This is a genomic window from Streptomyces sp. NPDC059247 (assembly GCF_042754005.1).
GTDB lineage: Bacteria > Actinomycetota > Actinomycetes > Streptomycetales > Streptomycetaceae > Streptomyces.
The window spans coordinates 163,331-218,416 of sequence record NZ_JBHYZW010000007.1 but is presented as its reverse complement, the minus strand read 5'-3'; the positions used below and the strand labels follow the sequence as shown (position 1 = coordinate 218,416).

Below are 55,086 nucleotides of genomic sequence, written 5' to 3'. Positions count from 1 at the left end.
AACGTCGCCATCAACGGCGTCTGGGTCTGCCGGAACGGCTCGGTGGGCGAGGACCGCGACCTCGTCGACATGCGCTACCGGGAGGTCACCATCACCGCCGACCTCGCCGCGGGCACCGAGTCCGCCGTCATCTGGGCGAACGACCTCACCGCCGACTACGTCCACGAGAACAGCGCGTACTCGTCATGACCGAGAACACGGCCGAGCACCAGACCGAGAACACGATCGAGAACACGACCGACGACATGTCCGACGACCCCACGAACCGGACGCGGAGGCACACCGCGCTCCCCAAGGCGCAGATCCTCATCGAGGCGCTGCCCTGGCTGACCCGGCACCACGGCAAGACGGTCGTCATCAAGTTCGGCGGCAACGCCATGATCGACGAGGACCTCAAGGCCGCCTTCGCGCAGGACGTCGTCTTCCTGCGGCACGCCGGTCTCAAGCCGGTCGTCGTGCACGGCGGCGGCCCCCAGATCAGCGCGGCGCTCGACCGCCACGGCATCGTCAGCGAGTTCAAGGCGGGCCTGCGGGTCACCACCGAGGACGCCATGGACGTCGTACGGATGGTCCTCGCCGGACAGGTCCAGCGCGAACTGGTCGGGCTCCTCAACCAGCACGGCCCGCTCGCCGTCGGCCTCACCGGCGAGGACGCCCACACCATCACCGCCACCCGGCACCGCCCGTTCGTCGGCGGCGAACAGATCGACATCGGCCGGGTCGGTGAGATCACCGCCATCGACACCGGTGCCATCCAGGCGCTCCTGGAGGACGGCCGCGTCCCGGTCATCTCCTCCATCGCCCGCTCCCAGGACGACGGACATGTCTACAACGTCAATGCTGATACGGCGGCTGCGGCACTCGCTGCGGCGCTGGGTGCCGAGACCCTGATGGTCCTGACCGACGTCGAGGGCCTCTACGAGGACTGGCCCCACAGCGACGAGGTCATCAGCAGGCTCACCGCGAGCCAGCTGGAGAAGCTGCTGCCCGAGCTCTCCAGCGGCATGGTCCCCAAGATGAAGGGCTGTCTGCACGCCGTGCGCAACGGGGTCACCACCGCCCGTGTCATCGACGGCCGCGTCCCGCACTCCATCCTGCTGGAGATCTTCACCGACGAGGGCATCGGCACGATGGTCGTGCCGGACGGACAGGGGGAAGCATGAGCAACGACGAACTGACCCAGCGGTGGCAGGGCTCGCTGATGGACAACTACGGCACCCCCCGGCTGCCCCTCGTCCGGGGTGCGGGCGCCACCGTCTGGGACGCCGAGGGCACGGCGTACCTGGACTTCGTCGGCGGCATCGCGGTCAACGCCCTCGGCCACGGCCACCCGGCGGTCGTCGAGGCCGTCACCCGGCAGGTCCAGACCCTCGGCCACGTCTCCAACCTCTTCGTCGCCGAGCCGCCCGTCGCCCTCGCCGAACGGCTCCTCGGCCTCTTCGGCCGCCCCGGCAAGGTCTTCTTCTGCAACTCGGGCGCCGAGGCCAACGAAGCCGCGTTCAAGATCGGACGGCTCACCGGCCGCACCCACATGGTCGCCACCCAGGGCGGCTTCCACGGCCGGACCATGGGCTCCCTCGCGCTCACCGGCCAGCCCGGCAAGCAGACCCCGTTCCTGCCGCTCCCCGGCGACGTGACCCATGTCCCGTACGGCGACACCGAAGCGCTGCGGGCCGCGGTCACCGAGGACACCGCACTGGTGATCATCGAGCCGATCCAGGGCGAGAACGGTGTCGTCGTCCCGCCCCCCGGCTACCTCAGGGCCGCCCGGGAGATCACCCGCGCCACCGGCACCCTCCTCGTCCTCGACGAGGTGCAGACCGGCGTCGGCCGCTGCGGCCACTGGTTCGAGCACCAGGCACACGAGGGCGTCGAGCCCGATGTCGTCACCCTCGCCAAGGGGCTGGGCGGCGGGCTCCCGCTCGGCGCGACCGTCGCGTTCGGCCCGGCCGCCGACCTCTTCGCGCCCGGACACCACGGCACCACCTTCGGCGGCAACCCCGTCGCCTGCGCCGCGGGCCTCGCCGTCCTGGACACCCTCGGCGCCGACGCGGCCCTCGACCACGTCAAGGCCGTCGGAGAGCGGCTGCGGCAGGGAATCGAGGCGCTGGACCACCCGCTGGTCTCCCACGTCCGTGGCGCGGGCCTCCTGCTGGGTATCGTGCTCACGGAGCCCCTCGCACCTCAGGTGCAGCAGGCGGCTCAGGATGCCGGCCTCCTGGTGAACGCGCCCGCCCCCGACGTCGTACGGATCATGCCTCCGCTGGTCCTCACCGACGCCGAGGCGGACACGTTCCTGCGGGCGCTGCCCGGGGTCCTCGACGTGGCGCACGGGAAAGCACGAACCGGAGAATGAGACGACGATGACCGACGCGCAGGAGAACGAGCACGGAGGGCCGTCGGTTCCACAGACCCGCACCGCCCGTCACCGGAGGATCGTCGACATCCTCAACCGGCAGCCGGTGCGCTCACAGAGCCAGCTCGCCAAGCTCCTCGCGGACGACGGACTGAGCGTCACCCAGGCGACGCTCTCCCGCGACCTCGACGAACTGGGCGCGGTGAAGATCCGCAACACCGGCGGCGAGCTGATCTACGCGGTCCCCAGCGAGGGCGGCTTCCGCACCCCGCAGGCGCCGCTGGGCGAGTCCGCCAAGGAGGAGCGGATGCGGCGCCTCTCCGGCGAACTGCTGATCTCCGCCGAGGCGTCCGCGAACCTGGTCGTCCTGCGGACCCCGCCGGGCGCCGCCCAGTTCCTCGCGTCGGCCATCGACCAGGCCGAGCTCCACGCGATCCTCGGCACCATCGCGGGTGACGACACCCTCCTGCTCATCAGCCGTGACGCCACCGGTGGCCAGGCCCTCGCCGACCATCTGCTCCGCCTCGCGCAGAAGGACCGCTGACCCTCCCCGTCAGCCCTTCCCGGCCCCGTACGCCCGACCGTCCACGACGGCTCAGGCGTCCGGGGCCGCGCCCGTGGCCCGGCCGGTGGGCAGCGGGGGCAGCGGGAGCGGGATCGCGGGCAGTCCGTCGAGACTGGTGGCGATGTGCTCCTTGCGTTCGCAGTACGCGTTGAACTCCTCGTCCGTCTTCCGGTTGAAGTACTCGGCGTGCGTCGACCGGTCCTCCCGGTACTCCATCAGGGGGACGGCGAACCCGCAGGCGTCGCTGACCCGCCGGGCGCGCACCACCACGACGGCCCGTGCGCTGCCCTGCCCCTCGACCGCCTCGGCCGGGAAGCGGGCGAACAGTCCGTCCCAGCGCGGATCGTCCCGGAGGACGGCCTCCCCGGTGCCGTGCACCCGTACGACGGTCGGCGGCCCGGAGAACGCGGTCCACATGAGGGTGATGCGCCCGTTGCCGGGCTCCCGGAGGTGGGCGACGGTCTCGGCGCTGCTGCCGCCGAAATCGACGTAGGCGAGGGTCAGTTCGTCGAGCACGACGAGGGTGCCCCTGCGGCCCTTGGGGGAGAGGTTGACGTGCCCGTCGCCGGAGAGCGGCGCGGTCGCGGTGAAGAACACCGGCTGCTCCTCGATGAAGGCCCGAAGCCGCCCGTCGATACGTTCGTATGTCTTTCCCATGCCCCCATCCTGCGCGCGACCCGCCCCACGGGGAACACCCTCCCGAGGGGTGGCGGTCACCCGCCGGGGACGGACCCGGGACCGACGTCCGCCCGCCCCAGCACCCACCGCGCGCAGGCACGCACCAACGGCGACCGATCGGACAGGAACGCCCCGGCGTCTGCGGGCGTGCCGCCCCGGTACAGCGCCGTGACCCCGGCCGCCCGCACCCGGTGGTAGCGGGCCCCCAGCAGAGGGGCGAGCAGGTCCCGGTCGGACGGTCCCGTGACCCTGGCGAGCAGGGCGTCGGCGCACAGGTCCTGGACGACCACGTCGGAGCCGGTGGCGGCGGTGGCCGCTCCGCAGGAGGACGGCCAGCCGGGCGGCCGGGGCGTCCCGCAGGGTCCCGGTCAGCAGCTCCCGCGCGGCGTCCCCGCGCAGCCTGCCGCCCGTTCCCAGGGCGACCGCCACCAGGGTGTCCAGCACCTCGGGGGCGGCGTCGGGCAACTCTTCGCGCAGCACCGTCCGGGCCCGCTCCCGCACCGGCCCGGCCCAGTCCGAGCAGCGGATCACGACGAGCGGGAGCAGGGCCGGGGTGCCCCGGACGCGCCCGAGCGCGGCCTCCCTGACCCGGCCGTCGGGTCCGCACAGGGCGACGGCCAGTTCGAGGAGGCCCATCGGAAGCCCCGGCCGATCGCCGGGGGACAAGGGGAACCACGTGTGGGCGGGCGGCACCCGGCGGTACCGGAGCGCGTCCCGGACGTGTCGGTCGAACACGGCCCACGCACCCGCGTCGGACCCTTCGAGCGCCCGGCGGAGAAGAGCGGCGAAGTCCTCATGGTGGTCACCCGGAAAGGCCGGTCCGATGGACGCGGACGCGGCTGCGGGCATGGACGCGGACCGGGGCGTGGGCAGGGAGGCGGTGTCGGGGTCGGACATGGGCGGAGCCTAGACGGCCGCCCCCTGGACCACAGCCGAATATCGGACGCTCCGCGTCCGCCCCCACCACCTCGCCCCACCTCCCACCCGCCCCGACCCTCGCCCCCGGCCCATTCCCTCGCCCCACCCCCACATTGACAAAACATACGGAGGATTGCATAGTTATGCTGTCGTCGACGTCCCCGCTCCGTACGGGGGCGGCGGCACCACCCACCCTCCCGAGGAGCAGCAGCTGTGAGCAGCAACAACGGTGACGTCCGGCTCTGGGGCGGACGGTTCGCGGACGGGCCCGCCGAGGCCCTGGCGAAGCTGTCCGCATCGGTCCACTTCGACTGGCGTCTCGCGCCGTACGACATCGCCGGTTCCCGCGCCCACGCGCGCGTGCTGCACAAGGCCGGGCTGCTCACCGAGGACGAGCTGACCCGCATGATCGCCGGGCTCGACCTGCTGGAGGCGGCCGTCGCCGACGGCTCCTTCGTCGGCACCGTCGCCGACGAGGACGTCCACACCGCCCTGGAGCGGGGCCTCCTGGAGCGCCTCGGCCCGGACCTCGGCGGCAAGCTGCGCGCGGGCCGGTCGCGGAACGACCAGGTCGCCACCCTCTTCAGGATGTACCTGCGCGACCACGCCCGGATCATCGGCGGCCTCGTCGCCGACCTCCAGGACGCCCTCGTGGGCCTCGCCGAGGCCCACCCGGGCGTCGCCATGCCCGGCCGTACGCACCTCCAGCACGCCCAGCCCGTGCTCTTCGCGCACCACGTCCTGGCCCACGCCCAGTCCCTCTCCCGGGACGCCGAGCGGCTGCGGCAGTGGGACACCCGTACGGCGGTCTCCCCGTACGGCTCCGGCGCCCTCGCCGGTTCCTCCCTCGGGCTCGACCCGGAGGCGGTCGCCAAGGACCTCGGCTTCGAGCGCGGCTCGGTCGGCAACTCGATCGACGGCACGGCCTCCCGGGACTTCGTCGCCGAGTTCGCCTTCATCACCGCGATGATCGGCATCAACCTCTCGCGGATCGCGGAGGAGATCATCATCTGGAACACGAAGGAGTTCTCCTTCGTGACCCTGCACGACGCCTTCTCCACCGGCTCCTCGATCATGCCGCAGAAGAAGAACCCCGACATCGCGGAGCTGGCCCGGGGCAAGTCCGGCCGTCTCATCGGCAACCTCTCGGGGCTGCTCGCCACCCTGAAGGCCCTCCCGCTGGCCTACAACCGGGACCTCCAGGAGGACAAGGAGCCGGTCTTCGACTCCTGCGACCAGCTGGAGGTCCTGCTGCCCGCCTTCACCGGCATGATGGCCACGCTCACCGTCAACCGCGAGCGCATGGAGGAGCTGGCCCCGGCCGGATTCTCGCTGGCGACGGACATCGCGGAGTGGCTGGTCAGGCAGGGCGTCCCGTTCCGGGTGGCGCATGAGGTCGCGGGGGAGTGCGTGAAGGCGGCCGAGGCCGAGGGCAAGGAGCTGGACGAGCTGACGGACGAGCAGTTCGCGAAGATCTCCGAGCACCTCACCCCCCAGGTCCGCACCGTGCTCGACGTCCCCGGCTCCCTCGCCTCCCGTGACGGGCGGGGCGGCACCGCCCCCTCCGCCGTCGCCGTCCAGCTGGTCGAGGTCAAGGCGGACCTGGTGATCCAGCACGCCTGGGCCACCGCCAAGCTGAAGTAGCCACCGGGGAACCCCGCGTCACAGCGCCGCCGCCCACTCCGCGAGCGCGTCGAAGTCCGGCCGGGTCAGCCCGATCCGTTCGTCGACGCGCAGCAACAGGGCGGCGGCGAGGTGGTTCCGCTCCACGTACTCGCGGTCGTACGGGGTGATGTCGTCGTCGATCCAGGCGAAGGGGCGCCCCGCCGCGTACTCCAGGACGTACTGCGTCTTCCAGAAGGTCCCGGCGGGCGCCCTCCCGTGCATCTGCGGCCAGTCGACGAACGGCAGTTCGGGCAGCCCGAGCCGGGGCCCTATCCAGTCGTTGGCCTCGCCCTTCCAGGTCGTCGCCCAGACCAGCTCGTACGTCCCGGCCAGCGCGAGCAGCTCCTCCCCGTGGCCGGGGTGGAGCCAGACCCGCAGCGGCTTCGCCCCCGTCCAGCCGGTGGGGCTCATCCGGTGGGTGCCGTATCCGGCGGGACGTCGTTCGCGCTGTGCCGCGTACGGATTGAGCGGTCCGTCGACATCGATGAGCAAGAGCGGCTTGGTCATGCGTACCCCTTCCCCCTCACCCCCTTGGTGAGGCATTCGAATATCGAATGAGACATCGATGTCTCATTCGGTGTATGGTCGTCTCATGTCAGTCGATCGCACCCAGGTGCTCCGCGCCGCCGCGGCCCTGCTCAGCCGCAAGGCGACCGCCACCATGGACGAGGTCGCCCGCGCGGCGGGCATCGGCCGGGCCACCCTGCACCGGCAGTTCGCCGGGCGGGACGCGCTCGTGCGGGCGCTCGAAGACCTCGGCATCCAGGAGATGGAACAGGCCCTCGACCGGGCCCGGCTCGGCCAGGAGCCCGAGGACGAGGCCCTGCGCAGGCTCGTCGCCGAGGTGCAGCCCGTCGCGCCCCTGCTGTCGTTCCTCGTCACCGAGAACCAGCTCTTCGAGGGCGACCAGCAGAACGAGGGCTGGGAACGCCTCGACGAGGAGATCGCGGCCTTCTTCCGGCGCGGCCAGGAACACGGCGTCTTCCGGATCGACCTGACACCCGCCTGGCTCGCCGAGGCCCTCTACGGGCTCATCGGTTCCGGCGCCTGGGCCGTCGCGGACGGCCGGGTCGCCGCCAAGGACTTCCAGTACATGATCGTCGAGCTGCTGCTCGGCGGAGCACGCAGGAGCGTGGAGAAGTGACCACCAGCACCCTCACGAGCAAGGACCATACCGAGGGCGTGCGCCGCCCCGGCCGGTGGCTCGCCCTTTCCGTCCTCGTCCTGGCCGTCCTCCTCGTGGCGGTCGACGCGACGGTCCTGGGACTCGCCACCCCCTTCCTCTCCGAGGACCTGAAGCCCACCGGCAACCAGCTGCTCTGGATCGGCGACGTCTACTCCTTCGTCATCGCCGGACTCCTGGTCTCCATGGGCAGCCTCGGTGACCGCATCGGGCGCAAGAAGCTGCTCCTGATCGGTGCCACGGCCTTCGGCGCCGTCTCCGTCCTGAACGCCTACGCCACGACCCCCGAGATGATGATCGTGGCCCGCGCGCTCCTCGGTGTCGCAGGCGCCACCCTGATGCCGTCCACCCTGGCGCTCATCCGCAACCTCTTCCACGACCCGCGCGAGCGCAGCCTCGCCATCGGTGTCTGGGGCGCCATGGCCTCGGCCGGTGCCGCCGTCGGACCGGTCGTCGGCGGATTCCTGCTCGAACACTTCTGGTGGGGTTCGGTCTTCCTCATCAACCTGCCCGTGATGGCCGTCCTGGTCTTCGTCGGCATCAAGCTGATCCCCGAGTCCAAGAACCCGAACCCGGGCCCCTGGGACCTGCCGAGCGTCCTGCTCTCCCTCCTCGGCATGATCGGCGTCGTCTACGCGATCAAGGAACTGGCCTCGCACGGCCCGTCCGTCGACGCGGGCCTCGCCGTTCTCGCCGGTGCGGGCGCCCTGACCTGGTTCGTCCGCAGGCAGCTGACCCTGCCCGCGCCGCTCCTGGACATGCGCCTCTTCCGCAACCGGGGCTTCTCGGGCGCGGTGCTCGCCGATCTGCTGACCATCCTCGGCCTCTCCGGCCTGGTGTTCTTCCTGTCCCAGTTCTTCCAGCTGGTCCAGGGCCGCCAGCCGCTGGAGGCGGGCCTCGCCGAACTGCCCGCCGCCGTCGGCGCGGTCACGGCCGGTCTGATCGCGGGCCTGGTCGCCCGGCGCTTCTCCGTACGGGCCGTGGTGGCCGGTGGCCTCGCGGCGGTCGGCCTCTCGCTGGCCGTCCTGACGACGCTCGACCAGAGCACGGGCTACCCGCTGCTCGGCGCCGCCCTGCTGGTCGTGGGCGTGGGCGCGGGCTTCGCCTTCACGGTCACCGCCGACGTGATCCTGTCCAGCGTCCCGAAGGACCAGGCGGGTTCGGCCTCGGCGGTCTCCGAGACCGCGTACGAACTGGGCGCCGCGCTCGGCATCGCCGTCCTCGGCTCCATCGTGACCGGCGTCTACCGGGGCTTCACCGCCCCGGTGGGCATCCCGTCCGACATCGCCTCGGCGGCCCACGAGTCGCTCGGCGGCGCGGTCGAGGCCTCCGGAGCCCTGGCCCCGGAGACGGCGACGGCCCTGGTGTCGGCCGCCCAGCAGGCCTTCGTGGAGGGCCTGCGGATAGCGGCCGGGGTCGGCGCGGTGGTCCTCCTGGCGACGGCGGTCGTCGCCTGGTTCCTGCTCAAGGGCCAGAAGCTGGAGGAGGGCGTCGAACACTGACGCCCCCCGGCGGAGACGCCCTGACGCCTCTCCACGGCGACAGGCCCGCACTCCTCCACGGCGACGGCCCGGCACTCCCCGGAGACGGGCCGACGCTTCTCCGCACGACGCGCGGGTGCCCCGTACGGCCGAGCCGTACGGGGCACCCGCGCGTTCCGGCGGTCAGGCCGCCTTCGCCTTGGTGGCGTACATGTCCACGTACTCCTGCCCGGACAGCCGCATGACCTCCGTCATCACCGAGTCCGTCACCGCCCGCAGCACGTAGCGGTCCCGGTCCATCCCGTCGTACCGCGAGAACTCCATCGCCTCACCGAACCGGACCGTCACCCGCCCCGGGCGCGGGAAGCCCGAGCCGCCCGGCTGGATCTTGTCGGTACCGATCATCGCGAACGGCACCACCGGCGCCCCGGTCATCAGGGTGAGGCGCGCGATGCCCGTACGGCCCCGGTACAGCCTGCCGTCGGGGGAGCGGGTGCCCTCCGGGTAGATCGAGAAGATCTTGCCCTCCTCCAGCACCCGGCGGCCGGTCATCAGCGCCGCCACACCACCGCGTCCGCCGTCCCGGTCCACCGGGATCATGCCGACGCTGGTGAAGAACCACGCCATGGCCCGGCCCTTGAGGCCCTTGCCCGTCACGTACTCGTCCTTGCCGATGAAGTAGACCGGGCGGTCCAGGCAGATCGGCATGATCATCGAGTCGATGAACGTCAGGTGGTTGCCCGCGAGGATGACGGGACCGGTCCCCGGGATGTTCTCGGCGCCCTCCACGCGGGGGCGGAACATCAGGCGCATGGGCGGCCCGAGCACTGCCTTGATGATCGCGAGACGGGACAACGGTTCCTCCGGTGGGGCGCGGGTCAGTCGGGCCGACGGTGCAGCACGCGACGATACTCGCGGGTCCGGTCCGTACGCACATCGGGTTCACCGAGTGGATACGCGGTGTTGACGTGTGTTTCCGCCATGTTCCGCCGGGGTCTGCCGTCCGTAGGGCCCGGATGCCTAGCGTCGGGGACACCCGCCGACAGGCGCGGGCATCACACGGGAGGACACCTCATGACCCAGGGCGAACGCCGGACCCCGGCACGGCGGACGGTTCTCGGAGCGGCGGGCGCCACGGTCCTCGGCGCCTCCACGGCCCTCACGGCCGGTACGGGCCCGGCGTCGGCGGCCGACGCCCCGGCCCCGGCGGCCCGGACGCAGGGCCGGGGCGGCTACCGCTCGCTCCCCGTCCCCACCGTCATCGCCCACCGGGGCGCCAGCGGCTACCGGCCCGAACACACCCTCGGCTCCTACCAGCTGGCCCTGGACCTCGGCGCCCACGTCATCGAACAGGACCTCGTCCCCACCAAGGACGGACACCTGGTCTGCCGGCACGAGAACGACATCACCGGCACCACCGACGTCGCCGACCACCCCGAGTTCGCCTCCCGGAAGGCCACCAAGAGCGTCGACGGGGTCTCCCTCACCGGCTGGTTCACCGAGGACTTCACGCTCGCCGAACTCAGGACCCTGCGCGCCAAGGAGCGGATTCCGGCCATCCGCCAGGAGAACAGCCTGTACGACGGCCGGTGGACCGTCCCCACCTTCGAGGAGGTCCTGCGCTGGGCCGACGAGGAGGGCCGCCGCCGGGGCCGCGAGGTCTGGCTGCACGTCGAGACCAAGCACCCCAGCTACTTCCGCGCCCTCGGCCTCGGTCTGGAGGAGCGGCTCGCCCGACTGCTCCGCCGGTACGGCCGCCACCGCGCGAACTCCCCGGTCTTCCTCCAGTCCTTCGAGCCCAGCAGCATCCAGCGGCTCTCGAAGCTCGTCGACGCGCCCGGCGTCGTCCTGCTCTCCGGCCCCGGCACCCGCCCCTGGGACTTCGTCCTGAGCGGGGACCCCCGTACGGTCGCCGACCTCGTCACCCCCCGGGGCCTGCGCTGGATCGCCTCGTACGCCAAGGGCATCGGCCCCACCCTCGACCTGGTGATCCCCAAGGACGCGAGCGGGCGGCTCGGCGAGCCGACGACCCTGGTGCGGGACGCCCACGCGGCGGGCCTGGTCCTCCACCCGTACACCCACCGCAACGAGAACGCCTTCCTGCCCGCCGACTTCCGCCGGGGCACGGACCCGACGGCGTACGGGGACGCGTTCGGCTCCCTGAAGCGGTACCTGGAGACCGGCATCGACGGTGTCTTCGCCGACAACCCCGACACGGCCCTGCTCGCAGCGGCGGACCTCACCGCCCGGCGCTGAGCCCGGCGGCCCGTCCGCCCCGGGAGCCGCCCGGGGGAGCGGAGGGGGGTGTACGGGCGGACGTCCGGGCCCGCACACCCCCCGCCCGGGTGGTTTGCGCCACGGACCGCAACCACGCGCGCGTGCCCCGGCATCGTGCCCCTCATGACCACCCCCCAGACCGCCGCTCCCGCTCCGACCCGTGCCGCCGGAGCGGAAGCGGGATCCGCCTCCGGGGGCGCGCCGGGACCCGTCCCCGCCGCCCCCGGTCTCCTCGCCGCCCTCGCGCCCCTGCTCGCCGCCGAGTCGGACGCCGAGGCGCCCGCCGCGGGGATCGATCCGGGCGACCTCGAACAGGCCGTCTGGCTCCGCCTCCTGGAGCGGCTCCAAGAGACCGGCACCGCCCCCGAGCGCCCCGCCGAATGGCTCCGCAGGGCCGTCCGGGCGGAGGCCCGCCGCGCCCGCAGGACCAGTCACCGCGAGACCCCGTACCGCGAGGAGCCCGTCCACCGGCCCGACGGCGCCGAGCCCCACGGCTCCCCCGAGCACTCCCTGATGGCCGCCGAGGGCCGCCGCACCCTGCGCGCCGCCGTCACCCGGACGCCCGGCCGCTGTCCCCGGGTGCTGACCGCGATGCTCGACCCGGAGGACCACACCTACCGGGAAATCGCAGGAGAGTTGGGTATCTCACAGGGCAGTCTGGGGCCGATGCGTTCCCGATGCCTGGGATGCCTGCGCAGAATGCTGGCGGCAGAGGTTCCCGCTCCCGCTCGACGGGGAAGTGTGCGGTAAACCGATGATCGAACCAGAGCGGGAGGCGTGCACACATGGGCCTGAGCGTGACCATCTCAGCGGCGGCCGAGCGGGACGCGGAGCACATCCTGAAGCTGCAGTACCTCTGCTACCAGAGCGAGGCGGAGCTGTACGGGGACTGGTCCATCGAGCCGCTCACCCAGTCGCTCGACGCCCTGAGCGCCGAACTCGACGAGGGGCACGGGCTCGTGGCCCGGCTCGGCGACGAGGTCGTCGCCTCCGTACGGGCCCGTCTCGACGAGGACGGCACGGTACGGATCGCCAAGCTCATCGTGCACCCCCGGATGCGGCGGCACGGCCTCGGCGGCAGGCTTCTCGACGCCATCGAGGACCACTTCGCGGGCGGTGTCGAACAACTGCCCGCCCCGTCCGCCAAGCGCTTCCGGCTCTTCACCGGCCACCGCAGCGAGGGCAACCTGCGCCTCTACCGCAGCCGGGGCTACGCGCAGGTCGGCGTCCACGAGGTCGGCCCCCGGGTGACCCTGGTGACCCTGGAGAAGGCGGCGGCCTGACCCTGGGGCCGCCGGGACCGCCCTGTCCGCGTCCGTGTCCGGCCCGGCTGGTGTCCGGGCCGGGCCGCCGGGTCCTCAGGACTCCGTGCCGCGCGACCTCCGCAGCCACCACATGCCGGTCAGCGGCAGCAGCACCGGGATGAAGAGGTAGCCGTAGCCGTAGTCCGACCAGACCGTGGCGTCCGGGAAGGCGGACGGCTCGACCAGCGTCCACGTCCCGACCACCAGGACGCCCGCGAGCTCGGCGGCGCAGCACACCAGCGCCGCCCTGCGGGCCTTCTCCCCGCCGCGCACCAGCGTGTAGGTGATGAAGGCATAGACCACGGCGGCCACCGCCGACAGGCCGTACGCGAGCGGCGCACGGTCGAACTCGGTGGCGATCTGGTAGATCGAGCGCGAGACCGCGCCGACCGACATCACGCCGTACAGCCACACGAGGAGGATGCCGGGGCCCGTGACGAGCCGGTTCCTCGTGTCCGTCGTGTCCCGCTCCCGCGTCCCGGTCATGGTCAGCCCACCGTCCAGATGTCGTAGAGACGCACTTCGAGCACGGCCAGGACGACCGCACCGGCGGCCACCGTGGCCGAACCCCACCGGCTCCGCTCCGCGAGCGACATGAAACCGGCGATGGGCACCGCGCACAGTGCCCCCAGCAGATAGGCGACGAAGATCGTCGCCCCCTCCTCCGCCTTCTCGCCGCCCGCCAGCCGCACGATCCCGACGATCAGCTGGACCAGGACGAGGAAGGTCACCACGGCCATGCCGATGAAGTGCCAGTCCTTGGTCGGCTGATCGCGGAGGGCGGCGAAGCCGCACCAGGCGGCGAGGGCGAGCGCGGCCACGGAGACCGCGACCGTCAGGGCGTCAGACATGCGCCCGAGGGTATTACGGTCCGAAAGGTCCGATGCGCTCGGCCCCCACCGCTCCGTCCGCCTCGCAAACCGCCCGGCGGGGCCCGGCGGCGTGCGGAGGCGCACGGCGGAGGGGAACAAAGGGGCACGAGGGGACAGACGGGCGGGGAGCGGCGCGGACGGGCGCCGAGGTGGTCTTGGCCACAACCGGGGCCCGCGCCCCCTCCTCCGTACCCCCGGGACGGAGCGGTCCGGGAGCCCCGTCCCCGCAGGCCACACGGGAGAAACGGGACGGAACAGAGGGTTCCGCGCCGACCGCCGGGCATCTCATGTGCGTCCGGTATGCGGACGCCCTCCTTTCGTTCGCACCTGCGCATGGTTTACTTCAGCCATGACCACGACGAGCAGCCGCACCCTTGCGACCGAGGCGATCACGACGCCCGGTGCTCGTTGTATGTGTCGAATGCGCGCCTTCTGAGGGCCCCCGCCTGAGTCTCGCGCCCCGAAGCGAGACCGACGGCCGTGCCGTTCCGACCGCCATCCGGCGGTGGACCGTGCCCGTCCCGCGCACCCCGCCGACTCCCGGCCCCCGCCGGAGCGGTCCTGGTGCGCCCGACTGTCCGAATTGACGAATGCCCCGTGCGTGACGGACTCCGCGTCGCGCACTCGACAGTGACGGAAACCCCTGTGATCACCACTTCGGGCCTGACCAAGGTCTACGAGTCGCGCGGCCGTCAGGTCACCGCTCTGGACGGTGTCGACCTGCACGTCCGCGAGGGCGAGGTCTTCGGCGTGATCGGCCAGAGCGGCGCCGGCAAGTCCTCGCTCATCCGCTGCATCAACCTCCTGGAGCGCCCCACCTCCGGCACGGTGACCGTCGACGGCGTCGACCTGACCGCCCTCGCGGGGAGGGGCCGCCGCGCGGGCAAGGACCTGCGCAGGGCGCGCAGCGGCATCGGCATGGTCTTCCAGCACTTCAACCTGCTGTCCTCCCGCACGGTGAAGGACAACATCGAGCTCCCCCTGGAGATCCTCGGCGTCTCCGGCGCCGAGCGCTCCCGGCGGGCCCTCGAACTCCTCGACCTGGTGGGACTCGCCGACAAGGCCAAGGTCTACCCCGGCCAGCTCTCCGGCGGCCAGAAGCAGCGCGTCGGCATCGCCCGCGCCCTCGCGGGCAGGCCCAAGGTCCTGCTCTCCGACGAGGCCACCAGCGCCCTCGACCCGGAGACGACCCGCTCCATCCTCCAGCTCGTCCGCGACCTCAACCAGCAGCTCGGCCTCACCGTCCTGCTCATCACGCACGAGATGGACGTCGTGAAGACGATCTGCGACTCCGCCGCGCTGATGCGGCACGGCAGGGTCGTCGAGTCCGGCACCGTGAGCGGACTGCTCGCCACCCCCGGCTCCCAGCTGGCGGCCGAACTCTTCCCGGTCAGCGGCGGCCACACCGACGCCGACCGCACGGTCGTCGACGTCACCTTCCACGGCGAGGCCGCGACCCGGCCGGTCATCTCCCAGCTGTCCCGCACGTACAACATCGACATCTCGATCCTCGGGGCGGCGATGGACACCGTCGGCGACCGCCAGATCGGCCGGATGCGGATCGAACTGCCCGGACGGTACGAGGACAACGTCGTCCCGGTCGGGTTCCTGCGCGAGCAGGGCCTCCAGGTCGAACTCGTCGAGGAGCCGGACGCCCCGGCCACCGTGCCCGCCCCGGCGCACGTACTGGTGAAGGAAGGTGCGAAGTGACCTGGTCCGAGATGCAGCCCCTGCTGGAGCAGGGCACGCTCGACACGCTCTACATGGTCCTGTGGGCCACCGTCGTCACCGTCCTCGGCGGCCTCCCGCTCGGCATCCTCCTCGTCCTCACCGACCGGGGCGGACTGCTGCAGAACCTGCCGGTGAACAAGGTCGTCGGTGCGATCGTGAACGTGGGGCGTTCGCTCCCCTTCATCATCCTGCTGATCGCCCTCAGCCCCTTCACCAGTTTCGTCGTCGGCACCTTCATCGGCCCGACCGCGATGATCGTGCCGCTCTCCATCGGCGCCATCCCCTTCTTCGCGCGGCTCGTCGAGACGGCCGTCCGCGAGGTCGACCACGGGCTCGTCGAAGCCGTCCAGTCCATGGGCGGCGGCATCCCCACCATCATCCGCAAGGCCCTGCTCCCGCAGTCCCTGCCCTCGCTGGTCTCCGCCGTCACCACCACGGTCATCGTCCTCATCGGCTACTCCGCGATGGCCGGCGCGGTCGGCGGCGAGGGCCTCGGCGCCAAGGCGGTCACCTACGGCTACCAGCGCTTCGACACCCGGTTCATGCTCGTCACCGTGGCACTCCTGGTCGTCATCGTGACCGTGGTCCAGCTCCTCGGCGACCTGGTCGTACGGCTCCTCGCCCGCCGGGGACGCACCGCCTGAGGCCCCCCGGCCCCCCAGACTTCTTCCTTCGAAGAACAGGCCCGGACTTGTTGTCCAGGCTCCACCGCTCCACCGGAAAGAGGCACTCTTCGTGCGCAAGAACATCAAGCTCACCGCGGGCATCGCCACCACCGCCGCCCTGGCCCTCGGCCTCACCGCCTGCGGCACCTCCTCGGACCCGTCGTCCGCCAAGGGCGCCGCCGCCGACAAGCCGCTCGTCGTCGCCGCGTCCCCGACGCCGCACGCCGACATCCTGAAGTTCGTCAAGGACAACCTGGCGGAGAAGGCCGGTCTGAAGCTGGAGGTGAAGGAGTTCACGGACTACGTCCTGCCGAACACCGCCGTCGAGTCCGGCCAGGTCGACGCCAACTTCTTCCAGCACAAGCCGTACCTCGACGACTTCAACAAGAAGAACAACACCCACGTCGTCCCGGTGGTCAACGTCCACCTGGAGCCGCTGGGCCTCTACTCCAAGAAGCTCACGTCGCTGAAGGACATCAAGGCGGGCCAGACCATCGCCGTCCCCAACGACACCACCAACGGCGGACGCGCCCTCCAGCTGCTCGCCGAGAACGGCCTGATCACCGTCAAGCCGGGCGTCGGCACCAACGCCAAGATCTCCGACATCACGGACAAGAAGGGCCTGGAGTTCAAGGAGCTGGAGGCCGCCACCGTGCCCCGCGCCCTGAACGAGGTCGACGCCGCCGTCATCAACGGCAACTACGCCATCGAGGCCAAGCTGGAGCCCGCGAAGGACTCCCTCGCCCTGGAGAAGTCCGAGGGCAACCCGTACGCCAACTTCCTCGCCGTCAAGGAGGGCAACGAGAAGGACGCCCGGGTGCAGAAGCTCGCGGAGCTGCTCAACTCGCCCGAGGTGAAGAAGTTCATCGAGGACACCTACAAGGGCTCGGTCATCCCGGCCTTCGGTGCCGCCAAGTAGGGAAGCGGAATCCGAGGGACCGTCAGACCGGTTCCCCCGTACCGCCCTTGTGTCGAAGGCCCCCGCATCCCGTCCGGTGCGCGGGGCCTTCGCCGTGCCCCCGCCCGACATCCCACCCGGCCATGCGCGGCGGCGTCCGCATACTGCATGCTGTGCGTTCACGCTCGATTCGGACGGTCCTCGGCATGGAGTTGCGCATGACTACCACCTTTCCGGACATCTCCATCAACACGGACCGGCTGGTGCTGCGCGCGCTCGAAGAAGCGGACGTCCCCGCCCTCACCGAGATGATGAACGACGAGCTGGTCGTCGCCTGGATCCCGGTGCCACAGCCCTTCACCGAGGCCACCGCCCGCGCCTGGATCGCCGAGCGGGCGCCCGCCGAACGCGCCTCGGGCCGGGGCATCGACCTCGCCGTCACCGAGTTCCTCACCCAGCGCCTGGTCGGCGTCGTCCGGCTGGGCGGGACCGACTGGCGGGTCCGCTCCACCGAACTCTCCTACATCGTCGCCCCCTGGGCGCGCGGCGAGGGATACGCCTCCGAAGCCGCCCTCGCCACCGCCCAGTGGCTCTTCGGCGACCAGGGGTTCCAGCGCCTGGAACTGCGCACGGCGGCCGACAACACCGCCTCCCAGCAGGTCGCCCAGAAGATCGGCTGCATCAGCGAGGGCGTCCTGCGCGACGCCTGTATAGCCCGCGCCCGCACCGAGGACGGCGGCTGGACCGAACTGCGCACCGACTTCATCCTCTGGGGCCTCCTCCCCGAGGACCTCGACGGGGTCGCCGACCAGATGGCCGAGGCCGGATACTCCTCCTCCACCGACTGGAGCTGAGCCCCGGCGCCCGGCGCGGGGTACGCTCGGCACGCTTCCGACCTGCGACGACCTCAGACGACCTCAGGAGACAGACGACGATGGCCGACCGCGTCACGGTGATCGGCTGGGACGGTTCGCCGCTCACCGCGGCGGCCAGGTCCGCGCTGTCGGCCGCCACCCTCGTAGCGGGCGCGGCGCACCACCTGGCGCTGCCCGAGGTACCGCCCGCCGCCGAACGCGTCCGCCTCGGCAGCGTCGACCTCGCCGCCCGCCGCATCGCCGGTCACCGGGGCACCGCCGTCGTCCTCGCCGACGGGGACCCCGGCTTCTTCGGCGTCGTCCGCACCCTGCGCGCCCCCGAGCACGGCCTGGAGGTCGAGGTCGTCCCGGCGGTCTCCGCCGTGGCCGCAGCCTTCGCCCGTGCCGGAATGCCCTGGGAGGACGCCCGGACCGTCGTCGCCCACCAGCGCACCCTGCGCCGCGCGGTCAACGTCTGCCGTGCCCACCCCAAGGTCGCCGTCCTCACCTCGCCCGGCGCGGGACCCGCCGAACTCGCCCTCCTCCTCGACGGCGTCCACCGCACCTTCGTCGTCTGCGAACAGCTCGGCACCGCGCAGGAACGCGTGTCCGTCCTCACCTCCGACAAGGCCGCCGACCACACCTGGCGCGACCCCAACGTCGTCCTCGTCATCGGCGGCGGAGCCACCGGCACCACCCCCGCCGCCCCCTGGCTGTCCGGCCAGGACCCCGCCGCCCGCCCGGTACGGGGCTGGGGCCTCCCCACGGGGGAGTACGGCCCCGCCGAGCCCGGCGCGCCCCGGCCCGGCACCGGCGAGGACCCCTCCCTGCGCGCGGCCCAGCTCGCCCGGCTCGGCCCCCGCCCCGGGGACCTCGTCTGGGACATCGGCTGCGCGGGCGGCGCCTTCGCCGTCGAGGCGGCCCGCTTCGGCGCCGCCGTCATCGCCGTGGACGCCGACCCGGCCGCCCGCGCCCGCACCGAACGGGCCGCCCGGAGCCACGGCGTACCCCTCCAGACCGTCCAGGGCCGCGCCCCGCACGTCCTGGAGGACCTCCCCGAACCCGATGTCGTACGGATCGGGGCGGGCGGGGTCGCCGTCGTCAGCGCCTGTACGGACCGGCGGCCGGAGCGCATCGTCGCCCACGCCTCCACCCGGGACGAGGCCGAGGCGATCGGCGCCGCCCTCGCCGACGGCGGCTACGCGGTCGAGAGCCTCCTCCTCCAGACCGTCGGACTCGATCCCGGCGACTGGTCGGAACGGGAGCGTTGTGTCGTGTTCCTGCTGTCCGGACGCAGGGTCGAGCGCTCCCCCTGACGAGGGAGCTCCGCACGGCGGGGTAGGCTGGCGGATTGTTGTACCGCGTCCGGACGTTCGGTGATTCGTTCGTCAATGTCCTGAATGGATGGCTGATTCACGCCAGTGACGTGGTACGCCACCCGGGGGGACCGTGCGACGTGGCGCAGTCCACAGCGCACCGTGGCGAATCTCCCTGCCTCCGGGGCCGGGGGCCGCGACAATGTAGAGGTGTCCGCGCGTCCTTTCGTGCCGCGCGGCACGCGTGCTCGTTCTTGTCGACGGGCGCGGGTCTGAAGGAACACAAGCGATGGGCGAGGGGTACGCATGACGGACACCGGCCAGGTCCCGGGCGAGGGACTGCCGGAGAACGCAGGCATGGTCGAGCAGCCGGGCATCCCCGCACCGGGCGCGTACGCCTTCCTGGACCCCTCCGAACACCCCGCAGAGGACGACGACGTACTGCTGATGCCGGGCGCCCAGGGCGCCTGGAGCGAGCATCCGCCCGGCGTCGTGCCCGCGCCCCCCGTCGCCGTGCCGCCGCCGCTGTCGCTCCCGAACCAGACGGCGCCCCACCAGGGCCTGCCCCACCCGGCGGCCCCGTCCGGCGACCCGCTCACCGACCCGCTGACGGCCCCGCTGGACGCCGTGGCCCTCGGCGACGTCCTGACCGCCCCTCAGCAGCAGACCCCGCCCACGGGCGTGCCGGTCGCCCCGCCCATGGGTACCCCCGCCCACGGCGTGCCGACCGAGCTGTTCGGGACTCCCGCGCACGGCGTCCCGGCCCAGCAGTTCGCGGGCACCCCCGCGCACGGCGTGCCCGTCGCCCCGCAGGAGCAGACCGTCACCGACCACGGCTACGAGCCGGGCATCCTCGACACCGGCGCCCACGGGACCGCGGGCCACGACACCGGCTCCGTCGACCTCGGCGGCGTCCAGGTGCCGCCGCCCGCCCCGGCCGCCGCCCGCCGTCCGCTCCACATGGGCCCGCCCGTCCCCGAGTCCGGCGGCGTCGTGCTCTCCCTCGCCGACCGGGGCCCGGCCGCCGCGCCCGCCCCGCAGCCCGTCCCGGCCGCCGCGCCCGAGCCGACGGCGGCCACCGGGCCCGCCCCGGTGCCGGTGAGCGTCCCGGGCCCGCCGACCACCGGCCCCGAGTACCTCGACGTCCCGCAGGACCAGCTCGCGCCGCAGGGCGCCGAGCCGTGGGCCGCGCAGCCCCAGGCGCCGGTGGCCCGCCCGTTCCCGGTGGAAGCGGAAACGGCCGTCCCGGCCCCGGAGTTCGTCCAGGTCGAGGGCACGGTCCCGACCGCCCCGCACCTCGCCCCGCACCCGGCGCCCGCCGCCGACCGGACCCCGGAGGAGGCTCCGGCGCCCGCCGTCGCACCCGCCCCCGAGGCTCCGGCCGCCGCCGGTCAGGAGGCGCCCGCCGAGCCCGTGGCGGCCACCCCGGCCGAGCCCGCCGAAGCCGTCGCCCCCGAGATCCTCGTCCCCGCCCCGCGCGAGGGCGAGCCCGTCACCGAGGCTCCCCGGGCCGCCGCACCGGAGCCGGAGCGGACCCCGGAGACCGCGCCGGAGCCGGAGACCGCGCCGGAGCCCGTGCCCGAGGCGGCCCCGGCCGGGACGCCCGCCGCCGAGACGGTGGCCGCGCCCGCTCCCGAGAGCCCGGTGGAGCCGCCGAGCCCGGCGACCGAGCAGGCGGAAGCCCCGGTGGCCCCCGAGCCGGTCCCCGCCGAGGCTCCGGTGGAAGCCGTCGCCGAGGCCCTCCCGCCCGTACAGGAGGAAGCGGCCCCCGCCGACGTCCTGCCCCAGCCCGTGGCGGAGCCCGTACCGGCCGCCGAGGCGCCCGCCGTACCCACGGAGGACACGGGAAGCGCCGGGACCGCGGAGGTCCAGGAGGTCCCGGAGGCCGTGGAGATCCCGGAGTCCCCGGAGACTCCTGAGTCCCCGGAGGCCGTCGAAGCGTCCGAGGGCGCGGCGACCCCCGAGACCCCCGAGGCTCCCGAGTCCGAAGAGGTCCCCGCCGCCGGTGAGGCCCCCGAGGCCGAAGCGGCTTCTGCGACCGAAGCGGCTCCCGAGGCCGAAGGGACCGCTGAGTCCCCTGAGGCGCCCGAGGCCGTCGTCGCGGAGACCACCGAGACCGCCGAGATCGCTGAGATCACCGAAACCACCGAGCCCGCCGAGGCTCCCGTGAACCCCGAGGCCGCCCCGGACGCCGTCACGGACGACGCCCCGGACGCTGGGACCGGTCCCGTGGCCGACTCCGCCCCCGCCCCGGCCCCCGCCCCCGGCTACGACGACGCCGAGCGCGAGGCGGTGCTCCGGGTCATGCGCGAGCGCCGTGACATCCGCAACGGCTTCCGCTCCGACCCGATCCCGCACGAGGTCCTCCTCCGGGTCCTGGAAGCCGCCCACACGGCCCCCAGCGTCGGCCACTCCCAGCCCTGGGACTTCGTCGTCATCCGCTCCGCCGAGACCCGGCAGACGATGCACGAACTGGCCGCGCGCCAGCGCGAGGCGTACGCCGAGTCGCTGCCCAAGGCGCGGGCGAAGCAGTTCAAGGAACTGAAGATCGAGGCCATCCTCGACACCCCGGTCAACATCGTGGTGACCGCCGACCCCACCCGGGGCGGCCGTCACACCCTCGGCCGCTACACACAGCCGCAGATGGCCCCGTACTCCTCGGCGCTCGCCGTCGAGAACCTCTGGCTGGCCGCCCGCGCCGAGGGCCTCGGCGTCGGCTGGGTCAGCTTCTTCGACGAGCGCGAGATGGTCCGCGCCCTCGGCCTCCCCGAGCACCTCGAAGTGGTCGCGTACCTCTGCGTCGGCTACGTCGACGAGTTCCCCGAGGAGCCCGAACTGATGCAGGCGGGCTGGTCCAAGCGCCGCCCGCTGGCGTGGGTCGTCCACGAGGAGACGTACGGCCGCCGGGCCCTGCCCGGCGAGGAGCCGCACGACCTGCTCCAGGAGACCGTCGCCAACATCCGCCCGCTGGACGCCAAGGCGCTCGGCGAGGCTTGGGAGCGCCAGAAGCGGATGACCAAGCCGGCCGGGGCGCTCGGGATGCTGGAGATCATCTCCGCCCAGCTCTCCGGGCTCTCCCGGGTCTGCCCGCCGCCGATCCCGGAGCCCGCCGCCGTCGCGATCTTCGCCGGTGACCACGGGGTGCACGCCCAGGGCGTGACCCCCTGGCCGCAGGAGGTCACCGGCCAGATGGTCGCCAACTTCCTCGGCGGGGGAGCGGTCTGCAACGCCTTCGCCCACCAGGTGGGCGCCGAGGTCTGCGTCATCGACGTGGGCGTCGCCTCCGAACTGCCCGCCACCCCGGGCCTCCTGCCCCGCAAGGTCCGGCCGGGCACCGCCGACTTCACCATCGGCACGGCCATGACCCGCGAGGAGGTGCTCGCCGCGATCGAGGTCGGCATCGAGACCGCCCGCGACCTGGTCGCCGCGGGCAACAAGGCACTCCTGACCGGTGAGATGGGCATCGCGAACACCACCGCGTCCGCCGCCCTCATCTCGGTCTACACCGGTGTGGATCCGGCCGAGGTCACCGGCCGGGGCACCGGCATCAACGACGACACGCACGCCCGCAAGGTGGACGTCGTCCGGCGCGCCCTCGACCTGCACAAGCCGGACCCGGAGGACCCGATCGGTGTCCTCGCGGCGGTCGGCGGTCTGGAGCACGCGGCCCTCGTCGGCCTGATCCTGGGCGGGGCCTCGCTCCGTACCCCGGTCATCCTCGACGGCGTGTCCACCGGTGCGGCGGCGCTCGTCGCGCGGGCCGTCGCCCCCGAGTCCCTCGCCGCCTGCATCGCCGGGCACCGCAGCGCCGAGCCGGGCCACGTGGCCGCGCTCAACAAGCTGGGCCTGCGCCCCCTGGTCGACCTGGACCTGCGCCTCGGCGAGGGCACGGGCGCGCTGCTCGCCCTCCCGCTGGTGCAGAGCGCGGCCCGCGCGATGCACGAGGTGGCCACGTTCGACTCGGCGGGAGTCACCGAGAAGTAGCCCGCTCCGGCGCGGCTCCCGGCCGACGCGCCTCCCGTCCCACCGGGCCGGGAGGCGCGCCGCTTCCGGGAGCGGCCCCGGCAGCCCCGCGACCGGGGACGTCCGTCACAGGGTGACCGCCCCGGGTCGCGGATATCGTGGGACGCGGACACACCGTGTCCCACCAGCCGCTCCACAGCCGCAGCGGCCCCGCACACGCCACGCCCCGAGGAGCCGCTCACCCATGGCCGAGCACGCCGACCGCGCCGAGAACGCGACGCACCCCGCCTACCCCGTCGGACTGCGCCTCGCCGGCCGCCGCGTCGTCGTCCTCGGCGGCGGACAGGTCGCCCAGCGGCGGCTCCCCGCCCTGATCGCCTCGGGCGCCGACATCACGCTGGTCTCGCCGTCCGCGACCCCCTCCGTGGAGGCGATGGCCGAGGCGGGCGAGATCACCTGGACCAGGCGGCGGTACGAGGAGGGCGACCTCACCGACGCCTGGTACGCGCTGGTGGCCACCACCGACCCGACGGCGAACGCCGCCGCCTCCGCCGAGGCCGAGCGGACCCGCACCTGGTGCGTCCGCTCGGACGACGCCGAGGCGGCCACCGCCTGGACCCCGGCCACCGGCCGCAGCGAGGGCGTGACCGTGGCCGTCCTCACCGGCCACGACCCCCGTCGCTCCGCCGCCGTGCGCGACGCGATCGTCGAGGGGCTGCGGGACGGTTCCCTCGCGGCGCCGCAGCACCGCGCGCGTGCCCCCTTCGTCGCCCTGGTCGGCGGCGGACCCGGCGACCCGGACCTGATCACCGTGCGCGGCCGTCGGCTGCTCGCCGAGGCGGACGTGGTCGTCGCGGACCGCCTCGGCCCCCGCGACCTCCTGGACGAACTGCCCCCGCACGTCGAGGTGATCGACGCGGCGAAGATCCCCTACGGCCGGTTCATGGCGCAGGAGGCCATCAACAACGCGCTGATCGAGCACGCGAAGGCGGGCCGGTCGGTCGTGCGGCTGAAGGGCGGCGACCCGTTCGTCTTCGGCCGGGGCATGGAGGAGGCGCAGGCGCTGGCCGCCGAGGGCATCGCCTGCACGGTCGTGCCGGGCATCTCCAGCTCCATCTCGGTGCCGGGCGCGGCGGGCATCCCGGTCACGCACCGGGGCGTGGCCCATGAGTTCACCGTGGTCAGCGGGCACGTGGCCCCCGACGACCCGCGTTCGCTCGTCGACTGGGCGTCGCTGGCCCGGCTCACCGGCACATTGGTGATCCTCATGGGCGTCGACAAGATAGGGAAGATCGCCGAGGCGCTCATCGCGCACGGCAAGGACCCGGAGACGCCGCTGGCCCTGGTCCAGGAGGGCACCACGGCGGCGCAGCGCCGGGTGGACGCCACGCTGGCGACGGTCGCGGAGACCGTCGTCGCGCGGGAGGTCCGCCCGCCCGCGGTCATCGTGATCGGCGACGTGGTCGCCGAGGGCCCCGACCGCCTGGTCAGGTGACCGGGGCGGACGACCGCACCTGTAACCACGGGTAACAGAACCCCGCGCACACATTGGCACCACTCCCCGGACAAGGCAGTATCACCTCGTGGCCGAACTCATCACGATCGACGACCCCGACGACCCGCGCCTGCGCGACTACACCGGCCTGACCGACGTCGAACTGCGCCGCAGACGCGAACCGGCCGAGGGCCTGTTCATCGCGGAGGGCGAGAAGGTCATCCGCCGCGCCCGCCAGGCGGGCTACGAGATGCGCTCCATGCTGCTCTCCGCCAAGTGGGTCGACGTCATGCGGGACGTCATCGACGAGGTCCCCGCGCCGGTGTACGCCGTCCAGCCCGACCTCGCCGAACGCGTCACCGGCTACCACGTGCACCGGGGCGCCCTCGCCTCCATGCAGCGCAAGCCGCTCCCGGACGCCGCCGACCTGCTGGGCGGTGCCCGCCGGGTGGTCGTCATGGAGTCGGTGAACGACCACACCAACATCGGCGCGATCTTCCGCAGCGCCGCCGCGCTCGGCATGGACGCGGTCCTGCTCTCGCCCGACTGCGCCGACCCGCTCTACCGGCGGTCGGTCAAGGTGTCGATGGGGGCGGTGTTCTCCGTCCCGTACGCGCGTCTGGAGAACTGGCCGCGCGGCCTGGAGACCGTACGGGAGGCGGGCTTCAAGGTGCTCGCGCTGACCCCGGCGGAGAAGGCGACGTCGATCGACGAGGCGGCCCCGCACCGGCTGGACCGGGTGGCGCTGATGCTGGGCGCGGAGGGCGACGGCCTGTCCACGCAGGCGCTGCGCGCCGCGGACGAGTGGGTGCGCATCCCGATGGCCCACGGCGTCGACTCGCTGAACGTGGGAGCGGCGGCGGCGGTCGCCTTCTACGCGGTGGCCACGGGCCGCCCGGAGTCGTAGCCCCGGGACCGGAAGGCCCGGCGGCGAGACCGGAACGTCCTGGCCCCCGCAGCCGGACCCGGGCGTCCGGAAGGGTCCGTCACCCGGACCAGACCGTCCGGGAAGCTTTGGTAAACCCGGACCGACCGGTCCGGGAGGTCCGCCAGCCGGACCCGACCGTCCGGGAGATCCGCCAGACGCCCGCCAGACGGACCCGGGCGTCCGGAAGGCCCTCGTCCACCCGGACCCCGACCGTCCACGAGGCCGTACGGGCCCGCCCTCTCCGGCGGGCCCGTTCCCGTGTCGCGGGCGCCCCGTGGTCCGAGTGGGTGTCCCCGTGGCTCCGGCGCGGCCGGGTCAGCCCTGGAGGGCCTGCGCGGCGGCGATGCCCAGGGCCACGACCAGCGTCACGACCACGAAGACGAAGAGCCGCTGCCGCAGCAGCCGGGGGTTGGCCGGACGCCGCCCCGTGGACGTGCCCCGGGCCCCTGGCCGGGTGCCGGGCCGGGACTGGGACGCCCGCGCGCCGTCCGTACGCGGCCCGGCCGACGGCCTCGCCGCCCCGGCACCGCGCCCCCGCTCGGACGCCCGCTCCGGGTCCCGGTCCCGGGCGTCCCGCTCGGTGTACCGCTCGGTCGGCCGGAGCGTGTGCCGCTCCTCCGTCCGCTCCCGCTGCGCGGGGGGCCGGGAGACCGGCAGTCCCTGGGCCTCGCGCGCCGCGATCTCCTTCAGCCGCATCGACAGCTGGAGCGTGCTGGGACGGTCCTCCGGGTCCTTCGCCAGACAGGCCCGGATCAGCGGCGCCAGCGCGTCCGGCACCCCGTGCAGCTGCGGCTCCTCGTGCACCACCCGGTAGAGCATGACCTCGGAACTGCCGTGCCCGAAGGGCGAGTCGGCCATCGCCGCGTACGCCAGGGTGGCACCGAGCGAGAACACGTCGGTGGCCGGGGTGACGGCCGCTCCGCGCACCTGCTCCGGAGCGAGGAAACCGGGTGAGCCGACGGCCGTCCCGACATGGGTGAGGGTGCTGGCCCCGGTGGCCCACGCGATGCCGAAGTCGATGATCCGGGGACCCTTGGGGGAGAGCAGGATGTTCGAGGGCTTCAGGTCGCGGTGCACCACCCCCGCCTCGTGGACGGCGACGAGCCCCTCCGAGAGCGCCGCCCCGATCGTGGCGACGTCGGCGGCGCGCAGCGGACCCTCCTCGGCGACCCGGTCGTGCAGCGAGGGCCCGGGGACGTACTGGGTGGCGAACCAGGGGCGCTCGGCCTCCAGATCGGCGGCGACGAGACGGGCCGTGCAGCCGCCCCGGATGCGCCGGGCGGCCGACACCTCGCGGGCGAACCGCGACCGGAACTCCTGATCCTCCGCCAGATCGGGCCGGATCACCTTGAGCGCCACCCGCTGTCCGCGCCGATCGGACCCCAGATACACGACGCCCATCCCGCCGGCTCCCAGCCTGCGGTGGAGCCGGAACGACCCGACGATCCGCGGATCCTCGCGCCGGAGCCGCATCATCGCCATGTCCGTCCCCTCGTCCGTTCGACGTGGCACAGCTTACGTAGTGGCGCCCGCACGCGCTCATAGGCCGCGCCCTCGCACCGGATCGATTGTCGGTACCGGGAAGGCCGCGCCCTCCGCGCCCGCCCGCGCGCCCACCCCAACCACCCACCGGGTCACCACACTTGACGGCCGGTGAGGAACCGGTCCCGGCGTCCCGGGGCCCGTCCGGACGGCCCGGGGGAGCGGACCGCGCACGGCACGCTCCGCGAAGTGACAGATGTCACGCCCCGCCGCTCTCCGGGGCCTCCGGCACCCGACCCCTCCGGGAAGACCCGGGGTTTCGCGCCCCCGTCTCCACCCCTGGGAGTACATCGCACGGACGGGAGTCATCCTCCGGGAGGCCCGCAAGTCGGTACGCGGGCATGACGCCCCGGCGCCCCCCGCTCCCTAAAGTTGAGATCAAGCGGCGGGTGCAGCACTCGTCCCCCGAGGTCACGCACCCGCCGCGCCAAGACGACAGGAGAGGAACCATGGCATTCACGGCACCGAGGACGACCGCCGGGCCTTCCGGCCGACGTCACCCCCTGGTGGCCACGGCCATGGTCCTCCCTCTCGCGGCCCTGCTCGTAGTCGTCTTCGGCGGCTGGGAAGCGGTGGTCACACAGGCGTCGTCCGTGGTCACGATGCTGGGGCGCTGACAGCGCCCCGGACCCGGGAGAGCGGCCCGGGTCGGGACATCCGGCCATCAGCCCCGTGGGGACGGGGGTGCGGCGGACGGCAGCGTGGGGCCGGTCAGCTGGGGAGCTGACCGGCCCCCTCGCGCGTTCCCGCCCGGACGGCCACCCGCGCGTCCCCGCGACGGCCCCCGCGTGTCCCCGCGACAGCCCCCTCTCGTCCCCGTGACCGCCGACCGGCCGTCGAAGCACCCCGGCCGGACCTCTCCCACGCGAGCGGATCCAGTCCGCGACCCGCCCGACGGGCCGGTCCCATCCGGTCGACCGCCCCGCGCGTACCCGAAGACACCGCCGTCCCGGGCCTGTTCCTCCACTCCGGCCGCGCCCCGACGCGTACCCGAGGGGGAGCCGACCGCTCTCCACCGCCCCCGGGAGAGCCGACCGCCTCCGCGCACCCTCCGGCGGGAGCCGCCCGGCCCCGCGCTCTCCGGGAAAGCCGAGCCCCACTCGTTCCGACGAGAGCCCGAGCGTCTCGGCGGTACCCGGAGGAGCGGCCACCCCGCGCACCCCCGGCGGAAACCGCCCGCGTCCCCGTTCCCCGACGGAAACCGCCCGCGTCCCTGGCCCCTGACGGAAGCCGCCTGCGTCCCCGTTCCCCGGCGGAAGCCACCCGCGTCCCCGTTCCCCGGCGGAAGCCGCCTGCGTACCCGCTCCCCGGCGGAAGCCGACCGTCCCCCGCCCGTACCCGTCCCGCTACGCTCCCGGCGTGGACCCCACCGCCCCGCCCCGCGCCCACGGCCGCCCGGCCCGGACCCTGCCCGAGCGGCTCGCGGCCGTCGCGCACACGGCCGCCCACCGCTCCGGCGCCCCCTGCTCCTGCCCGAGCGGCCTGGTCGGGACGCTCGCCGACCGGGACGACGGCACCGTCGTACGTCACGGGGACCTGGTCGCCAAGGCGCACGCCCCCGGCACCGACCCCGGCGCGCACCGCGCCCGCCTCGCGCTGGCCGCCCACCCGGACGTCTCCGGCGTCCTCCTGCCGCCCCTGCCCGGCGGGTCCGGCGAGCTGGACGGGCGTCCCGTCAGCCTCTGGCCCTACGGACCGCCGGTCGATCCGGCGGACCCCGACGCCGCACCCTGGGAGGAGGCGGCGCGACTGCTCGCCCGGCTCCACCGCACGCCGCCGCCCGGCGGGGCGCCCCGGCTCCCGGAGTCCCGGGCCCCGCTCAAGGCGGCCCTCGCGGTCGCCCGGATGCGTACGACGGCCCCGGAGCATCCGGCCACCGCGACGGTTCTCGCCGCCTGGCACACGATCCCCGGCGTCCGGAGCGCCCACGGGGACGGTACGGCCCCCGGCTCTCGGGAAGTCCCCGGCATCCCGCCCACCCCGGGCGTCCCCCATGCCCCCGGCTCCCCGGAATCCCCCGGCATCCCGCACGATCCCGGCCCTTCGCACGATCCCGGCCCCCCGGAACCCCACGGCCCCCGCCTCCTCTGCCACGGCGACTTCCATCTCGGTCAACTGGTCCGTGACGTCCGGTCCGTGTCCGCCGGGCCCTGGCGGCTCATCGACGTGGACGACCTCGGTCTCGGCGACCCGGCCTGGGACCTCGCCCGCCCCGCCGCCTGGTTCGCCGCGGGCATCCTGCCGCCGGAGGTCTGGTCCCGGTTCCTCGGCGCCTACCAGGAGGCGGGCGGCCCCGCCACGGGCGCCGACCCCTGGGCCCGACTCGACCTGCCGGCCCGCGCCCTGACGGTCCAGACCGCCGCCCTGGCCCTCGCCAAGTCGACCGCGCGGGGCCGCCCGCTCGACGAGGTCGAGGACGTGATGATCGACACCTGCGCCCGTATCGCGGGATTCCGAACCGCTTCGCCCACCGGAGCGTCCGCATAGGGTGAAGCCACTATTCGAACGGCGTAGTCAGGGAGTTGACCCGACCATGCAGTGCCCCAAGTGTCACGCGGCCATGCACACGTACAACCGCAACGGCGTCCAGATAGAGCAGTGCAGCGGCTGCCGGGGGATCTTCCTGGACTACGGCGAGCTGGAGGCCCTGACCCGACTGGAGTCCCAGTGGGTCCAGCAGGCCCCGCCCGCACCTCCCGCCCCGCAGGCGTACCCGGCGCAGCCCGCCCCGGCGGCTCCCGCCTGGGGTGCTCCGCAGCACGGCGGCCACCACGGTGGTCACCACGGCGGCGGCCACTACCGGCAGCGCGGCTTCGGCCGGATGCTCTTCTCCTCCTGAGCCGTCCGAGCGGTTCCCCGGCGGAACGACGAAGCCCCCGGCCGCGAAGTGCGGCCGGGGGCTTCTCGATGGTGCGCGATACTGGGATTGAACCAGTGACCTCTTCCGTGTCAGGGAAGCGCTCTCCCGCTGAGCTAATCGCGCGGGATGCACGCGCACTGCCCGGAGGCGGTGCGTACTGCGTGCGCGATACTGGGATTGAACCAGTGACCTCTTCCGTGTCAGGGAAGCGCTCTCCCGCTGAGCTAATCGCGCGGGGGATCCGAAGACCCAGGACCCGAAGGTCCAGTGGACGATACTGGGATTGAACCAGTGACCTCTTCCGTGTCAGGGAAGCGCTCTCCCGCTGAGCTAATCGTCCTTGGAGGTGGAGACGGGATTTGAACCCGTGTAGACGGCTTTGCAGGCCGTTGCCTCGCCTCTCGGCCACTCCACCAGGAGTGAATACAGGGGTTCGGGAAGATCCCCCACATCGAGCGGACGACGAGATTCGAACTCGCGACCCTCACCTTGGCAAGGTGATGCTCTACCAACTGAGCCACGTCCGCTTGTCGTTTCCGTTTCGCTTGCGCGTCCCGGCGACGTGTTGAACTCTAGCGGATTCCTGGGCCAGCACAAAAACGCGTTTCCGCAGCGTGCTGACCTGCGGGCCGACGCGGGTGCCCGGCCGGGGCCCCCGGAGGGTCCGTACGGCGTTCACCCGGTGTGCACCAGCGGTGGCGGGGAGCCCCCGTCGTGCGCCCCCGGTACCGCTCCGGTGGCCGACCTAGACTCGACACGTGTACGACCTTGCTCCTCTGGCCCGCTTCGGCGGCCTCGTCGCGACCGACCTCCGGGACGTCACCCATGACCCCGAGGCCCTGGACTCCGTCGGCTTCTGGGCCGTCTGCGCGGACTTCGAAGGGCGCCTGACCTGCGCCCGCTTCGGGGACGTGCGGCCCGACCCCGTCCCGCCGCCCGTCCCGGGCGGCTGGCGCGGACCCGCCGCCGGTGACTGGACGTCCTCGCTCGACCGCGCCGCGTACACCGCGGGCGTCCGGCGCGTGCGCGAGCACATCGCGCGCGGCGAGGTCTACCAGGCGAACCTCTGCCGGGTGCTGACCGCGCCGCTGCCGCACCCCGACTCCGCCGACGTCGACGCCCTGACCTCGCTCCTCGCGCGCGGCAACCCCGCCCCGTACGCGGGAACGATCCGGCTGCCCGCCCACGGCGTGGAGATCGCCACCGCCTCCCCGGAGCTCTATCTGCGCAGGGCGGGGGCGCTCCTCTCCTCCGGGCCCATCAAGGGGACCGGCAGGACCGCCGACGACCTGCTGCCCAAGGACCACGCGGAGAACGTGATGATCGTCGACCTGGTCCGCAACGACCTGGGGCGCGTCAGCGAGACCGGCTCCGTCGCCGTTCCCGAACTCTGCGCCGTCGAGGAGCACCCGGGTCTGGTCCACCTCGTCTCCACGGTCAGCGGCAGGCTGCGCGAGGGCGCGGGCTGGCCGGAGCTGCTCGCCGCCACCTTCCCGCCCGGCTCCGTCACCGGCGCGCCCAAGTCGAGCGCGCTGCGGATCATCGAAGCCCTGGAGACCGCGCCGCGCGGGCCCTACTGCGGGGGGATCGGCTGGGTGGACGCCGACGCGGGCACCGGTGAGCTGGCCGTCGGCATACGGACCTTCTGGATCGACCGCCCGGAGGGCGTGCTGCGCTTCGGGACCGGCGCCGGGATCACCTGGGGCTCGGACCCCGAGCGCGAGTGGGAGGAGACCGAGCTCAAGGCGGCCCGGCTGGTCGCGATAGCGTCGGGCGTCCACGAGTCGGGCGCCCCTGGGGCGAGCGGAAAGGCCATTTCTCGATGAAACTCTGGGTCAACGGCGGACTGTACGACGAGGAGGCCGCCCGGGTCTCGGTGCTGGACCACGGGCTGACCGTCGGCGACGGCATCTTCGAGACGGTCAGGGCCGAACGGGGAGAAACGTTTGCTCTCACCCTTCACCTGGAGCGGCTCACCCGCTCCGCGCGTGGTCTGGGACTGCCCGACCCGGACCTCGACGAGGTCCGCCGGGCCTGCGCCGCCGTCCTGGAGGCCAACCCGATGCCGCTCGGCAGGCTTCGCATCACGTACACCGGCGGTCTCTCCCCGCTCGGCTCGGAGCGCGGTGACGCGGGTCCCGGTCTGGTCGTCGCCCTCGGGGAGACCGGCCGCCGCCCCGACTCCACCGCGGTGATCACCGTCCCCTGGACGCGCAACGAGCGCGGCGCCCTCACCGGCCTCAAGACCACCTCGTACGCCGAGAACGTGGTCGCCCTGGCCAGGGCGAAGGAACGGGGCGCGTCCGAGGCGCTCTTCGCCAACACGGTCGGACAGCTCTGCGAGGGCACCGGCTCCAACGTCTTCGTCGTGGTCGACGGGCGTCTCCTCACTCCGCCGGTCTCCTCGGGCTGTCTGCCGGGCATCACCCGCGCCCTCGCCGTCGAGTGGACGGGCGCGGTGGAGACCGATCTGCCGCTGGACGTCCTGGAGAGCGCCGAGGAGGTCTTCCTGACCTCGACCCTCCGTGACGTCCAGGCGGTCCACCGGATCGACGGGCGGGAGCTGTCCCCGGCGCCCGGTCCCGTCACCGCCAAGGCGATGCGGGTCTTCGACGAGCACGCGGCCCGGGACCGGGACCCCGCCTCGGGTAAAACCTGATGACGGACGGCCCCGGGGTGGGTAGAACACCTTTGATGACCACCACCCTGCGGCCGGCCGAGCCGCTTCAGCACAGGCCCGACGGCGGCCGTTCCCGCACCTACGACGTGTGTGTGAACAGTCGCCGCGTCGGCTCCGTCCATCTCTCCACCGACCCCGGCTTCGGCGCCGCCTCGGGTCTGATCGAACGCCTCGGGATCGACGAGCCGGACCGGGGGCGCGGCCGGGGGACCGTCGCCGCGCTGGCCTCCGAGGAGGTGCTGCGCGGCTGGGGCTGCGTGGAGGCGCAGATATCGGTGCCCGCCGACGCCGTGGCCGCGCTGCGGACGGCCCGCTCCCTGGGTTACACCGAGCGCAGCCGGAACATGGTCAAGGACCTGTCCGAGGAGCCGCCCGCCCTGCCGGAGGGCGTCGAGGTGCGGCCGATGACCGGCGAGGAGTACGCGGTCTGGGAGGCGCGGGCCAAGGAGGGCTTCGCGCGGAGCTGGATCGACCGGGGCGTACCCGAGGAGCAGGCCCGCGCCAAGGCGGAGTCCAGCCACCGCAAGTACCTTCCCGAGGGCCTGGCCACACCGGGCGTCGCGATCCACGTGGTCGTCCGGGACGGACGGTCCGCCGGATTCCTGTGGACCGGCCGGATCGAACTGGAGCCGGGCCACTGGGCCGCCTTCGTCTACGACATCGAGGTGGAGGCGGAGCACCGGGGCCTGGGCTACGGCCGGGCGCTGATGCTGCTGGCCGAGCGGGTCGCGCGGGAGGCCGGGGAGACCCGGCTCGGACTGCACGTCTTCACGGGCAACACCCCGGCGATCCGGCTCTACGAGTCGCTGGGCTTCCGTACGACCTACGTCAACAGCGCCAAGGAACTGCGGTAAGGGAGGGCCCCGGCGAGCCCCGGCGAGCCCCGGCGGGCCTCGGGGCGGCCGGGTGCGAGCCCCCTTCCCGGGGCCGCCGGGGGCGGGGCCGTCCTCCCGGAGCCGCTGCCCCGGGTCCGCCCGGCCGACGGGCCGCCGTCCCGCGCGGCCCGGCCGGGACCGTCGTCCGGCGGGGTGTCAGCCGTTCAGGAGGCGGTCGGCGATCTCCTCGATGCGCTCCCGCAGGCCGTCCTGGCTCTGGCCGCCGTCCAGACGCTCGCCGCCGATGATGTACGTCGGGGTGCCGGTGACCTTGATCGCCTTGCCCTCGGCCTCGTCGGCGTCGACGGTCAGGAGGTGCCGTCCGTCGATCAGGGCGGTGTCGAACTCCTCGGCGTCCAGGCCCAGTTCACCGGCGATCTCCAGGAGCACCGGCTCGCCCCGGTCGGCGAGGTCCCCGGTCCTGGCGAGCAGCGCCGTCACGTACGGCCAGCCCGCGCCCTGCGCCACGGCCTCCTCCGCCGCCTGCGCGGCGGCGTACGCGTGCTTGTGCTTCGCGAGCGGGAAGTGCCGCAGCTGTACGTCGAGCCGGTCGCCGTACTTCTCGCGGAGCACGCGGACGTCGTCGAGGGCCTGGAAGCAGTCGGGGCACTGGAGGTCGAACCACGCCTCCAGGACGACGGGGGAGGCGGATGCGGTGGTGATGTCACTCATGGGAGCAGTCTCCCTCACCAGGACCTGGGGAGGAGATCCGGAGGGGAGGACCCGGAGATCTCCCTGAGACCGGGCGCGGACCATGGCCCCGGAGGGTCCCGGCGGTGCACGATGGAAGGGACGTAATCACCCCTGACCTGGAGGACCGCATGATCGCCGAGACCATCTGCTCCGCGGCGGCCGCGGCGGGCCTGGGTATCGCCGCGATCTCGGCGTACCGGAAGCGTTTCCTGTCCGCCGCCCGGATGGCGGCCTATGCCCTGGTGCCGCTCGGCCTCGTGATGACGGGCGCGGTCCAGTGGATCGCGGACACGGCGTTCAGCCCGGTCGCCTGGGCGGGCTTCGGTGTGCTCGGCGCCGCGTGGCTGCTGTTCCTGTCCACCCGGGCCGTCGAGCGCCGCAGGGCCGTCCGCAAGGGGGGCGCCGACGGGAGCGGGACGAGAGCCGTGGCCCCCGCTGCGTCGACGCCCTCGCGTGCCGTGACGGCCAAGCCCCCGGCGGGCCAGAGCGCCGGAGAGGATTTCAGTGACATCGAGGCGATTCTGAAGAAGCACGGAATCTGATCACTTCTGGCGGTTCCGGTGTCCGTCCTGGATCCGTGATCCACGGGAAGGAGTGAACAGCCCCCGCGATGGGGCGTTTTCGGGGATTTCCCGCCCCTGGCGTGCGCGATCATCCCCCGAGATGCTGGATACCTCGCGGGAGACCGCCCCCGCCGCCACCGATGCCCCCGACGAAGAGCCGCGCGGCTGCCTGTTCGCGCTCTCCCAACCACCCCTCATGATCTTTCTCGGGGTGATCGGCTGTCTGCTGCTCGTGGCCTCCGTGCACGACCTCTTCCTACTGTGACGGGTCCGCTTCGTGCCCGACGGTCCGCTTCCTGCCGCGACCAACCCTCGTCGTGCCGTGGCCGGGCCCGACGCGCGGCCCGGGGCCGTTCGCCGTGGTCCGTGTGCTCCGTGCCGCTCGCGCGGCCCGTGGGGCGGGAGCGGTCCCCGTGGTGCGCCCCGTGGCGGGGTGGCGCACGGTGGGGCGGTGCGCGGGGGAGGTCAGCCCGCCGCTTCCTTGCGGCGGGCGCGGTAGGCGGCCACGTGCAGCCGGTTGCCGCAGGTGCGGCTGTCGCAGTAGCGGCGGGAGCGGTTGCGGGAGAGGTCGACGAAGGCCCGGCCGCAGTCCGGTGCCTCACAGCGCCGCAGCCGCTCCTGCTCGCCCGCCACGACGATGAACGCGAGGGCCATCCCGCAGTCCGCCGCGAGGTGGTCCGCCACCGAGGCGCCCGGCGCGAAGTAGTGCACGTGCCAGTCGTAGCCGTCGTGGTCCGTGAGCTGCGGTGTGGTGCCTGCGCCCGCCACCAGCTGGTTGATCAGCGGAGCCGCGATCCGGGCCTCGGGCGCGGAGAAGACCGCCGCGAACTTCCCGCGCACCTGGCGGACGGCCTCCAGATCGACGGGTCCGAGCCGTCCCACGTCGCTGACCTTGTGGGCGCTCAGGAAGGCGTACAGCCCCGGCAGGTCCGCGAGCTCGTCGGCGCGGTCGCCCTGGGACGCGGTGTTCATCAGATCGACGACGGTGTCGAGGGCGATCCGGGTGTCGTGGGGGATCAGCACGTTTCGCTCCCTGGCCGGCCACGGGCGGGCGCCCGCGGAATGGCGCTGACTTTAGCGTGACCGGGAAACGGGCAACGGCGCCCTCCACCGCGCCGGCTGCGCGGTGGAGAGCGCCGGTGTCGTGCCTGGGTTACTGCCCGCGCGGTGCCGTCGCCCCGAGTTCGGACGGCGCCGCGCGGCTCCCTGCCTGGCTCAGCTGTCGGCCAGGATGTGGGAGAGCTCCGTATCGAGATCGAAGTGCCGGTGCTCGGTGCCCGGTGGCACGGCGGCGTCGGTCCGCTTCAGGAACGACTCCAGAGCCCTCGCCGGGGCCTCGAGCAGGGCTTCTCCTTCGGGGGAACTCAGTGCGATGCAGACGACTCCCTGCCCGTGACTACGGGAGGGCCAGACTCGGACGTCGCCCGTGCCGGTGGGCCGGTGCAGCCCCTCGGCGAGAAGGTCGCGGGCGAAGACCCACTCGACCGTCTCCTCGGCTCCGGTGTGGAAGGTGGCGTGCACGGCATACGGATCGGCCGTGTCATACCGCAGGCCCGCGGGTACAGGCAGTGAGGACTCGCTCGACACAACGAGGCGCAGGTGCAGCTCGCAGCTGACCGTGGTGTTCATAAGCGCCAGGGCCTTTCGCTCAGTGTGCGCTCGGGGATTCGCACGTCGGCGAAATCGACATGCCACCTCTGGGGTCGTTGTAAACCCCTCTGTCGGTTTTGTGGTTGTTCAGGTCGCTCGTACGGAGGCGTGTGACCTGGGGTAATACCGCCATTCCGGCGAGGGGCCCTCGTCCGGTAAGTTGGGGTCATGAATGCGGAGAGTGACGAGCGCACCGGGGAGTCCGCAGACGGCCAGGAAGCCGAACTGGGATCCCGCGCACCGAAGTTCATCAAGTCCCGGCGGGGCCTCCACCTGAGCTGGCAGGTCGGCGTCTTCGTCGTCGGGCTCGCCGTGGTCGGCGCCGGGGTGCTCATGCTGGTGCTGCCGGGGCCGGGCTGGCTGGTCATCTTCGCCGGTATGGCGATCTGGGCGACCGAGTTCGTCTGGGCGCAGCTCGTGCTCCGCTGGACCAAGCGCAAGGTGACCGAGGCGGCACAGCGCGCTCTCGACCCCAAGGTCCGGCGCAGGAACATCATCCTGACCAGCGTCGGTCTGGTGATCATCGGTGTCCTGCTCGGCGTCTACCTCTGGAAGTTCGGCATCGTCATGCCGTGGAAGATCACCGAGTGACCTCGGGGCGGTACGGAAGCACCGCTGACATGCGGTAATGTTTGCGGTGCGCCGGGGCGATTAGCTCAGCGGGAGAGCACTTCGTTCACACCGAAGGGGTCACTGGTTCGATCCCAGTATCGCCCACCCGGACCGAAGGCCCGGAGACGGAACACCGTCTCCGGGCCTTCGGCGTTCCCCGCTCACCGCATCCGCGTCACCCGGTCCCGCAGCCTCCGCGCGTCCCGCAGCCGCTGCTCGTAGGTGGCGCCCACCGCGAGCAGCAGCAGCCCGGCCAGCGCGGGCGGCAGCCAGCGCGGCAGCGCGCCCACCGCCTGCACCACGTACGGTGCCAGCTGGTGCAGCCCGTCGAGGACGAGCACCGCCCCGCCGAGCACCAGCAGCGCCTGCAGCCGGAACCGCGCCCCGAGCAGGGTCACCACCAGGGCCGCGAGCCCCAGGAGCAGCGGGCGCGGCCAGCCCGGGTCCGACCAGGCCGCGGCGAGTCCCGGCAGCAGCGTCGCCGCGAGACCGGGGCCGTACGCCGTCCAGGACGAGACCGCCGGGTCGCGCCGCCGCCGCAGGAGGCCGACGATCAGCGCGGGCACGGTCACCGGCAGCGTGTACGCCTCCGGGGCCGTCACCCCCCACACCGCGAGCCGGACCCAGGAGGCCGCGAGGAAGAGCGCGGCGGCCGTCCACGAGGCGAAGCGCCGCCGCTCGGGGCGCAGCGCCGTCGCCGCCGCGATCAGCCCGCCGAGGGCCAGAGCCGCCGCGAGGAACGCGGGCCGGGACGCGGCGAGCCCGAGGGCCGCGAGCCCCACCGCGCCACCGGTGATCTCGACCGGCAGGGCCACCCGCCGGACCCTGGCGCCGACGAGCGCCGTCGCCGCCGGGACCGCCAGCAGGGCGAGCGCCGTCCAGTGCGGGGCGAACCCGGCGGCAGCCGCCACCGCGCAGACGAACCCGGTCGCCACCGCCACCGCGCCGCAGGCCGAGACGGTCCCACGCGCGTCCCCGGCGAACACCGCCACCCCCACGAGCAGCGCGAACACCAGGCCGAGCGCGGTGAAGGTGGCACCCCGGACGTCCAGCGCGAGCGCCAGCGCGCCCGTCGCGGACACCAGTCCGGCGGCGTACGCGGCCCACCCGAGGACCACGCCGGGCTCCGGCGGGGCGGCGGGCGTCCGGGGCCGTGAGGCCGTGGCGGTGGGACCGGTGGGGCCCGTGGGTTCCTTCCGCGCGGTGGCGGCGTCCGGTCGCCCGGCAGCGTCTCCCGTGGCCGTGGCCGTGGCCGTGGCCGTGGCCGTGGTCGCCGTCGTCGGGAAGCCGGAAGCCGTGCGGGAGTCCACGGCGTCGGCCGTGCTCCCCGCCGCCGTCTCCCCGGGGGTCGTCCGCGACGCCCGTGCGCCGGGGCGGCCGAGGCCGCGCGTCAGCGGGCCCGGCCGGACGGCGCAGACCAGGGCCGCCGCCGTCGTCAGGAGCTGAAGGGCGAGCGTCACCGCGTACGGCGGCTCCAGCACGACCGGCAGCGCGGTGAGGAGCGCCCAGGCGAGGACGAGGGCCCCACAGCGGGCCCAGAGCCGGGGGAGCGCCGTCAGGACCGCGAGGGCCGCCGCCAGGACCAGGGCGGCCGTCGCCGGGTACGACGGGAGGACCGAGCCCGTGTGCTCGCCCGACCAGACGGGCGTCCGCCGGACCAGCGGCCCCAGCGCGCCCGCCACGACCGGCGGCAGCGCCCAGACGAGCCCCAGCGCCGCCACGACGGCCCCCGCGCCCGCCAGACCCGCGCGCACCTCGTCCGGCAGCCGGACGCCGACGGCACCCGCCCACCACACCGCCGCCAGGAGCAGCCCGCACAGCACGTACCCCGGCACCGCCGATTCCGGGGCGAGCGCGGCCCGCAGCGGACCACCGAAGGCCGTCACCGCCGCCAGACCGGCGACAGCCGCCCCCGCCACCGCGAACGCAGGCCTCCGCCAGGCCGCGTACAGCACTCCGGCCGCACCCGTCAGAAGCAGTGCCGCGCCGCTCCACGGCGAGGTCAGCGACAGCCCGCCGCCCGCCAGGAGCGCCCAGCCGCCCAGCGCCGCCGCACCGGCCGAGGCCGTGATCCGCACCGCCACCGGGCGGGCCCACAGGACCACCGCGCCGTCCGCCGCGGCCGTGACCAGCGCCGCCCACGCGAAGGCCGTCGGCCCGCCGCCCGCCGCGAGGACCCCCAGGAGCAGCGGCAGCTGCCCGGCGACCACGGCCGCCGGAAGCGGTGTCCGCAGCCGGGAGAGCCCCGTACCGTACGCGGCCCACGCGCCCGCGAGGACCGCCGAGGCCACCGCCGCGTAACCGAGGCCGTCCGTGTCCGTCAGCGCCACCCGGTGCAGCGCGTACGCGTCGAGCACCGTCAGGGCGAGGCCCAGCGCCGCCACGGACTCGGCCGTCGAGACCAGGCCCCGGCGCAGCAGCGCCACCGGCGCCACCAGCGCCGCCGAGGTCACCACGGAGAGGACCGCGGCCCGGCCGCCGATCCCCATCGAGCCCCAGCTCACCAGGGTGAAGGCGACCGCGGCGATGGTCAGGAGCGTCCCGCCCAGCGTCAGCAGCACGTTCTGCGCGCCGCGCGGCGTCGAGTCCGCGACCGGCGTGCGCGCCCCGGTCGCCGCCGCCGCCACCGCGACCGGAGTGCGGAGGACCTGGAGGAGCCAGGCGCGGCGGGCCAGCAGCGTGGACCGGCGCGCGTCGAGATGGGCCAGCTCGCGGTCGACGAGCACCAGCTCGTCGGCGGGCGGCAGGGAAGTGTTCATGACCGGAGTGTGGCTCCCGCCACATCGGGCCGGGATGCGCTCCGGTACTCATCTTCCGGCCCCCGCCGACTGAGTACGTCCACACTGGAGGCATGGACCGGTACCGGTATCGCTTCCGCAGCGTCTGGCGGCTCGCCGCCCCGCCCGACGCCGTCCGGGCCGTCCTCGAACGCGCCGAGGAGTACCCCGCCTGGTGGCCGCAGGTCCGCGAGGTCGTCCCCGTCGACGACACCACCGCCGCCGCCCGCTTCCGCTCCCTGCTCCCGTACGACCTCTTCCTCACCGTCCGGGCCCTGCGCCGCGAGCCCCGGGTCCTGGAGGTCGCCCTCCACGGCGACCTGGAGGGCTGGGCCCGCTGGACCCTCACCCCGGACGGGACCGGCACCCGCGCCCTCTACGAGCAGGAGGCCGAGGTCCGCACCCCGCTCCTGAGGGCCCTCGCCGTCCCCGGGCGGCCCCTCTTCCGCGCCAACCACGCCTGGATGATGCGCCGCGGACGGAGGGGGCTCGCCGCCCGGCTGTCATCGGTTTGAAAGCGGGGCGCGGAGGCCTGTATGGTTCAACCCGTTCCCGGGCGATTAGCTCAGCGGGAGAGCACTTCGTTCACACCGAAGGGGTCACTGGTTCGATCCCAGTATCGCCCACCGGGAGAGGCCGGTCCGTCGAAAGACGGACCGGCCTCTGTCATGTGTCAGGCGGCCGTGTCCAGTTCCGGCCGCAGCGGCCACGCCGGGTCCACCGTCTCCGGCGTCCCCTGACGGGTGAACCAGGCCTGGAGCCCCCGCGCCTGCGCCGCGTGCCACACCGCCTGGAGGGTGTGCAGCTCCGCCGGGGTCAGCCGCTCCAGGCGCGACGAGAAGCGCCGCGCCACCGCCCGTACGACGTCCAGCGCCGCCGTGGCGTCCGCCGCCGCGTCGTGCGCCCCCGTCAACTCCACCTCGTAGTGCGCGCACAGGTCCGTCAGCGTCCTGCGGCCCTTGCGGTAGCGGTCCAGGTGCTTGTCCAGGACCCGGGGGTCCAGCACGCACAGCGGCCTCCCCGCCAGATAGGCGCCGAGCGTGGACGCCCGGTGCCTGCGCAGCTCCCGGTCGAGGATCGTCAGGTCGAACGGCGCGTTCATCACCACCACCGGCCGCCCCGCCGCCGACTGCTCGGTCAGCGCCCGCGCCAGCTCCTCCATCACCGGGGCGGGCCACCGCCCGTTCCGCTGGAGGTGGTCGTCCGTCAGACCGTGCACGGCCGTGGCCCCCTCGGGCACCGGTATGCCCGGATTGACCAGCCAGCGCGTCACCCTCGGCCGGGTCCCCGCCGCGTCCTGCACGACCAGGGCGGCCGACACGATCCGGTCGCCCTCGACGTCGATCCCGGTGGTCTCCGTGTCGAAAGCGGCCAGAGGCCCCTCGTACCACTGCATCGTCATCCCGAACTCCCTGCACACGTGCGGCAGATGGCCAACCCCCTGCCCCGGAACGGTGATACCCGGACCGTTTGCGCCGTACGCGGACCGGTCACAACAGAAGGGACGGGGAAGGAAAACGACATGGCGCTCGCCCAGCCCGAGCCGGGAGGGCTGCCGTCCCAGCGGCCCGCTCCGACGCGCGGCTCACTCGCCACCACAGCCTGCATGGAGACCCTCCAGGTGGGATACCTGCACGCCGTCGCCGCCGCGGCCGGCTGCTCGCTCTCCCAGCCCTTTCCGGACAACGGCGTCGACTGGCACGTGAGCCACAGCGCTCCCGGCCACACCGTCGACGACGAAGTGACCATCAAGGTGCAGCTCAAGTGCACCTACCAGCTGCCCCCGCGCACCCCCGGGACCGCCTCAGGGGCGTTCTCGTTCACCCTCGACAACGACCACCTGGTGAAACTCGCCAGGACCCCGGTGGCGGTGCACAAGATCCTGGTCGTGATGCTCGTCCCCAGAGCCCCCGAGGAATGGCTCAGCGCGGGCCACGACCGGCTCGACCTGCGCCACTGCTGCTACTGGACCAACCTGGCCGGACACCCGGTCACCGGACGGCGCCGGACCACCGTCCGCGTCCCCACGGCACGGATCTTCGACGACCGGGCGCTCTGCGAGATCATGACCCGGATCGGCGGGGGAGGGAGACCTTGATGCACCGGCCGACCGACGAACCAGGACCGGGCGACGACGGGTACGGGTACGGGCGCGGCCCCGTGCCCGTACCCCCGTCCCACCGGCCCCATCCGGCACCCGGCGACCCACCCGGCCCCTGGACCGGGGTCCCCGCCGCGCCCACAGGACCCTGGGCCGACGCCCAGGGCGTCCCCGACCCCGACCGGGTCGACCCCCGCGTCCTCGGCGCCCTCCTCGCCCGCCACGGCTGGCGGCGGCGCGGCGGGGCGCCCGGCCGCTACGGCCGCTGGACCCCGCCCGGCGACGGCCCCGGCACCAGCCTCCTGGTGCCGGAGAACCGCGCCTTCCCGGACTGCGACGACCTGCTCGGCGAGGCGCTCACCGCCCTCGCCCGCAGCGCCGCGCCCTCCGCCCGCGAGGTCCTCACCGGCCTCGCCGTGCCCAGCGACGAGATCCGCTGGTGGCGGGACGTGCCCCCGGGCCCCTCCGGTACGGTCCCCTGGACCGTGCAGGAACAGCTCAGGTCGGCCGCCCGCCAGCTCCTCCTGGCCGGGGCACTCGCCGTGCGCGGCCGGGCGGGCTACCACGGGGCACGGCACCGGCGCCCCGCCCAGGCGTCCCTGGAGACGGTCGTCGTGGGCGCCGCCCCCGGCGGGCGCGGCCTCACCGCGTACCTGCCGGTGGACCCCGGCCGTGCGGTAGCCGTACGGCTCCACCACGCGCTCCACGCGGCCCGCGAGGCCACCGACTACCAGCGCGCCACCGGAGGCATGGAGGCCTTCGACGCCGCCGTCGGCGCGGGCGTCAGCAGGGAGCTCACCGAGGCCCTCGTCGCCCTCGTCCGGGGCACCGAGGGCGCCCGTGTCGCGCTGGCCTGGGCGCCGTCGGCCGGGACGCCGGAGGGCTGCGCGGCCCGGCCCGAACCGGTCGAGTTCTCGCCCGGGGACCTGCCCGCGCTGCGCGAGGCGAGCGCCCGCTACCTCACGGACGAGCCCTCCGTCCCGGTCCGGCTCACCGGCGCCGTCGTACGGCTGCGCCGGTCCGGGCCGCGCGGCGAGGGCACCGCACGCCTCCGGGTGCTCGGCGGCGCGGAGGTCCCGCACGTCCGCGTCACCCTGGACGAGGAGGGCTACCGGACGGCCGGCCACGCCCATCTGCTCGGGCTCCCGATCCGGGTCGCCGGGCGGCTGGAGAGCAGGGGCGGCTTCCGTCGTCTCACCGACGCGTCCGGGGTCGTCCCCGTCCAGGTCGACGAGACGGAACGGGACCGGCTGATGAAGTCGCTCCAGGAGAACCTGGACTTCTTCGAGGAGGCCTGCGGTCCGGACGAGGACCTCCTCTGAGCCCGGGGGCGGGGCGGGGGGAGGGCCGGGCTCCGGGCCCGCGCCCCCGTACGTCCGGTGCGCGCGCCGAGGGGGCGCCGGGAGGACGGGCCCGGCGCCGTCCGCCATAACCGTTTCGCGGAGCGGGGGGACCCGTCGGTAGGATCGGCGGTGCGCGGCACCTCGTCTCTGTCGCGCATCGTCGGTGCCGGCACTTCGTGTCTGCCTGCGCCCCTAGGTATGGAGTACCCGTGTCTGAAGTCCGTGTGACCGTCCAGTCCGCCTCGGATCAGGAGGAGAGGACGGTGAGCGCGGGCACCACCGCCGGCGCCCTGTTCGCCGACGACCGCACCGTCGTCGCCGCCCGTGTCGGCGGCGAGCTGAAGGACCTTTCGTACGAGCTCGCCGACGGCGATGCCGTCGAGGGCGTCGAGATCTCCTCCCCGGACGGTCTCGACATCCTGCGCCACTCGACCGCCCACGTCATGGCCCAGGCCGTGCAGGAGCTCTTCCCCGAGGCCAAGCTGGGCATCGGCCCGCCGGTCAGGGACGGCTTCTACTACGACTTCGACGTCGAGAAGCCCTTCACCCCCGAGGACCTCAAGGTCATCGAGAAGAAGATGCAGGAGATCCAGAAGCGCGGCCAGCGCTTCGCCCGCCGCGTGGTGTCCGACGAGGACGCCCGCGCGGAGCTGGCGGACGAGCCGTACAAGCTGGAGCTCATCGGCATCAAGGGAGCCGCGTCGACCGACGACGGCGCGAACGTCGAGGTGGGCGGCGGCGAGCTGACCATCTACGACAACCTCGACGCCAAGACCGGCGAGCTGTGCTGGAAGGACCTGTGCCGGGGACCGCACCTGCCCACCACCCGGAACATCCCGGCGTTCAAGCTGATGCGGAACGCCGCCGCCTACTGGCGCGGCAGCGAGAAGAACCCGATGCTCCAGCGCATCTACGGCACCGCCTGGCCGTCGAAGGACGAGCTGAAGGCCCACCTCGAATTCCTCGCCGAGGCCGAGAAGCGCGACCACCGCAAGCTCGGCAACGAGCTGGACCTGTTCTCCGTCCCGGACGAGATCGGCTCCGGACTCGCGGTCTTCCACCCCAAGGGCGGCATCATCCGCCGGGTCATGGAGGACTACTCGCGCAGGCGGCACGAGGAGGAGGGCTACGAGTTCGTCTACACGCCGCACGCCACCAAGGGCAAGCTGTTCGAGAAGTCGGGCCACCTGGACTGGTACGCCGAGGGCATGTACCCCCCCATGCAGCTCGACGAGGGCGTGGACTACTACCTCAAGCCCATGAACTGCCCGATGCACAACCTGATCTTCGACGCGCGCGGCCGTTCGTACCGTGAGCTGCCGCTGCGGCTGTTCGAGTTCGGCACCGTGTACCGGTACGAGAAGTCCGGCGTCGTGCACGGTCTGACCCGCGCCCGCGGCTTCACCCAGGACGACGCGCACATCTACTGCACCCGCGAGCAGATGGCGGAGGAGCTGGACAGGACCCTCACCTTCGTCCTGAACCTGCTCCGCGACTACGGTCTGACCGACTTCTACCTGGAGCTGTCGACCAAGGACCCGGAGAAGTTCGTCGGCTCCGACGAGGCGTGGGAGGAGGCCACCGCCGTCCTCCAGCAGGTGGCCGAGAAGCAGGGCCTGCCGCTGACCCCCGACCCGGGCGGCGCCGCGTTCTACGGCCCGAAGATCTCCGTGCAGGCGCGGGACGCCATCGGCCGCACCTGGCAGATGTCGACCGTGCAGCTGGACTTCAACCTGCCGGAGCGCTTCGACCTGGAGTACACCTCGCCGGACGGCACCAAGCAGCGCCCGGTCATGATCCACCGTGCTCTGTTCGGTTCGATCGAGCGGTTCTTCGCGGTGCTCCTGGAGCACTACGCGGGCGCCATGCCGCCGTGGCTGGCCCCCGTGCAGGCGGTCGGCATCCCGATCGGCGACACCCACGTCGACTACCTCCAGGACTTCGCCGTCGAGGCGCGGAAGAAGGGCCTGCGGGTGGACGTGGACGCGTCCTCGGACCGGATGCAGAAGAAGATCCGCACCCACCAGAAGCAGAAGGTGCCGTTCATGATCATCGTCGGTGACGACGACATGGCGGCCGGCACCGTCTCCTTCCGGTACCGCGACGGCTCGCAGGAGAACGGCATCGCGCGCGACGAGGCCATCGCCAAGCTCCTCGACGTGGTGGAGCGCCGCGTCCAGGTGTGACCCCGTCCGTGTGAACGGATCAGGCCCCCGGGGGACTCCCCGGGGGCCTCTTCTCGTCCTCCCGGGCGAACGCCTGGATCAGCCACGAGGAGAAGGAACCCGTCACCGCGCCCAGCAGCGCCAGACCGCAGGCCATCACGCCGACCGCCGTCACCCTGCCCGTCGGGGTCACCGGCACCGCGTCCCCGTACCCCACGGTCGCGAGCGTGGCGCAGGTCCACCACACCGCGTCCCCGAAGGTGCGGATCGAGGCGCCGGGCGCGTCCACCTCGTAGTGGTAGACGGTGAGCGCCCCGGCGAAGCCCAGCAGGGCCGTGGAGAGACCGGCGTACACCATCACGCGCGCGTAGAGGCCGAGCCTCGGCTTCTCGCGGCGGCGCTGGACCCGGTCGTAGGCACTCACCATGCGCACCGGCCGCAGCAGCGGCAGGATCAGCACCACCGTGTCCAGGAGATGGGCGCGGACGAAATGGAGCGGACCGAGACCGCTGAGCCGGAGCCGTACCGCGTAGTCCACGCCGAACAGCGCCCAGGACGCGAGGGTGAGGGCGAGGCAGAGGTCGAGCCAGCCCTGCGGGAGCTGGTGGCGGGCGAGGACCCGGACCGCGTACCCCGCGAGATAGACCAGGGACGCCACGGCGAGCGGGGCTCCCATGCGGCGGTCCCAGCGCTCCTGACGGGGCGGTTTCGGTGGCCTGTCGCTCATCGGATCAGCATGGACGCTGCACGGATCTTCCGCCCCGGCGACACGTTCCGAACGGGCGACGCAATATGCTGCACGGCATGACGACTGAGCCGGAGCAGCAGATCGGAGTCGGGACGCCGGACGCGTTCCAGCGCCTGTGGACGCCTCACCGGATGGCGTACATCCAGGGCGAGAACAAGCCCACCGGACCGGGCGCCGAGGACGGCTGCCCGTTCTGTTCGATCCCGGCGAAGTCCGACGAGGACGGGCTGGTGATCGCGCGTGGCCGGAGCGTGTACGCGGTCCTCAACCTCTACCCGTACAACGGCGGGCACCTGATGGTCGTCCCCTACCGGCACGTCGCCGACTACACGGACCTGGACGTGGCGGAGACCGGCGAGCTGGCCGACTTCACCAAGCGGGCGATGGTCGCGCTGCGGGCGGCGTCCGGGGCGCACGGCTTCAACATCGGCATGAACCAGGGGGCCGTCGCGGGCGCCGGGATCGCCGCCCATCTGCACCAGCACCTGGTGCCGCGCTGGGGCGGGGACACCAACTTCATGCCGGTCGTCGGGCACACCAAGGTGCTGCCGCAACTCCTCGCGGACACCCGGAAGATGCTGGCAGACGCCTGGCCCGCCACCGTCTGAGACCCCGCACGGAACGCGTACGGCGAGAGGCCCCGGGCCCCTCGCCGTACGGTCGTGTCAGGGTCAGGGTCAGGCGTCGTAGACGTCGGCCTTCTTCGGGCCCGGCTCCTGGATGCCGCCGCTGAGGGCCAGCGAACGGCTGGTGAAGCGGTCCGTGTCCACACCGTGCTCGTCGAGCATCTTCAGCGTCGCGGAGTGGACCGCGCGCAGCACCGGTGTCGCCATGCGGATGGCGTCGTCGGCCATGAAGCGGTTCTTCCACAGCGGGCCCGCCCAGACGTGCCGCAGACCGAACGGCTCGGGCAGCACCATCTTGCCGCCGAGGAACTCCAGGACCGGCGGATACCAGGTCAGCGGGGCGCGCACCGCGAGGCGGACGATGTCGTCGGTGCCGAGCAGCGGCTGCTGGACCGTCCGCGTCTCCCAGAACCGGACGGCCTTGGAGACCTGCTTGGTCTTGGCCGCGGGCTTCGCGCTGAACAGGCCGTGCACCGGGCCGAGAGCGTGGCCGGTGACCTCGATCCTGAGCGTCTGGTGGAGCGAGGTCACGGTGACCATCATCGTCAGGACGAGGTTCCCGTCCCAGAGGGTGAACTGCACGCCGAGGTAGTGCCGGTTGCCCGCGCCGAACTGCTGGTCGTTGCAGATGCGCTGTATCTCGTGCGGCTTGACCTGGAAGTGCACGATGTTGTCGCTCTCGGGGCGGCTGACGGAATCGGCGCCCTCCCCGACGGCGGAGACGATCCAGTGCTTGACCGTCGGCTTGGGGAAACCGGTCTTCATGGCGCCCCGCTCGAGCAGCGCCAACTGGTCGTGGATCTTGCGCACCACGTCCCAGGCGCGGAAGGCGTGGATCTCCCGGCCGGCCTGCGGGACGAGCTCCTCCGCCAGGGTCCAGCTGCCCCAGCGGGTGCCGAGCCCGAGGATTCCCTTGGAACCCGCGTAGAAGGCGATGTTGGACTGCTGCTCCGCGGAGAGCTTCTCCAGATTCAGCCGCAGCTCCTCGGCCGACTTCTCGCCCGGGTCCGTGGGCACGGACTTGGGGATCTGGGGGCCCATGCCGCCGCCGCCGAGCAGGGCGGTCCAGCGCGCGCGCAGGTCGACCGCGGTCTGCTGGCAGACCCGGCGGGCGAGGAACCACCCGAGCACCGGGGCCACGATCATGGCCCGCAGATAGTTCGGCAGGACGCCGTCGAAGGGCAGCTTCAGCAGGACCAGCACGGACAGCAGCCCCGCCGCCCACAGGAGTACGGTGCCGATGGTGCTGGTGCGCTTCTTCGCGGACCCGGCGGCCATCCGGCGCAACTGGATGACCCCGAGCCAGAGCAGCAGACCGGGCAGGAAGAGCACACCGCAGACGAAGGTGATCAGGGTCAGCCGGACGTCCCGCTGCCTGCGCAGGTGGGTGGCGGCCAGACAGTGCTGCACGACCGGCTGCGGGTCGACGCCGAACGACTGGATCAGGGCGCCCCGGCCACCGCCGAGCATCCGCGTCTGGACCGCGCGGGAGAACGCCTCGCCGAGGTCGGGACCGAAGAGCTTCTCCCACTTCCCGGTCTTGACCGTGGTCTTGTAGAGCTCGTTGTCGGCGTCCTGGATCGTCTTGAGCGGGCTGTCCCGGTACGCGGCGGAGGCCAGCGCGTTCGTCGCGCCCGTGCCCCCGCCCGATCCGGTGAGCGGGACCTGAGCCCCGGGTCCGAAACCGTCCATCGCCACTGCCGCCCCCATCGCGCACGAGTACCTTGTGCGGGCTGTTCCCAACTGCCGCGCCCCGCACACCTTCTGAGCTGGGCACCACAGCGTAACCGGGGAGTGTCACGCGCGTCACCGCCTGTGGACGGCGCGGCCGGATGAGGTGCCCCCGACCTGCGGCGGACGGTCGTCCCATTCTTCCGGGCGGTCAATCGGGCGGAGCCTTACGGCCCTTGCCGGGCTTGTCGACCTCGCCGGGCATACGGCCCCGGCGCGCGGTTCTCCGGAACCCGGCCCCGGCTCCTGAATCCCGGCCCCCCCGGCCTGTGGCGCCCGCCCCCGGCCTGTGGTGCCCGACCCGCCCCGGCCTGTGGTGCCTGGCCCGTGGGCCCGACCGGCCGAATTCCGGCGGAGACGGCTCGGCCCTCCCGACCGGTCCGTGCCGACGGCCCGCCCCGCCGCCCCGACGGATCGCTCGGCACGGGCCCCGCGCACCCGTCCGGTACGCACGGGGGAGAGCCGCACGGGGCGGTGTCCGCGCCGCCCGGTCCCGCCGTGGTCGGAGACGAGCCCCGCGCCGTCACCCGAAGGCGTCCATCCGCCACACGGGCGCGTCCATCCGTCGTACGGCGCGGGGCCCTCGGAGGGACGCCGACGCGGCCGGGCGGGTGCCCGCCGGTGAGCCGGGGCGCGCGTGGCTACGATGGGTGAGCCGGTGGTCATAGGGGCCGCGCGGCCCACCGAACCTCGGGAAGGCCATGCTGAACAAGTACGCGCGTGCATTTTTTACGCGTGTCCTCACACCGTTCGCCGCGTTTCTGCTCCGCCGGGGCGTCAGCCCCGACGCGGTCACGCTCATCGGCACCGCGGGGGTGATGGCCGGCGCGCTGGTCTTCTTCCCCCGCGGGGAATTCTTCTGGGGAACCATCGTCATCACCCTCTTCGTCTTCTCCGACCTCGTCGACGGCAACATGGCCCGGCAGGCCGGCATCTCCAGCCGCTGGGGGGCCTTCCTCGACTCCACGCTCGACCGGGTCGCCGACGGCGCCATCTTCGGCGGCTTCGCCCTCTGGTACGCGGGCAAGGGCGACGACAACATGCTGTGCGCCGTGGCGATCTTCTGCCTCGCGAGCGGACAGGTCGTCTCGTACACCAAGGCCCGAGGCGAATCGATCGGTCTGCCCGTCGCCGTCAACGGTCTGATCGAGCGCGCCGAGCGCCTGGTGATCTCCCTGGTCGCCGCCGGGCTGGCGGGTCTCCACGCGTTCGGGGTGCCCGGCGTCGAGGTCCTCCTCCCGATCGCCCTGTGGATCGTCGCCGTCGGCAGCGCCGTGACCCTGGGACAGCGGGTCGTGACCGTCCGCAGGGAATCGGCCGAGGCGGACGCCGCCACGGCCCAGGGAGGCGGGGCGACCACATGAGCACCCTGAAGGACCGGCTCAGCGACGGCCTGTACGGCGCCGGCTGGGCCGTCGTCAAGAAACTGCCCGAGCCGGTGGCCGTGGGCCTCGGCCGCCGGATCGCGGACTTCACCTGGAAGCGGCGCGGCAAGAGCGTGCTGCGCCTGGAGGCCAACCTCGCGCGCGTGGTCCCCGACGCCTCGCCCGAGCGGCTCGCCGAGCTGTCCAAGGCGGGTATGCGCTCGTACATGCGGTACTGGATGGAATCCTTCCGGCTGCCGACCTGGAGCAAGGAACGCGTCGGGCGCGACGCCGACATCCAGGACAGCCACCATCTGCTGGAGGGACTCGCCGCCGGGCGCGGTGTCGTCCTCGCCCTGCCCCACCTGGCCAACTGGGACCTCGCCGGGGTGTGGGTGACCCGCTCCCTCGGCGTGCCGTTCACCACGGTCGCCGAGCGGCTCAAGCCGGAGAGCCTCTACGACCGCTTCGTCGCCTACCGCGAGTCCCTCGGCATGGAGGTCCTCCCGCACACCGGAGGCTCCGCCTTCGGCACGCTGGCCCGGCGGCTGCGGGCGGGCGGTCTGGTCTGCCTGGTCGCCGACCGCGACCTGTCCGCCTCCGGCACCGAGGTCAGCTTCTTCGGCGACACCGCGCGGATGCCCGCCGGACCCGCGATCCTCGCCCAGCAGACCGGCGCGCTGCTGCTCCCCGTGACCCTCTGGTACGACGGCCCGGACATGCTGAGGGGCCGTATCCATCCGCCCGTCGACGTCCCCGAGTCAGGTACCCGGGCCGAGAAGACGTCCGTCATGACACAGGCGCTGGCCGACGTCTTCGCCCAGGGCATCGCGGAGCACCCGGAGGACTGGCACATGCTGCAACGACTGTGGCTCTCGGACCTGGAGGAACGCCCGGAACCGGCCGCCGGTGCCGGGCGGGACGGGGAGCGCGGCGCGTGAAGATCGGGATCGTCTGCCCGTACTCCTGGGACGTGCCCGGCGGCGTCCAGTTCCACATCCGCGACCTCGCCGAGCACCTGATCCGGCTCGGCCACCAGGTCTCCGTCCTCGCGCCCGCCGACGAGGAGACGCCGCTGCCGCCGTACGTGGTCTCGGCGGGCCGCGCCGTGCCCGTGCCGTACAACGGCTCCGTGGCCCGGCTCAACTTCGGCTTCCTCTCGGCCGCCCGGGTGCGCCGCTGGCTGCATGACGGCACCTTCGACGTGGTCCACATCCACGAGCCGACCTCGCCCTCGCTGGGCCTGCTCACCTGCTGGGCGGCGCGGGGGCCGATCGTGGCGACCTTCCACACGTCGAACCCGCGCTCCCGGGCCATGATCGCCGCCTATCCGATCCTCCAGCCCGCGCTGGAGAAGATCAGCGCCCGGATCGCGGTGAGCGAGTACGCGCGCCGCACGCTCGTCGAACACCTCGGCGGCGACGCCGTCGTCATCCCCAACGGGGTCGACGTCGAATTCTTCGCCCGCGCCGAGCCGAAGAAGGAGTGGCAGGGCGAGACCCTCGGCTTCATCGGCCGGATCGACGAACCGCGCAAGGGCCTGCCCGTCCTCATGCGCGCCCTGCCCCGGATCCTCACCGAACGGCCCGGCGCGCGGCTCCTCGTCGCCGGGCGGGGCGACGAGGAGGAGGCGGTGGCCTCGCTGCCCCGCGAGATGCGCTCGCGGGTGGAGTTCCTCGGCATGGTCAGCGACGAGGACAAGGCGCGGCTGCTGCGCAGCGTCGACGTGTACGTGGCGCCCAACACCGGCGGGGAGAGCTTCGGCATCATCCTCGTCGAGGCGCTCTCGGCGGGCGCCCCGGTGCTCGCCTCCGACCTCGACGCCTTCGCCCAGGTCCTCGACCAGGGCGCGGCGGGCGAACTGTTCGCCAACGAGGACGCGGACGCGCTCGCGGAGGCGGCGGTCCGGCTCCTGGACGACGCGGACCGGCGGGCGGAACTGAGCGCCCGGGGCTCGGCCCACGTCCGCCGCTTCGACTGGTCCACGGTCGGCGCGGACATCCTCGCGGTGTACGAGACGGTCACGGACGGCGCGGCGGCGGTCGACACGGACGAACGAGCGGGCGGCCTCCGGGCGAGGCTGGGACTGTAGGACCTGCCCGATTGCCCGACCGGGCCGGGGCGGGGCGGGGTGCCGGGGCTGTCCCCTGGCGGGCCCGCCCGCCCGCGTCGGGGTCCGCCGGTGCTTCCGGTACGGGTCCCGTCCGGCCAGGCGGGACCCTTACCGGAAGGCGGTACTCCCCGGCGCGCCCGAAGGAAGGCCGGACCTCCGTCCCCGTCCCGGCAGGGCCCGCGCCCGGCCGCACCGAAGGGCGCCAGTCGCCCGTCCTCGGCCGCAGAGACCGCCCGCCCGACGGTCCTCGCGGGGCGGGCGTACGACACGGCGGGGGAGCCCGGCACCCCCACCGGCGCTCGGGCGGCGCGCGGAGCGGGCGGCGGGTCGGTCGGCCGACCGGTCCGTGTCCTGTTCGCCCATGACCACGACCTTTGGGAAGGTGCGTCGCTCCTGCCCGGGTAGCCTGTGCGCCCGTGACCCAAACCCTGATCTGGACCGTCGTCGCGCTGATCCTCATCGGCGTCTACCTCAGTTGGACCGCCGGACGGCTCGACCGGCTGCACACGCGCATCGACGCCGCCCGCGCGGCCCTGGACGCCCAACTGCTGCGCCGCGCCTCGGTCACCCAGGAGCTCGCCACCTCCGGCGTCCTCGACCCGGCCGCCTCGATCGTGCTCTACGAGGCGGCGCACGCAGCCCGGCAGGCCGAGGAGGAGCAGCGGGAGGTGGCCGAGAGCGAACTGAGCCAGGCCCTGCGGGTGGTGTTCGGCGAGCCCGAGCAGGTCGAGCTGGTGCGGGAGGCTCCCGGCGGCGAGGAGGCCGCGGGGGAACTGGCCGCCGCCGTCCGCCGGGTGCCGATGGCCCGCCGCTTCCACAACGACGCCGTACGGGCCGCCCGCGCGCTGCGCCGCCACCGCAAGGTCCGCTGGTTCCGGCTCGCCGGACACGCGTCCTTCCCGCTCGCCTTCGAAATGGACGACGAACCGCCGGTCGCCCTTGCTGATCGTCCGGCCTGACGTCCACGGCCTGGGAAAATGATCCACCCGGTCCACATTGGCCCTTGAAGTGGACCCCTCGCGGACGGTTTCCTCGACCTAGTCGTCAACCCCCGTTGTCACGAGTGAGGTATCCGTGTCCACCACGCCTTCCCCCTCCCCCCAGTCCCCCGAGACCGGCACCGCCCGAGTGAAGCGCGGCATGGCCGAGCAGCTCAAGGGCGGCGTGATCATGGACGTGGTCAACGCCGAGCAGGCGAAGATCGCCGAGGACGCCGGGGCCGTGGCCGTCATGGCGCTGGAGCGGGTCCCCGCGGACATCCGCAAGGACGGCGGCGTGGCCCGCATGTCCGACCCGAACATGATCGAAGAGATCATCGAGGCCGTCTCGATCCCGGTCATGGCCAAGTCCCGCATCGGCCACTTCGTCGAGGCCCAGGTCCTCCAGTCCCTCGGCGTCGACTACATCGACGAGTCCGAGGTCCTCACCCCGGCCGACGAGGTCAACCACTCCGACAAGTGGGCCTTCACGACCCCCTTCGTCTGTGGCGCCACCAACCTGGGCGAGGCCCTGCGCCGCATCGCCGAGGGCGCGGCCATGATCCGCTCCAAGGGCGAGGCCGGCACCGGCAACGTCGTCGAGGCCGTCCGTCACCTGCGCCAGATCAAGAACGAGATCGCCAGGCTGCGCGGCTACGACAACAACGAGCTGTTCGCCGCCGCCAAGGAGCTGCGCGCCCCGTACGAGCTGGTCAAGGAGGTCGCCGAGCTCGGCAAGCTGCCGGTCGTGCTGTTCTCCGCCGGTGGCGTCGCCACCCCCGCCGACGCCGCCCTGATGCGTCAGCTCGGCGCCGAGGGCGTCTTCGTCGGTTCCGGCATCTTCAAGTCCGGCGACCCGGCCAAGCGCGCCGCCGCCATCGTGAAGGCCACCACCTTCTACGACGACCCGAAGATCATCGCGGACGCCTCCCGCGACCTGGGCGAGGCCATGGTCGGCATCAACTGCGACACCCTGCCCGAGTCCGAGCGCTACGCCAACCGCGGCTGGTAGTCCTCGATGACCACTCCTGTGATCGGGGTCCTGGCACTCCAGGGCGACGTACGGGAGCACCTGATCGCCCTGGCCGCGGCGGACGCCGTGGCCAGGCCGGTGCGGCGCCCCGAAGAGCTCGCCGAGGTCGACGGCCTCGTCATCCCCGGTGGTGAGTCCACCACCATCTCCAAGCTGGCCGCGCTCTTCGGCATGGCGGAGCCGCTGCGCGAGCGCATCGCCGCGGGCCTGCCGGTCTACGGCACCTGCGCCGGACTCATCATGCTCGCCGACAAGATCCTCGACCCCCGCTCGGGCCAGGAGACCTTCGGCGGCATCGACATGATCGTCCGCCGCAACGCCTTCGGGCGTCAGAACGAGTCCTTCGAGGCGGGCGTCACCGTCACCGGCATCGAGGGCCCCGTCGAGGGCGTCTTCATCCGGGCCCCCTGGGTGGAGTCCGTCGGCGCCGACGTCGAGGTCCTCGCCGAACACGGCGGCCACATCGTCGCCGTACGGCAGGGGCGGGTGCTCGCCACCTCGTTCCACCCCGAGCTGACCGGGGACCACCGGGTCCACGCCCTGTTCGTCGACATGGTGCGCGCGGCACGGTGACCCGGTCCCGGTAGGATCTCTGGGGTTCGTTCAGAAATGGGTTACGCGAAGGAGACAGGCAGATGTCCGGCCACTCTAAATGGGCTACGACGAAGCACAAGAAGGCCGTGATCGATGCCAAGCGCGGCAAGCTCTTCGCGAAGCTGATCAAGAACATCGAGGTCGCGGCCCGTACCGGCGGTGCCGACCCCGAGGGCAACCCGACGCTCTTCGACGCCATCCAGAAGGCGAAGAAGAGTTCGGTCCCCAACAAGAACATCGACTCCGCCGTCAAGCGCGGCGGCGGTCTCGAGGCCGGTGGCGTCGACTACGCCACGATCATGTACGAGGGCTACGGCCCGAACGGCGTCGCGGTGCTCATCGAGTGCCTCACCGACAACCGCAACCGCGCCGCGTCCGACGTGCGCGTGGTCATGACCCGCAACGGCGGCTCCATGGCCGACCCGGGCTCCGTCTCGTACCTGTTCAACCGCAAGGGCGTCGTCGTGCTCCCCAAGGGCGAGCTGAGCGAGGACGACGTCCTCGGCGCGGTCCTCGAAGCGGGCGCCGAGGAGGTCAACGACCTCGGCGAGAGCTTCGAGGTCATCAGCGAGGCCACCGACCTGGTCGCGGTCCGCACCGCGCTCCAGGAGGCCGGCATCGACTACGACTCGGCCGACTCCAGCTTCGTCCCGACCATGCAGGTCGAGCTCGACGAAGAGGGCGCGCGCAAGATGTTCAAGCTGATCGACGCGCTGGAGGACAGCGACGACGTGCAGAACGTCTTCGCCAACTTCGACGTCAGCGACGAGGTCATGGCCAAGGTCGACGTCTGATCACGCCGTTCCGCAGCGGGGGGGGGGGGGGGGGCCCCCCCCCCCCCCCCGCGGCGGTGTGTGGGGGCCCCGAGCCGGTAAAAAACAAAGATTGGT

Annotated in this window: 53 protein-coding genes and 7 tRNA genes (1 of these 60 running past the window's edge); 41 read left to right on the top strand and 19 right to left on the bottom strand. The window is 73.2% G+C overall.

What is annotated here, in order from left to right:
- The 4 genes in view from argJ to ACFXGN_RS16315 are tightly spaced (at most 56 nt apart) and all read left to right on the top strand, a layout consistent with a single transcriptional unit that may run on beyond the window.
- Positions 1–189, top strand: the final stretch of a protein-coding gene (gene argJ, locus ACFXGN_RS16330; protein WP_384859010.1) for a bifunctional glutamate N-acetyltransferase/amino-acid acetyltransferase ArgJ. It extends 978 nt beyond the left edge of the window; the window shows 189 of its 1,167 coding nt (coding positions 979–1,167); its start codon lies off the left edge, out of view; its stop codon occupies positions 187–189.
- Between the two features lie 56 nt (positions 190–245).
- On the top strand, positions 246–1,163 hold the full coding sequence (gene argB / locus ACFXGN_RS16325) for an acetylglutamate kinase (protein WP_384859185.1): 918 nt from the start codon (positions 246–248) through the stop codon (positions 1,161–1,163).
- The gene (locus ACFXGN_RS16320) at positions 1,160–2,356 is read left to right on the top strand and encodes an acetylornithine transaminase (protein ID WP_384859007.1); all 1,197 of its coding nucleotides are present in this window, start codon (positions 1,160–1,162) and stop codon (positions 2,354–2,356) included. The genes argB and ACFXGN_RS16320 overlap by 4 nt, the downstream gene beginning before the upstream one ends.
- Before the next feature lie 7 nt (positions 2,357–2,363).
- Complete coding sequence (locus ACFXGN_RS16315) at positions 2,364–2,900, top strand: arginine repressor (protein WP_351792096.1); 537 nt, start codon at positions 2,364–2,366, stop codon at positions 2,898–2,900.
- A 51-nt stretch (positions 2,901–2,951) separates the two neighbouring features.
- Here the strand turns inward: ACFXGN_RS16315 and ACFXGN_RS16310 are convergent, their stop codons facing one another.
- Together ACFXGN_RS16310 and ACFXGN_RS16305 are read right to left on the bottom strand one after the other, a co-directional pair.
- On the bottom strand, positions 2,952–3,578 hold the full coding sequence (locus ACFXGN_RS16310; protein ID WP_384859004.1) for a pyridoxamine 5'-phosphate oxidase family protein: 627 nt from the start codon (positions 3,576–3,578) through the stop codon (positions 2,952–2,954).
- A 56-nt stretch (positions 3,579–3,634) separates the two neighbouring features.
- Positions 3,635–3,889, bottom strand: coding sequence for a hypothetical protein (locus tag ACFXGN_RS16305; protein WP_384859001.1), 255 nt, complete (start codon positions 3,887–3,889; stop codon positions 3,635–3,637).
- A gap of 841 nt (positions 3,890–4,730) precedes the next feature.
- Between ACFXGN_RS16305 and argH the strand changes: the two genes are divergently transcribed.
- Positions 4,731–6,161, top strand: a complete 1,431-nt coding sequence (gene argH / locus ACFXGN_RS16300; RefSeq protein ID WP_384858998.1) for an argininosuccinate lyase — start codon at positions 4,731–4,733, stop codon at positions 6,159–6,161.
- An 18-nt stretch (positions 6,162–6,179) separates the two neighbouring features.
- Here argH and ACFXGN_RS16295 read toward each other — a convergent pair whose 3' ends face one another.
- On the bottom strand, positions 6,180–6,689 hold the full coding sequence (locus ACFXGN_RS16295) for an HAD domain-containing protein (RefSeq protein WP_384858995.1): 510 nt from the start codon (positions 6,687–6,689) through the stop codon (positions 6,180–6,182).
- 85 nt (positions 6,690–6,774) lie between these two features.
- Between ACFXGN_RS16295 and ACFXGN_RS16290 the strand changes: the two genes are divergently transcribed.
- Together ACFXGN_RS16290 and ACFXGN_RS16285 are read left to right on the top strand one after the other, a co-directional pair.
- A complete protein-coding gene (locus ACFXGN_RS16290; protein WP_384858992.1) occupies positions 6,775–7,326 on the top strand; it encodes a TetR/AcrR family transcriptional regulator in 552 nt (183 codons plus the stop codon).
- Positions 7,323–8,867: an MFS transporter gene (locus ACFXGN_RS16285; RefSeq protein ID WP_384858989.1), complete on the top strand. Its 1,545-nt coding sequence runs from the start codon at positions 7,323–7,325 to the stop codon at positions 8,865–8,867. Before ACFXGN_RS16290 ends, ACFXGN_RS16285 begins: the two co-directional genes overlap by 4 nt.
- Before the next feature lie 162 nt (positions 8,868–9,029).
- On the opposite strand, the gene ACFXGN_RS16280 is transcribed toward ACFXGN_RS16285, so the two are convergent.
- On the bottom strand, positions 9,030–9,701 hold the full coding sequence (locus ACFXGN_RS16280) for a lysophospholipid acyltransferase family protein (protein WP_351787377.1): 672 nt from the start codon (positions 9,699–9,701) through the stop codon (positions 9,030–9,032).
- A 219-nt stretch (positions 9,702–9,920) separates the two neighbouring features.
- Here ACFXGN_RS16280 and ACFXGN_RS16275 point away from each other — a divergent pair, with 219 nt between their 5' ends.
- From ACFXGN_RS16275 to ACFXGN_RS16265, 3 genes are all read left to right on the top strand, one after another.
- Positions 9,921–11,102, top strand: a complete 1,182-nt coding sequence (locus ACFXGN_RS16275) for a glycerophosphodiester phosphodiesterase (RefSeq protein WP_384858986.1) — start codon at positions 9,921–9,923, stop codon at positions 11,100–11,102.
- A 144-nt stretch (positions 11,103–11,246) separates the two neighbouring features.
- Complete coding sequence (locus tag ACFXGN_RS16270; protein ID WP_384858983.1) at positions 11,247–11,873, top strand: sigma-70 family RNA polymerase sigma factor; 627 nt, start codon at positions 11,247–11,249, stop codon at positions 11,871–11,873.
- A 35-nt stretch (positions 11,874–11,908) separates the two neighbouring features.
- A complete protein-coding gene (locus ACFXGN_RS16265; protein WP_384858981.1) occupies positions 11,909–12,406 on the top strand; it encodes a GNAT family N-acetyltransferase in 498 nt (165 codons plus the stop codon).
- Between the two features lie 75 nt (positions 12,407–12,481).
- Here the strand turns inward: ACFXGN_RS16265 and ACFXGN_RS16260 are convergent, their stop codons facing one another.
- Entirely contained in the window at positions 12,482–12,913 is a 432-nt protein-coding gene (locus tag ACFXGN_RS16260; RefSeq protein WP_384858979.1) for a hypothetical protein, read from the bottom strand.
- A 2-nt stretch (positions 12,914–12,915) separates the two neighbouring features.
- Positions 12,916–13,278 (bottom strand): hypothetical protein, encoded by a 363-nt coding sequence (locus tag ACFXGN_RS16255; protein WP_384858976.1) that lies wholly within the window; start codon positions 13,276–13,278, stop codon positions 12,916–12,918.
- A gap of 666 nt (positions 13,279–13,944) precedes the next feature.
- Here ACFXGN_RS16255 and ACFXGN_RS16250 point away from each other — a divergent pair.
- The 8 genes from ACFXGN_RS16250 (at position 13,945) to ACFXGN_RS16215 (ending at position 25,128) form a co-directional block, all read left to right on the top strand.
- Entirely contained in the window at positions 13,945–15,009 is a 1,065-nt protein-coding gene (locus tag ACFXGN_RS16250; RefSeq protein WP_384858973.1) for a methionine ABC transporter ATP-binding protein, read from the top strand.
- Positions 15,006–15,674 (top strand): methionine ABC transporter permease, encoded by a 669-nt coding sequence (locus ACFXGN_RS16245; RefSeq protein WP_384858970.1) that lies wholly within the window; start codon positions 15,006–15,008, stop codon positions 15,672–15,674. Before ACFXGN_RS16250 ends, ACFXGN_RS16245 begins: the two co-directional genes overlap by 4 nt.
- Before the next feature lie 91 nt (positions 15,675–15,765).
- Complete coding sequence (locus ACFXGN_RS16240) at positions 15,766–16,614, top strand: MetQ/NlpA family ABC transporter substrate-binding protein (protein ID WP_384858967.1); 849 nt, start codon at positions 15,766–15,768, stop codon at positions 16,612–16,614.
- A 197-nt stretch (positions 16,615–16,811) separates the two neighbouring features.
- On the top strand, positions 16,812–17,447 hold the full coding sequence (locus ACFXGN_RS16235; protein ID WP_384858964.1) for a GNAT family N-acetyltransferase: 636 nt from the start codon (positions 16,812–16,814) through the stop codon (positions 17,445–17,447).
- 80 nt (positions 17,448–17,527) lie between these two features.
- Positions 17,528–18,763 (top strand): precorrin-6y C5,15-methyltransferase (decarboxylating) subunit CbiE, encoded by a 1,236-nt coding sequence (gene cbiE / locus ACFXGN_RS16230; RefSeq protein WP_384858962.1) that lies wholly within the window; start codon positions 17,528–17,530, stop codon positions 18,761–18,763.
- A 306-nt stretch (positions 18,764–19,069) separates the two neighbouring features.
- Positions 19,070–22,747, top strand: a complete 3,678-nt coding sequence (gene cobT / locus ACFXGN_RS16225; protein ID WP_384858960.1) for a nicotinate-nucleotide--dimethylbenzimidazole phosphoribosyltransferase — start codon at positions 19,070–19,072, stop codon at positions 22,745–22,747.
- Positions 22,748–22,970: 223 nt separating this feature from the next.
- Entirely contained in the window at positions 22,971–24,221 is a 1,251-nt protein-coding gene (gene cobA / locus ACFXGN_RS16220) for a uroporphyrinogen-III C-methyltransferase (protein WP_384858957.1), read from the top strand.
- An 88-nt stretch (positions 24,222–24,309) separates the two neighbouring features.
- On the top strand, positions 24,310–25,128 hold the full coding sequence (locus ACFXGN_RS16215; protein ID WP_384858955.1) for a TrmH family RNA methyltransferase: 819 nt from the start codon (positions 24,310–24,312) through the stop codon (positions 25,126–25,128).
- Between the two features lie 336 nt (positions 25,129–25,464).
- Here the strand turns inward: ACFXGN_RS16215 and ACFXGN_RS16210 are convergent, their stop codons facing one another.
- Positions 25,465–26,631, bottom strand: coding sequence for a serine/threonine-protein kinase (locus ACFXGN_RS16210; protein WP_384859182.1), 1,167 nt, complete (start codon positions 26,629–26,631; stop codon positions 25,465–25,467).
- Positions 26,632–27,140: 509 nt separating this feature from the next.
- Between ACFXGN_RS16210 and ACFXGN_RS16205 the strand changes: the two genes are divergently transcribed.
- From ACFXGN_RS16205 to ACFXGN_RS16195, 3 genes are all read left to right on the top strand, one after another.
- Positions 27,141–27,308, top strand: coding sequence for a hypothetical protein (locus ACFXGN_RS16205; protein ID WP_351787418.1), 168 nt, complete (start codon positions 27,141–27,143; stop codon positions 27,306–27,308).
- Between the two features lie 742 nt (positions 27,309–28,050).
- Positions 28,051–29,178: a phosphotransferase gene (locus ACFXGN_RS16200; RefSeq protein WP_384858952.1), complete on the top strand. Its 1,128-nt coding sequence runs from the start codon at positions 28,051–28,053 to the stop codon at positions 29,176–29,178.
- Positions 29,179–29,224: 46 nt separating this feature from the next.
- Positions 29,225–29,530: a zf-TFIIB domain-containing protein gene (locus tag ACFXGN_RS16195; protein ID WP_384858949.1), complete on the top strand. Its 306-nt coding sequence runs from the start codon at positions 29,225–29,227 to the stop codon at positions 29,528–29,530.
- A 69-nt stretch (positions 29,531–29,599) separates the two neighbouring features.
- Here ACFXGN_RS16195 and ACFXGN_RS16190 read toward each other — a convergent pair.
- From ACFXGN_RS16190 to ACFXGN_RS16170, 5 genes are all read right to left on the bottom strand, one after another.
- Positions 29,600–29,674, bottom strand: a tRNA-Val gene (locus ACFXGN_RS16190).
- Between the two features lie 39 nt (positions 29,675–29,713).
- Positions 29,714–29,785: transfer RNA gene (locus ACFXGN_RS16185), tRNA-Val, on the bottom strand.
- 34 nt (positions 29,786–29,819) lie between these two features.
- Positions 29,820–29,891, bottom strand: a tRNA-Val gene (locus ACFXGN_RS16180).
- 1 nt (position 29,892) lies between these two features.
- Positions 29,893–29,966, bottom strand: a tRNA-Cys gene (locus ACFXGN_RS16175).
- Between the two features lie 39 nt (positions 29,967–30,005).
- Positions 30,006–30,078: transfer RNA gene (locus tag ACFXGN_RS16170), tRNA-Gly, on the bottom strand.
- A gap of 231 nt (positions 30,079–30,309) precedes the next feature.
- Between ACFXGN_RS16170 and ACFXGN_RS16165 the strand changes: the two genes are divergently transcribed.
- From ACFXGN_RS16165 to ACFXGN_RS16155, 3 genes are read left to right on the top strand one after another with little or no spacing between them, the layout of a single operon-like run.
- The gene (locus ACFXGN_RS16165) at positions 30,310–31,377 is read left to right on the top strand and encodes a chorismate-binding protein (protein WP_384858946.1); all 1,068 of its coding nucleotides are present in this window, start codon (positions 30,310–30,312) and stop codon (positions 31,375–31,377) included.
- Complete coding sequence (locus tag ACFXGN_RS16160; RefSeq protein ID WP_384858943.1) at positions 31,374–32,210, top strand: aminotransferase class IV; 837 nt, start codon at positions 31,374–31,376, stop codon at positions 32,208–32,210. The genes ACFXGN_RS16165 and ACFXGN_RS16160 overlap by 4 nt, the downstream gene beginning before the upstream one ends.
- 35 nt (positions 32,211–32,245) lie before the next feature.
- Positions 32,246–33,085 (top strand): GNAT family N-acetyltransferase, encoded by an 840-nt coding sequence (locus ACFXGN_RS16155; protein WP_384858940.1) that lies wholly within the window; start codon positions 32,246–32,248, stop codon positions 33,083–33,085.
- A 177-nt stretch (positions 33,086–33,262) separates the two neighbouring features.
- On the opposite strand, the gene ACFXGN_RS16150 is transcribed toward ACFXGN_RS16155, so the two are convergent.
- Positions 33,263–33,778 (bottom strand): DsbA family protein, encoded by a 516-nt coding sequence (locus ACFXGN_RS16150; RefSeq protein WP_384858938.1) that lies wholly within the window; start codon positions 33,776–33,778, stop codon positions 33,263–33,265.
- Between the two features lie 149 nt (positions 33,779–33,927).
- Between ACFXGN_RS16150 and ACFXGN_RS16145 the strand changes: the two genes are divergently transcribed.
- Together ACFXGN_RS16145 and ACFXGN_RS16140 are read left to right on the top strand one after the other, a co-directional pair.
- Positions 33,928–34,341: a hypothetical protein gene (locus ACFXGN_RS16145; RefSeq protein ID WP_384858935.1), complete on the top strand. Its 414-nt coding sequence runs from the start codon at positions 33,928–33,930 to the stop codon at positions 34,339–34,341.
- Positions 34,342–34,462: 121 nt separating this feature from the next.
- The gene (locus ACFXGN_RS16140) at positions 34,463–34,627 is read left to right on the top strand and encodes a hypothetical protein (RefSeq protein WP_384858932.1); all 165 of its coding nucleotides are present in this window, start codon (positions 34,463–34,465) and stop codon (positions 34,625–34,627) included.
- 200 nt (positions 34,628–34,827) lie between these two features.
- Here ACFXGN_RS16140 and ACFXGN_RS16135 read toward each other — a convergent pair whose 3' ends face one another.
- Both ACFXGN_RS16135 and ACFXGN_RS16130 read right to left on the bottom strand, forming a co-directional pair.
- Entirely contained in the window at positions 34,828–35,385 is a 558-nt protein-coding gene (locus tag ACFXGN_RS16135) for a CGNR zinc finger domain-containing protein (RefSeq protein ID WP_384858930.1), read from the bottom strand.
- A gap of 192 nt (positions 35,386–35,577) precedes the next feature.
- On the bottom strand, positions 35,578–35,991 hold the full coding sequence (locus ACFXGN_RS16130) for an SsgA family sporulation/cell division regulator (RefSeq protein ID WP_015032345.1): 414 nt from the start codon (positions 35,989–35,991) through the stop codon (positions 35,578–35,580).
- A 189-nt stretch (positions 35,992–36,180) separates the two neighbouring features.
- Here ACFXGN_RS16130 and ACFXGN_RS16125 point away from each other — a divergent pair, with 189 nt between their 5' ends.
- Both ACFXGN_RS16125 and ACFXGN_RS16120 read left to right on the top strand, forming a co-directional pair.
- Positions 36,181–36,603 carry a TIGR02611 family protein gene (locus ACFXGN_RS16125; protein WP_384858927.1) on the top strand — a complete coding sequence of 141 codons (423 nt, stop codon included), beginning with the start codon at positions 36,181–36,183 and terminating at the stop codon, positions 36,601–36,603.
- A gap of 54 nt (positions 36,604–36,657) precedes the next feature.
- Positions 36,658–36,729: transfer RNA gene (locus ACFXGN_RS16120), tRNA-Val, on the top strand.
- A gap of 56 nt (positions 36,730–36,785) precedes the next feature.
- Here the strand turns inward: ACFXGN_RS16120 and ACFXGN_RS16115 are convergent.
- Positions 36,786–39,383, bottom strand: a complete 2,598-nt coding sequence (locus ACFXGN_RS16115) for an SCO7613 C-terminal domain-containing membrane protein (protein ID WP_384858924.1) — start codon at positions 39,381–39,383, stop codon at positions 36,786–36,788.
- Between the two features lie 92 nt (positions 39,384–39,475).
- Between ACFXGN_RS16115 and ACFXGN_RS16110 the strand changes: the two genes are divergently transcribed.
- The gene (locus tag ACFXGN_RS16110) at positions 39,476–39,916 is read left to right on the top strand and encodes an SRPBCC family protein (protein ID WP_384858922.1); all 441 of its coding nucleotides are present in this window, start codon (positions 39,476–39,478) and stop codon (positions 39,914–39,916) included.
- 39 nt (positions 39,917–39,955) lie between these two features.
- Positions 39,956–40,027 (top strand) — tRNA-Val (locus ACFXGN_RS16105).
- A gap of 47 nt (positions 40,028–40,074) precedes the next feature.
- On the opposite strand, the gene ACFXGN_RS16100 is transcribed toward ACFXGN_RS16105, so the two are convergent.
- Positions 40,075–40,803 carry a 3'-5' exonuclease gene (locus ACFXGN_RS16100; protein WP_384858919.1) on the bottom strand — a complete coding sequence of 243 codons (729 nt, stop codon included), beginning with the start codon at positions 40,801–40,803 and terminating at the stop codon, positions 40,075–40,077.
- Positions 40,804–40,923: 120 nt separating this feature from the next.
- Here ACFXGN_RS16100 and ACFXGN_RS16095 point away from each other — a divergent pair, with 120 nt between their 5' ends.
- The 3 genes from ACFXGN_RS16095 (at position 40,924) to thrS (ending at position 45,031) form a co-directional block, all read left to right on the top strand.
- Positions 40,924–41,499 (top strand): DUF4365 domain-containing protein, encoded by a 576-nt coding sequence (locus ACFXGN_RS16095; protein ID WP_384858916.1) that lies wholly within the window; start codon positions 40,924–40,926, stop codon positions 41,497–41,499.
- Positions 41,499–42,824 carry a hypothetical protein gene (locus ACFXGN_RS16090; protein WP_384858913.1) on the top strand — a complete coding sequence of 442 codons (1,326 nt, stop codon included), beginning with the start codon at positions 41,499–41,501 and terminating at the stop codon, positions 42,822–42,824. The genes ACFXGN_RS16095 and ACFXGN_RS16090 overlap by 1 nt, the downstream gene beginning before the upstream one ends.
- Positions 42,825–43,054: 230 nt before the next feature.
- Entirely contained in the window at positions 43,055–45,031 is a 1,977-nt protein-coding gene (thrS, locus tag ACFXGN_RS16085; RefSeq protein WP_384858911.1) for a threonine--tRNA ligase, read from the top strand.
- A gap of 19 nt (positions 45,032–45,050) precedes the next feature.
- Here thrS and ACFXGN_RS16080 read toward each other — a convergent pair whose 3' ends face one another.
- Positions 45,051–45,737 carry a potassium channel family protein gene (locus ACFXGN_RS16080; RefSeq protein WP_384858909.1) on the bottom strand — a complete coding sequence of 229 codons (687 nt, stop codon included), beginning with the start codon at positions 45,735–45,737 and terminating at the stop codon, positions 45,051–45,053.
- 65 nt (positions 45,738–45,802) lie between these two features.
- On the opposite strand from ACFXGN_RS16080, the gene ACFXGN_RS16075 reads away from it, so the two are divergent.
- On the top strand, positions 45,803–46,366 hold the full coding sequence (locus ACFXGN_RS16075; protein WP_384858906.1) for an HIT family protein: 564 nt from the start codon (positions 45,803–45,805) through the stop codon (positions 46,364–46,366).
- 69 nt (positions 46,367–46,435) lie between these two features.
- On the opposite strand, the gene ACFXGN_RS16070 is transcribed toward ACFXGN_RS16075, so the two are convergent.
- Complete coding sequence (locus ACFXGN_RS16070) at positions 46,436–48,094, bottom strand: hypothetical protein (RefSeq protein WP_384858903.1); 1,659 nt, start codon at positions 48,092–48,094, stop codon at positions 46,436–46,438.
- Between the two features lie 722 nt (positions 48,095–48,816).
- On the opposite strand from ACFXGN_RS16070, the gene pgsA reads away from it, so the two are divergent.
- The 7 genes from pgsA (at position 48,817) to ACFXGN_RS16035 (ending at position 54,990) form a co-directional block, all read left to right on the top strand.
- Complete coding sequence (gene pgsA / locus ACFXGN_RS16065; protein WP_366442458.1) at positions 48,817–49,479, top strand: phosphatidylinositol phosphate synthase; 663 nt, start codon at positions 48,817–48,819, stop codon at positions 49,477–49,479.
- Positions 49,476–50,420, top strand: coding sequence for a phosphatidylinositol mannoside acyltransferase (locus ACFXGN_RS16060; RefSeq protein ID WP_384858900.1), 945 nt, complete (start codon positions 49,476–49,478; stop codon positions 50,418–50,420). The genes pgsA and ACFXGN_RS16060 overlap by 4 nt, the downstream gene beginning before the upstream one ends.
- Positions 50,417–51,571, top strand: coding sequence for a glycosyltransferase family 4 protein (locus ACFXGN_RS16055; RefSeq protein WP_384858897.1), 1,155 nt, complete (start codon positions 50,417–50,419; stop codon positions 51,569–51,571). Before ACFXGN_RS16060 ends, ACFXGN_RS16055 begins: the two co-directional genes overlap by 4 nt.
- A gap of 437 nt (positions 51,572–52,008) precedes the next feature.
- On the top strand, positions 52,009–52,551 hold the full coding sequence (locus ACFXGN_RS16050) for a hypothetical protein (protein WP_351787486.1): 543 nt from the start codon (positions 52,009–52,011) through the stop codon (positions 52,549–52,551).
- A gap of 115 nt (positions 52,552–52,666) precedes the next feature.
- Positions 52,667–53,581, top strand: a complete 915-nt coding sequence (pdxS, locus tag ACFXGN_RS16045; protein WP_384858894.1) for a pyridoxal 5'-phosphate synthase lyase subunit PdxS — start codon at positions 52,667–52,669, stop codon at positions 53,579–53,581.
- Between the two features lie 6 nt (positions 53,582–53,587).
- Entirely contained in the window at positions 53,588–54,175 is a 588-nt protein-coding gene (gene pdxT / locus ACFXGN_RS16040; protein ID WP_384858891.1) for a pyridoxal 5'-phosphate synthase glutaminase subunit PdxT, read from the top strand.
- A gap of 62 nt (positions 54,176–54,237) precedes the next feature.
- On the top strand, positions 54,238–54,990 hold the full coding sequence (locus ACFXGN_RS16035; RefSeq protein ID WP_384858888.1) for a YebC/PmpR family DNA-binding transcriptional regulator: 753 nt from the start codon (positions 54,238–54,240) through the stop codon (positions 54,988–54,990).
- Positions 54,991–55,086 lie beyond the last annotated feature (96 nt).

Excerpts from the sequence above, each read along its gene's own strand:
- ACFXGN_RS16195 (WP_384858949.1), top strand. The coding sequence starts at position 29,225 with ATGCAGTGCCCCAAGTGTCACGCGGCCATGCACACGTACAACCGCAAC.
- ACFXGN_RS16130 (WP_015032345.1), bottom strand. The coding sequence starts at position 35,991 with ATGAACACCACGGTCAGCTGCGAGCTGCACCTGCGCCTCGTTGTGTCG.
- ACFXGN_RS16295 (WP_384858995.1), bottom strand. The coding sequence starts at position 6,689 with ATGACCAAGCCGCTCTTGCTCATCGATGTCGACGGACCGCTCAATCCG.
- ACFXGN_RS16320 (WP_384859007.1), top strand. The coding sequence starts at position 1,160 with ATGAGCAACGACGAACTGACCCAGCGGTGGCAGGGCTCGCTGATGGAC.
- ACFXGN_RS16140 (WP_384858932.1), top strand. The coding sequence starts at position 34,463 with ATGCTGGATACCTCGCGGGAGACCGCCCCCGCCGCCACCGATGCCCCC.
- ACFXGN_RS16205 (WP_351787418.1), top strand. The coding sequence starts at position 27,141 with ATGGCATTCACGGCACCGAGGACGACCGCCGGGCCTTCCGGCCGACGT.
- cobT (WP_384858960.1), top strand. The coding sequence starts at position 19,070 with ATGACGGACACCGGCCAGGTCCCGGGCGAGGGACTGCCGGAGAACGCA.
- ACFXGN_RS16125 (WP_384858927.1), top strand. The coding sequence starts at position 36,181 with ATGAATGCGGAGAGTGACGAGCGCACCGGGGAGTCCGCAGACGGCCAG.
- pdxT (WP_384858891.1), top strand. The coding sequence starts at position 53,588 with ATGACCACTCCTGTGATCGGGGTCCTGGCACTCCAGGGCGACGTACGG.
- ACFXGN_RS16095 (WP_384858916.1), top strand. The coding sequence starts at position 40,924 with ATGGCGCTCGCCCAGCCCGAGCCGGGAGGGCTGCCGTCCCAGCGGCCC.
- ACFXGN_RS16115 (WP_384858924.1), bottom strand. The coding sequence starts at position 39,383 with ATGAACACTTCCCTGCCGCCCGCCGACGAGCTGGTGCTCGTCGACCGC.
- ACFXGN_RS16150 (WP_384858938.1), bottom strand. The coding sequence starts at position 33,778 with ATGAGTGACATCACCACCGCATCCGCCTCCCCCGTCGTCCTGGAGGCG.
- cbiE (WP_384858962.1), top strand. The coding sequence starts at position 17,528 with ATGGCCGACCGCGTCACGGTGATCGGCTGGGACGGTTCGCCGCTCACC.
- ACFXGN_RS16080 (WP_384858909.1), bottom strand. The coding sequence starts at position 45,737 with ATGAGCGACAGGCCACCGAAACCGCCCCGTCAGGAGCGCTGGGACCGC.
- ACFXGN_RS16260 (WP_384858979.1), bottom strand. The coding sequence starts at position 12,913 with ATGACCGGGACGCGGGAGCGGGACACGACGGACACGAGGAACCGGCTC.
- ACFXGN_RS16265 (WP_384858981.1), top strand. The coding sequence starts at position 11,909 with ATGGGCCTGAGCGTGACCATCTCAGCGGCGGCCGAGCGGGACGCGGAG.
- ACFXGN_RS16155 (WP_384858940.1), top strand. The coding sequence starts at position 32,246 with ATGACCACCACCCTGCGGCCGGCCGAGCCGCTTCAGCACAGGCCCGAC.
- ACFXGN_RS16315 (WP_351792096.1), top strand. The coding sequence starts at position 2,364 with ATGACCGACGCGCAGGAGAACGAGCACGGAGGGCCGTCGGTTCCACAG.
- ACFXGN_RS16145 (WP_384858935.1), top strand. The coding sequence starts at position 33,928 with ATGATCGCCGAGACCATCTGCTCCGCGGCGGCCGCGGCGGGCCTGGGT.
- ACFXGN_RS16075 (WP_384858906.1), top strand. The coding sequence starts at position 45,803 with ATGCTGCACGGCATGACGACTGAGCCGGAGCAGCAGATCGGAGTCGGG.
- ACFXGN_RS16110 (WP_384858922.1), top strand. The coding sequence starts at position 39,476 with ATGGACCGGTACCGGTATCGCTTCCGCAGCGTCTGGCGGCTCGCCGCC.
- ACFXGN_RS16035 (WP_384858888.1), top strand. The coding sequence starts at position 54,238 with ATGTCCGGCCACTCTAAATGGGCTACGACGAAGCACAAGAAGGCCGTG.
- cobA (WP_384858957.1), top strand. The coding sequence starts at position 22,971 with ATGGCCGAGCACGCCGACCGCGCCGAGAACGCGACGCACCCCGCCTAC.
- ACFXGN_RS16270 (WP_384858983.1), top strand. The coding sequence starts at position 11,247 with ATGACCACCCCCCAGACCGCCGCTCCCGCTCCGACCCGTGCCGCCGGA.
- ACFXGN_RS16275 (WP_384858986.1), top strand. The coding sequence starts at position 9,921 with ATGACCCAGGGCGAACGCCGGACCCCGGCACGGCGGACGGTTCTCGGA.
- pgsA (WP_366442458.1), top strand. The coding sequence starts at position 48,817 with ATGCTGAACAAGTACGCGCGTGCATTTTTTACGCGTGTCCTCACACCG.
- ACFXGN_RS16070 (WP_384858903.1), bottom strand. The coding sequence starts at position 48,094 with ATGGGGGCGGCAGTGGCGATGGACGGTTTCGGACCCGGGGCTCAGGTC.
- ACFXGN_RS16210 (WP_384859182.1), bottom strand. The coding sequence starts at position 26,631 with ATGGCGATGATGCGGCTCCGGCGCGAGGATCCGCGGATCGTCGGGTCG.
- ACFXGN_RS16255 (WP_384858976.1), bottom strand. The coding sequence starts at position 13,278 with ATGTCTGACGCCCTGACGGTCGCGGTCTCCGTGGCCGCGCTCGCCCTC.
- ACFXGN_RS16290 (WP_384858992.1), top strand. The coding sequence starts at position 6,775 with ATGTCAGTCGATCGCACCCAGGTGCTCCGCGCCGCCGCGGCCCTGCTC.
- ACFXGN_RS16060 (WP_384858900.1), top strand. The coding sequence starts at position 49,476 with ATGAGCACCCTGAAGGACCGGCTCAGCGACGGCCTGTACGGCGCCGGC.
- ACFXGN_RS16235 (WP_384858964.1), top strand. The coding sequence starts at position 16,812 with ATGACTACCACCTTTCCGGACATCTCCATCAACACGGACCGGCTGGTG.
- ACFXGN_RS16090 (WP_384858913.1), top strand. The coding sequence starts at position 41,499 with ATGCACCGGCCGACCGACGAACCAGGACCGGGCGACGACGGGTACGGG.
- argB (WP_384859185.1), top strand. The coding sequence starts at position 246 with ATGTCCGACGACCCCACGAACCGGACGCGGAGGCACACCGCGCTCCCC.
- ACFXGN_RS16100 (WP_384858919.1), bottom strand. The coding sequence starts at position 40,803 with ATGACGATGCAGTGGTACGAGGGGCCTCTGGCCGCTTTCGACACGGAG.
- ACFXGN_RS16160 (WP_384858943.1), top strand. The coding sequence starts at position 31,374 with ATGAAACTCTGGGTCAACGGCGGACTGTACGACGAGGAGGCCGCCCGG.
- ACFXGN_RS16310 (WP_384859004.1), bottom strand. The coding sequence starts at position 3,578 with ATGGGAAAGACATACGAACGTATCGACGGGCGGCTTCGGGCCTTCATC.